Consider the following 57,671-nt stretch of genomic DNA (forward strand, 5'->3'; position numbering starts at 1 on the left):
GTTCTTTACTTGAGGAAACGCATTATTATCCGTTTGGGTTGACGATGGCGGGGATTAGTAGTAAGGCGGCTGGGAAGCTCGATAACAAATACGCGTACAACGGTAAAGAGAAACAGGAGAAGGAGTTTAGCGATGGTAGTGGGTTAGAGTGGTATGATTATGGTGCTAGGATGTATGATGCGCAGATTGGGAGGTGGAATCATATTGACCCTCATGCTGAAAAATATTACTTACTATCACCGTATGTGTATAACGCAAACAATCCAATTTTCTTTACGGATGAAGACGGACGAGATGTTAAGCCTTCCAAAGCATTTTTAGCTTCAGCTTATGGAAAAGTGTATACAAATTTATCTCAGAATAACAAGACATATAGTGGATTGGTTTCTAAGTTTAGCAATTCAAAGGCTCACAATTATACTCTTAATTATGGGAACGATGCGATGGTGGTCCAAGGTGCTTACGCCAATACGAACGGCGGTGGGAAAACAAGAAGTAATCCTGATGGAACAAAAACTATGGTTTCTGTAGAAATGCAAACAGCATTTCGTAAATCTTCATTGTCTTTTACAAAGAGTGCTGAAAGTGAAACTAGAATAGCGGTACAAACTTATACTTTCACTGAAATTGCTACAGTTAACACGTTGCTTCACGAGGCAGTTCATGCAAAGCTTGGTGCAGAAGGGAAAAGTGAATCTGGGGATCATAATCGTTTTAATGAGTATCATGACAAGATGGTAGCAGGGTTGAAGGAATATAATATTGCCAATAATTTAGGTTATTCAGATGCCCAACTTTTGGACTTGTCTTGGACTGGGACCAAAGATTCCAAACAATTTGGCGACTATATCGCTGGACTTGCAAAACAAAATGGGACTACTGTTGAGGAAGAAAAAGCTGCTTGGAGTAAAAGAGTTTTTGCGCTTACTTATAGTGTTACACGAGAAGAAAAAAATAAGTAAAATAGAGAATATGAAACTAAGGTTATTGATTGCTTTCTGCATGTTGTTTACAACTGTGTGTTGTCAGCAAAAGTCATTATTTAAATTTATAGTAGATCGCCCGTCTATCGATACTTTCACAGGTGCTTACTATGGTATGCAGTTTGAATTTTCGTCTGAAAGAGTTTATGTCTCCCAAAATGAATTTTCTGAGAGAGGGTTATTTACACAAGGTGATAAAGATAAATCTGTAATTTTCTTTAAACAGTCAGGTCGGAAGTGGCATATTAAAAATGGTAGAGGAAAATGGCAACTATTTTATCCAGTTATAAACCCGAAATCATCTCCAATAATAAAATTTAACGGTAAAAATTTTCAGATTGAATGGAAACAAGAAGAGAGTTTTGGTGGTAAAAAAGTAGCTGTCTTCAAGTTAAAATTATTGGGATTTATATCGAATCATCAACCTGATTATTATTTTGATTCTATAAAAGGAATTGTAGGTCTTAGAACATCTGAAGTCACTCTTATACGAGAGGACTTTAGATAATCCTATACTTTACAAAGTTAAAAAACCACTCCAAAATGGGGTGGTTTTTTTATGCTCAAAACTCATGTTATGAAAATGAATACAGAACTGCAACACCCACGTTTTTCCTCAATAAAAGCGTTCGAATATTTGGACAGGTGCAAAAGATTGATAGTAAGAAGAGGTAGTTAATGAAAAATGCAATTGTGTATTATGAAAAACCAGTTGCTGGTGGGAGATGTGCTGTATTTATAGACAGCACATACCCGTTTTATTGATATTGATTCTGTTTCTTAGGGCTAAATGTATGTTTTCTTTAGTATGGGTTAAGTCAGGAGTAGTATTATTCAACACTTCCAGTGGTGAAGGTCCCTGAAGAATATGAACGGGTCTGTTATTGTAGTTGAGAACTGCTTGTTCCAGTATTTTTTCTAAGTGTTGGCGATTATGAATGGGTTGTTGATCAAAAAATAGAGAAGCATTTTTAAAAACCCTGCACGGGAATTTATTCCCGTGCAAAAGGTAGGAGCCGACCAGGAACTAAAACAACATATCTTAACCAATTTGCCCGTAACTAAAAATGGATATTTGTATATTTACGTAAGCAACGAAACGCCAAATGTTGATGTGTTCTTTGATAATTTACAGGTGACGCATGTGAGGGGTTCTTTGCTTGAGGAAACGCATTATTATCCATTTGGGTTGACGATGGCGGGGATTAGTAGTAAGGCGGCTGGGAAGTTGGAGAATAAGAATAATAAGTTCCAAGGACAGCCTTTAGATGATGATTTAGGAGTGAATTGGTATGGGTTTAAGTGGAGGAACCATGATCCACAGATTGGAAGGTTCATACAGGTTGATCCACTTAGCGATAAATACGTTTACAACAGTACATATGCTTTTAGTGAGAATAAGGTAACTAACCATATTGAGTTAGAAGGATTAGAAGCTGTTTCACCTAGAAAACTTCAAACAGCCAAAGATGGCTATGGTGATTATATAAATCGCAGTTACAGCGTGAAACTAAACAATTCTAAAATGACAGCTGAACAACTTTATAACAGTATTGGAAACAACTTTGCCAAATATACTGCCGGCGTATCTTATTTTGAAAAGGTAAAAGGACAAGATGGTAAATTAGCCATTGGAGATGAATTTGCAATTACTGGAGGACCTAATTACCATACTACCTCAGTAGATGCAATTAAATCCAAGTTCCCATCCTCAGGTGACCAACTTCTAAATGCTCAAAAAGATTATGTCGATGAAAAAGGCGGGGTCTATCATTGGGGAGATGTTCATACAGGCGTGTCTGTGACAGGAATCAATATTAAACCTAACGAGTCATATTCATTTACTTTCGGTACTTGGGAAGGTCATGTTGAAGCAGGACAAATTTCATTTACTGCAACTCAAGGTAAGGATGGTAATGTGTCATTTAGTATTAATTCAAATTCGAGAAGTTCAAATTTTTTTACAGATAAAGCATACCGATTCTTGGGTGGACAAGAAAATCAAACTCAACATTGGGAAACATTTTTAAAAAATGTAATAAAAATGACGGGTAGTGATGCTACGAGAATCGAAGAAACTACTAAAAAAACAAAGAACAATTAAATGTTAGATGCTATGAAAATTCCCTTAATACTTTTGGTGTTTGTTTTGCTTATATGTTTCTTTATTGGACGATTAGAGACCTATGATGAAATTGTCGTTAAGAATATTAATTCAATTGGTAAATCGGATAGTAGTAATCTTGGTGTTAAACGAATACTTTGGGTGCTATTGATTATTTTTCAAACTTTACTTAGTCATTCGCTTCTCAAATCGTCTAAATCTTATATTGGCACTTACAAGATTCTACTTCTTATAGCGTTTACAGTAGCATTGTTATTTTTATTTAGCTTCGTTTATATTTTTATTATATCACTGAGTTCCTTTTGGATTTAAAAACTGTTAGAATGATTACAACAACCACTCCACAAAACGGGGTGGTTTTTTTATGCTCAAAACTCATGTTATGAAAATGAATACAGAAAACACCCCACGCAATTCTGCGGGGGCAGGCAAATGGAAAAATCTACTACAAGTAACTCATTGAACTGTTGGGAGGTGTAAGGATAGAAGGACTGGACAGAATGAGGGTAACAATGAAAGTAAGTGTGGTAAACAGAAAACACCCACTCTACACTAATGAATTAGCAAATTTAGCTATTAGACACAATTTAGATTTGTACAATGATACACAGGTAGAAAAGTTTGTAAGGCGAGTTGCTGAGAAATTAGAAGTGGGGAGCATTGCACTTACAAAAGCCATTGCTGCAGTGTAACATTCACGATTTCCCTCAATAAAAGCGTTCGTATATTTGGACAAGTGCAAAAGATAGGAGCAGACCAGGAACTAAAACAGCATATTCTAAGTAACCTGCCCATAACTAAAAATGGATATTTGTATATTTACGTAAGCAACGAAACGCCGAATGTTGATGTGCTTGCCAGACGGACCAACCGTTAAGGTTGGGTAGTCTGGTTCTTTGATAATTTACAGGTTACTCATGTGAGGGGGCCATTACTGGAGGAAACGCATTATTATCCGTTCGGGTTAACAATGGCGGGGATTAGTAGTAAAGCAGCAGGTAAACTCGACAACAAGTATGAGTACAACGGCAAAGAGAAACAAGAGAAGGAGTTTAGTGATGGCTCAGGGCTTGAATGGTATGATTATGGTGCAAGGATGTATGATGCACAGATTGGGAGGTGGCATGTGATTGATCCTTTGAGTGAATTAGGAAGAAGATGGAGTCCATTTAACTACGCTCTGAATAACCCAATCAGATTTATAGATCCTGATGGCATGGCTGCTCGAACACCAAGAGAGTTAGGAGGGCATTCTGTTGATGAAGGAGGTGAGGAGAATAAGGCTTTGTTTGGAGATGGGGAGTTTGGAAAACGAACAGACTCTAAAGCAAGACATAAGGAAATTGAACATAACTACATAGGGGCCAATGCCAGTTCAAATTTTCAAGATCCAGAAGGGTTTTGGGAAAAGCTAAGGAAAGGGTTTAATGCATTATTTAGGTTTGGTAAAGATGCACCTAGAAGTCAAGAAGAAGCAGAAGAGATGGAAGTAGCACACCGGATGAAGGATAAGTGGATTGAGAATAATAAAAAAATTGAACAAGTTAATTATACTGTTTCCTTTATAGTACCTATGCCTGGTTTCTTAGGTGGTGCGGCTGGGAAAGGGATAAGTGTTATTGGGCCGAGAGCTACTTATCGAGAAATTGCTAAAAAGATTGGAGCTAAATTTCTTGATGTAACAGACGATACCTGGACTTGGGCTAAGAATGAAAAGTTTTTGGCAGGTATCGTTAAAAGAGGTGATGATGTGATTTTTGCTGGGCAATTCAAGCCGAATTTGCTTGACAAAACATCGGTACTTGCCCAAGAAATAAAATATTTGGAAGCACATGGGTATAAATGGACAGATGATTTTACGAAAATGGTGCTAAAAAAATAATTAGAGTATGGATCAGAAAATTCCTACCGTTAAAGATTCTGATATACGCAGGATTGTTAAAAGAGAATTCCCCAATTTGGAATTTACAGAGGTGGAAGATATTTTAAATGTGTATAAAGAGTCTGAAAGTAAAAGGGGAAGAAATCGAGTGTATGCTGCTGTTTTAAAACTAGCTAATGGAAGTGCTGATTTGCTTGAGAAATATATTGCTAAGGCATGTGTGGATTATAGAGATGTTATTGCTTTATCAGAGTATCCAAATTATTCTAAATATGCTTTTGGTGAAGTTTTATCAGAGTCAAAAAAAGCACAACTAATAAAAGATGATTGGATGCAATATCAAGAATGGTTTTATAAACCTTAAGTGCAACACATGTAAGAACTTTGATATTATTCCAAATCAGGATGTATATCAAATCATCTGGTTTTGGTAATGTATCTGATTATCTGGTTTACACTACAACAAGCACATTTTCTTTTACCTGAATCTAAAAAATCACAACAACCACTCCATTAAACGGGGTGGTTTTTTTATGCTCAAAACACATGTTATGAAAATGAATACAGAAAATACAAATTGTTTTATTTATGAAGCAGATGAATCTGCCACGGCAGACAGGCTTCTCATTGAACTGTTAGGAGGTGTAAGAATAGAAGGGTTGGACAGGATGCGAGTAACCATGAAAGTAAGTGTAGTGAATAGAAAGCATCCACAATACACTAATGCGAATTCACTTTTGGAAAGCTCCGAAGCTTTCCAAAAGTTCAATTTGAGTAAGGTTGAAAATTTATTTAGTTGTCTGGATTAAAATAATTAAGCCACAAATTCACACATTAATCGTTCATAATCTGTGCATCTGTGGCTTAATCATTTCTGCTTCTAGTAGCCATTGTTGTCTGGGGAAATTGGCTTGAAACTTGCAGCTTGCCGCATGAAGCCAACTTCCCCTGACAGCAATGGCTAGCAGCCCTACTTCGCTCCCTTCACATACTTATCCAACCACTGCTGCTGTTCCCATAATAAATGCAACAGGTTTTCTTTACCACGATAGCCATGTGCTTCATAAGGTAAGAACACAAAACGAACAGTTCCACCGTGGCCTTTAATGGCAGCATAGAGGCGTTCGCTGTTGATAGGATAAGTACCTGTATTATCATCACTATCACCATGTACCAACAGGATAGGGGTTTTCATTTTGTCGGCATAACTGAATGGACTCATATCATAATACAACTTAGGAGCCTGCCAGTAAGTGCGCTCTTCATTCTGAAAACCAAATGGGGTGAGGGTACGGTTATAGGCACCACTTCTGGCAATACCTGCTTTAAATAAGTTGGTATGGGCAAGAAGGTGAGCTGTCATGAAAGCACCATAGCTATGTCCGCCTACACCAACACGATTTTTATCGGCAATACCTAATCCGGATAGATGATTGATAGCCGCTTCAGCATTCAGTTTTAGCTGTGCAATAAAATCGTCGTTGGGCTTTTTATCTGCAGCGGTAGCTACAATTGGCATTTCTGCATTGTCTAATACAGCATAACCCTGGGTTACATAGAAAATTGGCGAACCCCAGCTAAGTGTAGTAAAACGGTACTGACTACCACGGATCTGTGCGGCATCGGCTGCACTGTTAAACTCTCTCGGGTATGCCCACATAATCAGCGGCAGCGGACCATCTTTTTCTTTGTTGTAACCTTTGGGCAGGTATAGATCACCGGTAAGGTCTACGCCATCTGCTCTTTTGTATTTTACTTTTTCTTTTTTCACCCCTTCCAGTTGTGGATATGGATTGGTAAAATTAGTAATGGCTTTATCGGCCACACGTAATACTAAGTTCTTGATATAATAATTAGGTACTTCTGTTTGCGATTCTCTTCTGGTTAATAATACCAGTTTATCTGCGTCGATTACATCGTTTACCGTTTCATACACACCTTCCTGACAACGCCAGATGATTTCATTCTTTTTAGTAGCCAGATCGAATTTAGCGAGGAATGGCAGATCTCCTTTTGCTGATGCACCTGTTGTATTGTTCATCAATATTTTGGTGCCATTGTCTGTTGTTTGAATAGTTGGTCTGCCAAATTTATTGCGTGTTAAAACAGGTGAACCAGGGTTGTTATAAGCGTCGGTTTGGTTTCTTTCAATTAATACTTCGAGTGAACCCGTGCTGCTGTTGAACCTGCTAACACGAATGGTTTGTTTAGACCTTAATACTTCCTGAACCAATGCAAGTGTTTCATTGCCCCAGGTAGTTCCTGCATAACGTGTTTTTGTTTTGAACAGTTCTTTTGCTTCTCCGGTGAATGGAGCACTTAATGCATACACCGCATCATGGTACTCAACTTGCTTTTTAATAAGACCACTATCCAAAGGTTTTGCCCAGGTAATGGTAGCTGCTTTATCATCGCGCCAGTCGAAACCCCTTGGTACATTTTGGGTGTTATCGTAACCTGATGGTGTTCCTTCAGAAGAAGGTAATTCTGCTAATACTTTCACCACTTTACCCGTTAGGTCGTTGATGGTAATGGTTGAAGGGAAACCATTGGCAGTTACCAGATAAGAGAATGGCTTACGGATGGTTCTTACCATCATATATTTTTTATCGGGAGATAAACTAAATGTTGATACTATAGCAGGCTTGCCAAGTACGGTTTCCACCCCATTTTTATTTTGAATAAGTTGTCCGGTTGCATAAAATTCAAACAACTGTTCATCATAGGGCGATTTAATCAGATCCTGGTAAGTAGGGCTTGGCGCTGCTTTGCCCAGATTTTGCTGAATGGTTGGGCCCTTCGGCGTAATGGGTTTTTTAGGTGCGTTTGCTCCTGGTTGGGTAGCAGATTTATAGATGATGGTATTATCATCAACCCAGGTATAAGAGGTGCCCAGAACGGTATTCAAAGGCTGTTTATTTATTTTGAATGTTCTTTTTCCTGCTATATCAATCACATATAAATCTACCCTGGTGCCGGTTGTATTGGTAAAAGCGATTTTAGTTTCAGAAGGGTTCCAACTCACATTACCCGCAAGCATATTGGCAGGTAATCCCTGCACCTGAATGCTTTGTCCGGTTTTGATATTCTGCAAGGTGAAATTGTTGATGAAATTTTGTCTGCTGGGTGAAAAGTTATTGGGATTTATCCGCAGGCCAGCCACGCGTAATTCAGGCTGTCCCAATTCTTCCACCGTAGGATAACTATTGCGTTCACTCAATAACATCCACTCGGCTTTACCGTCAATACTAACTGATGGGGTTGGTTTTGCCAATAATAGTTCCATCACTTCTTTAACTGGTGTTCGATAGGTATTGTCATCCTGCGCAAACAATGCAGTCGTGCAAAGCAGTAGACAACTTAGGAGCCATTTTTTCATGATTGGTTGATTTATGAATTGTTGATTTGGATATTTTTTTTAGTCCGAGAGTCCGGGGTCGGAAAGTCCGGGAGACAGAGAAATTATTTTTAATTTTTTAGCCATGTAAACCATCTTTCGGACTTCCCGACTCCCGGACTTTCGGTCTTTCTGTTTTCACAGTCCGAAAGTCCGAAGTCCGAAAGTCCGGGAGACAGAGAAATTATTTTTAATTACCTAGTCAAGTAAACCATCTTTCGGACTTCCGGACTTCCTGACTTTCGGACTCCTCACTGATACACCCTCACATAATCGACTAACATCCGCTGCGGAAAGATGCTTTCATCCACCCCTTTTTGTCCACCCCATGATCCGCCAACTGCAATATTAAGCAGGAGGTGGAAGGGTTTATCGAATGGCCAGGCATCATTTCCGGTGTGTTCGTTTTTATAAGTGAAATAAGGTTTGTTGTCTACAAATACGGTGATGGTTTCGGCATCCCATTCAAGTTTGTACACATGAAAGCTATCACTGCAATCAGGAACTGAAACGGTGGCTGTTTTTTGGGTGCCGATACTGTGAAAATATTTTTTGGTATGTGCGGATGCATGAATGGTGCCCTGATTATAACCTACATGTTCCATGATATCAATTTCACCATCATCGGGCCAGGTTATTTTTGGAGTGGTGCCCAGCATCCAGATGGCAGGCCAGGTGCCCAGGCCTTTGGGTAATTTGGCACGTACTTCTATTCGTCCATATTTCCAATCGCCCTTGCCCTTGGTAACCAAACGGGCGGATGTGTAGTTATTGTCGCCCATTTTTTCTTTATGCGCTTCTATGATCAAGAAGCCGTTTTCCACCCGGGCATTGCGTAATTGTTTTGATGTATAATATTGTAATTCATTGTTACCCCAGCCATGTCCACCTACATCGTAGTTCCATTTAGTAGAATCGGGTAATCCATTAACCGAAAATTCATCCTGCCAGACCAATTTTCCCTTCTGGCCAAATGATAAACAGGAGCTTAGTAAAAAAAACAGTAACAGGCTTGTTTTTAGCATGTAGTACAGGTTTGGGAGAGGGGAAGTTAGTTAATCCTATTTAGTTCTGCACCTCAAATGGATGGCCGGGTGAAAAAAATTTGCCGATAATGGTGGCAGCATGTATTTTTGCATCCTCATGAAACAATTTGTACATATCCACCATCATCATTACTTACCCAGAGGGTAGGCTGTTGGTGTTATGTATTGATCATAAACATTAAAGGGCTTACCGACAGGTAGGCCCTTTTTACTTTAAATACAGTAATATGAAACTAAAACTGGCAATCCAGAAAAGTGGTCGTTTACACGATGATTCCATTCGTTTGTTGAAGGAATGTGGCATCGATATCAGTAATGGGGTGAACAAACTCAAAGCGGAAGCTTCTAACTTCCCGCTGGAAGTATATTTCCTGCGTGATGATGATATCCCACAATATGTAGAAGATGGCGTTGCCGATATTGGATTTGTAGGTGAGAATGTAGTGTATGAAAAAAAGAAAAAAGTTACGGTAGTTGAAAAGCTGGGATTCGGCAAATGCAGGTTAAGCATGGCTATTCGCAAGGGAGAGAAATATACGGATGCTTCTTTCCTGGAAGGAAAAAGAATTGCCACCAGCTATCCGGTTATTGTAGATGCTTTTCTGAAAGAAAAAGGAGTGAATGCCGAAATACATGAAATCAGCGGTAGTGTTGAAATTGCGCCTGGTATAGGTTTGGCAGATGCTATCTGCGACCTGGTAAGCAGCGGTTCCACACTCTTCATGAATGGCTTACAGGAAACAGAAACCATTCTTCAATCACAGGCTGTGCTGATTCGTAATAATGAACTCGATGCAGCGAAAGTGCAACTGATAGACAGACTATTGTTCCGTATTCAATCGGTTAAGAAAGCGAAGAACAATAAATATATCCTGCTCAATGCACCCAATGATAAACTGAAAGAGATTATCGGCCTGTTGCCGGGGATGAAAAGTCCAACAGTGTTACCCCTTGCCGATCCCGGATGGAGCAGTGTGCACAGTGTTCTCAATGAAAATGATTTCTGGGATATTATTGAACAACTGAAAGCGGCCGGCGCACAAGGAATATTAGTTGTACCTATTGAAAAAATGATCGTTTAAGAAAAGCTTATGAAACGTATTGAATTTCCATCGCGATCTCAATGGCCGGCATTACTGCAAAGACCGGTGATAGACACTGCAACTTTGCAGCAGCAGGTGAAAGGTGTTATGGATGTAGTTAAACAGGATGGCGATAAAGCAGTGCTTCAGTTTACCCGTCAGTTCGATGGTGTACAACTTGATTCGCTCGAAATGAGTGAAGATGCCATTGCAACTGCTATTCAGCTCGTGCCCGATGACCTGAAACGTGCTATTAAACAGGCTGCACATAATATCCGTGTTTTCCATGAACAGCAAAAAGCCCCTGTGGAAGTGGTGGAAACCATGAAGGGAGTTCGTTGCTGGAGAAAATCAGTAGGTATTGAAAAAGTAGGCTTATATATTCCTGGAGGAACTGCTCCGCTTTTCTCCACCATACTCATGTTAGGTATACCTGCACAGATTGCAGGCTGTAAAGAAATTATTCTTTGTTCTCCTCCTGATAAAAATGGGAAATTAAATCCGGCGATTGTATATGCTGCTAACCTGGTGGGGATCACCCGCATTTTCACCATCGGTGGTGTACAGGCAATTGCAGCCATGGCCTTTGGTACCGAAAGTGTACCACAAGTATATAAAATATTTGGTCCCGGTAACCAGTATGTTACCTGTGCCAAACAATTGGTACAACAAAATGGTATTGCCATCGATATGCCTGCGGGCCCAAGTGAAGTATGTGTATTGGCCGATGATACTGCCAACCCTGCATTTGTGGCGGCTGATTTGTTGAGTCAGGCAGAACATGGTACAGACAGCCAGGTGTTACTGGTATGTACCGATGCAGCATTACTTGATGCGGTTAATGCAGAACTGGATAAGCAACTGGCATTGCTTCCAAGAAAAGATATAGCAATCAAAGCACTTGCAAACAGTACGTCCATTCTCTTGCGTGATATCAATGAAGCCATTGATCTGGTGAACGATTATGCAGCAGAACACCTCATCATTTCCTGTAAGGAAGATGAATGGATCGCCGATAAAATCATCAATGCCGGATCTGTTTTTCTGGGAAACTATTCTCCGGAAAGCGTAGGTGATTATGCCAGTGGCACTAACCATACCCTTCCCACCAATGGTTTTGCCAAAGCATATAGCGGCGTGAGTGTAGATGCGTTTGTTAAAAAAATAACCTACCAGAAACTCAGCAAAGAAGGTTTGAATGCAATTGCGAATACAGTAGTAACCATGGCCGCCGCAGAAGGATTAGACGCGCATAAAAATGCCGTACTTATCAGACAATCGATTTAAAATTTATAAGTCAGTTATATATGTTTAACCTTGACAATCTTATACGAGCCAATATAAAAGCACTAAAACCCTATTCGTCGGCAAGAGATGAATTTAGTGGTGAAGCAAAAGTTTTTCTCGACGCCAATGAAAACAGCCTGGGATCGCCACTCACCAAATGGTATAACCGTTATCCCGACCCGCACCAGCAGGCAGTTAAACAGCAGCTTTCAAAAATAAAAGGCATCGCCCCGGAACATATTTTTTTAGGTAATGGCAGTGATGAATGTATCGATATACTTTTCCGTTGTTTCTGCGAGCCGGGTAAGGATAATATTATTATTTGTCCGCCGACTTATGGCATGTATGAAGTGAGTGCCAATATCAATGATGTTGAAATAAGGAAAGCTCCGCTGTTACCCGATTTTCAACTTGATCTTGTTCATCTGGAGAACCTCATAGATACAAATACCAAAATCATCTGGCTATGTTCGCCCAATAATCCAACCGGTAATTCACTCAGCAGAACGGATATCGAAATGGTGCTGAACAACTTCAATGGCATTGTAGTGGTGGATGAGGCCTATATCAATTTTGCACAACAAAAATCTTTTGTGCAGGAATTGGTTGAATACCCCAACCTGGTAGTATTGCAGACTTTGAGTAAAGCCTGGGGACTAGCCGGCTTAAGACTGGGTATGGCATTTGCATCACAGTCAATCATTGAATTGATGAATAAGGTAAAGCCTCCATATAATATCAATCAGGCCACACAGGAACTGGTTTTGAAAGCACTGGAAGAAGTAGGGCAGGTGAATGATATGATTAAAATATTGGTAGATATGCGTGGTGCTTTGGCAGAAGTATTTGAATCGATGCCTACGGTAGAGAAAGTATATCCATCCGATGCCAATTTCATCCTGGTAAAAATCAAAGATGCCAGAAAGATTTATGATTTTCTCCTTACTAAGGGGATCGTGCTCAGGGATAGAAGTAATGTGGCACTTTGTGAAGATTGCTTGCGCATTACCATTGGTTCAGAAAAAGAAAATACTGTATTGGTAGATGCCATGCAGGATTGGTATAGTGTAGAAAGAAACTAAACAAATCTGTCTATTCATTTGTAATTTCATTCCAAATTCAACATAATATGAAAAAAGGGCTTTTACTTTCGTTGACCATTATTTGTATTTCTATACAATTATTTGCGGCTAACGACACCACCAATGTGGCAACCAGGATTAGTGTAGTAGCAGCAGATAATGCCGGACTAACCATGCCTTCCGGTTTTACAGCTTCTGTTGTAGCAGAAAATATGGGTAGGGCAAGACATATCGTTGCAACAGCACAGGGTGGCTTGTATGTGAAACTGGAGAGATTAAAAGATGGTAAGGGTATATTTTATTTAAAAGATACCAATGGTGACGGAACCATGGAAACAGTAAAAAGTTTTGGTAATTATTATGGTACCGGTATCGCTATAAAAAATGGATACCTCTACGCATCTTCTGATCAGGATGTATATCGGTATAAATTGGATGCCAATGGTGAAGTAATTGATGCAGAAAACCCGCAGCGTATTGTAAAGGGTTTGTGGGATAAACGTCAGCACGCGTCTAAATCACTCGCACTCGATGATGCAGGAAATATCTACGTAAATATTGGCGCGCCTTCTAATTCTTGTCAGGAGGTAGACAGAACAAAGGGCTCAAAAGGAATGACCCCTTGTCCGATACTGGATTCAGCAGGAGGTATCTGGCAGTTTAAAGTTGATGTTACCGATCAGGGATACCATAATGGGGTTCGCTATGCAACCGGATTGAGAAATGTTGTTGGACTCGATTGGAACCAGCAGGAAAACAAATTATATGTTACCATGCATGGTCGTGATATGCTGTATACACTTTATCCTGAAATGTACGATTCTACTGCAAGTGCAGAACTGCCATCAGAAACCATGTATGCCATTAATAAAGGAGATAATGCCGGCTGGCCTTATGTTTACTATGATCATCTGCAGCAGAAAAAAATACTTTCCCCTGAATATGGTGGTGATGGAAAGAAAACAGGAGGTGAAAATGCGATTGATCCATTGGTTGGATTTCCCGGACATATGGCACCGAATGCATTGTTGTTTTATACAGGTAATCAGTTTCCTGAGAAATACAAAAACGGAGCTTTTATCGCTTTTCATGGTTCATGGAATCGCTCGCCTTTACCACAGGAAGGTTATTATGTAGCTTTTGTTCCTTTTAAAAATGGTAAACCAAGTGGTAAATGGGAAGTGTTTGCCAATGGATTTGCGGGTGCCGCGGTAGTAAAAAATACCAGGGATGCACAACACAGACCATGTGGTTTAACTATGGGGCCAGATGGTTCATTGTATGTTTCAGATGATGCAAAGGGCACCATCTATAAAATCAGTTACCAAGCTAAATAAATCAACCATCCATGAAATTTGTATTCGGACTATTGGTACTAATGTTTGGAGCCAGTGCTTTTATGCCAGCATCTAAACATAGCAGTATCCAGCAACCTGCACTTAAAGCATCAATCGAACGTGGTAAAACGATTTATTTGCAACGTTGTATGGCATGTCACCAGACAGATGGTGGTGGTGTTCCAAGAATGAATCCACCTTTGGACGGCTCAACGAAAGTGAAGGGGAATGATAAATTGTACCTTGTTCGTGTGGTAATAAAAGGAATGACAGATCGTGTTGAAATTGATGGTGAATACTACGATAATAATATGTCTGCCAACCCCGATTTAACCGATGCGCAAATAGCAGATGTACTCACTTATATCAGAAATAGCTGGGGCAATAAAGCTTCACAGGTAACAAATGCAGAAGTAAAATCAGCCCGTACAAAAATCAAGTAATTGACATGAGACCAGTATTATTCATAGATCGTGATGGGGTTGTATTGCAGGAGCCACCCAGTGACTTTCAAATTGACCGGATTGAAAAAACAAGTTTTGTGAAAGGAAGCATCACGGCTTTGGCACAAATAGCGGCTTCCTTCGATTATTATAAAGTAATGGTTACTAATCAGGACGGGTTAGGTACTGATAGTTATCCCGAAACAGATTTTCATCCCTACCACGATCTGATGATCAGAACACTGGAAGGAGAGGGTTTTGTATTTGATGAGATGATCATCGACCGAACATTTGCTGCAGATAACCAACCAACCCGTAAACCTGGTACTGGCTTACTGCAACATTTTTTTGACCAGACTAAGTTTAACCTTGCTAATTCTTTTGTTATTGGCGACAGATGGAGTGATATACAACTAGCTAAGAACTTGGGTTGTAAAGCAATCTACCTGAAATCGCCTTTGCATGAACTTACGGCTGAACAGGAAACTGAACTCCGTTCCGTAATTGCATTGGAAACAAGTGATTGGAAAGAGATTTACAGCTTCCTTAAACTTGGCTTACGTACCGTTACGCATGAAAGGAATACCAATGAAACGAAAATAAGTGTATCGCTAAACCTGGATGGATCAGGTAAAGCGCATATCCATACTGGCATAGGTTTCTTTGACCACATGCTTGATCAAATTGCCAGACATGGCCAGATTGATCTCACAATTGAAACAAAAGGCGATCTACATATTGATGAACACCATACCATTGAAGATACCGGTATTGCATTAGGAGAAGCTTTTGCCAAAGCCTTGATTGATAAAAGAGGAATGGAACGTTATGGCTTTGCATTACCAATGGACGAAGCAGATGCAAAAGTGCTCATTGATTTTGGTGGCAGGAACTGGATGGTATGGAATGCTGAATTTAAAAGAGAGAAGATTGGAGAAATGCCAACTGAAATGTTTTTTCATTTCTTCAAGTCATTCAGCGATGCAGCGAAATGTAACCTGAATATTGAATGCAAAGGAGAAAACGAACACCATAAAATTGAAGCTATCTTCAAAGCCTTTGCCAAAGCGATCCGTATGGCCGTTCGCCGTGATCCTTTCTCGAATCATTTGCCTTCTACGAAAGGAATGTTGTAAGGTGTTGGGGGCGAGGTGTTAGGTGATAGGTGATAGGTGTTAGGGATTAGATACTAGGTGCTAGGTTTTGATTCACAGGACTGTCTCCCTCTTACACCGGAGGTGGGTGATTGGGGACGGTGTGACCGGCTTCAGAACAGTGCGCCGCGACGTCCACATGCTATTACCTTCGGTAAGAGCGTGAGACGATGCGGAGAATTAAACAAATAACGCTGCGAAATCTCTGCTACCTCTTGTTCTCAGCGGTGAATAAAATCATATAATCACCGCTGAGAACAAGAGTAAACGAAGGTTTCGCAGAGTGAAATTATTTTCCTTTTCCAGAGAGAATAATACGCAAAGTATGTATCATTATTTTGAAGTCGAGGAGTAGTGATGCATTCTCGATGTAAATGAGATCATATTTCATTCTTTGAATCATTTCATCAATATTACTGGCATACCCAAACTGAACCATGCCCCAGGAAGTTAATCCAGGCTTCATTTTCAGGAGATATCTATAATATGGAGTTTTGTTTAGTATCTGATCGATATATACTTTTCTTTCAGGTCTGGGTCCAATCAGGCTCATATCGCCAGTGAGTATGTTCCAAAGTTGTGGCAATTCATCTAATCGCCATTTACGCATGACTTTACCCCAGGGTGTAATACGTTTATCATGATCACTGGATAAAGCTGGACCTTCTTTTTCTGCATCGGCAATCATACTCCTGAATTTGTAAATGGTAAATGGACGGCCATTATAACCAATTCTCTCCTGTGCATAAATGACAGGGCCATTTGAAGAAAATCTGGTGCGAATAGCAATGAATAACAGTAAAGGGGACAGTAAAACCAGACCAGAAACCGCAATAAGTATGTCAGTAATGCGTTTGATATTTTGTTGCCATGCACTGAGCGGATTGGTTCGCAGGTCTATTAATGATGCTGTGAAAATATTGTTTGTTTTTACAGATCCAGAGACAATATCAAGTGTATCTGCAACCAGCTTTATGTCTACTTCTTTCTCCGTGAGGGTATATACCAATTCATCTATGAGTGCATGGTCTTTTTTCTCCAGTGCAAGAATTACTTTTTCTACCTGGTATTGATGGATGATTTGTGTGAGTGACGCTGTATCGCCAAGTCTTGGGATCCATTTGGTGAGTCCATTACCTGTTTTTTGATCATGCGTAACAAAACCGATTACCTGCATACCCAGGTAACGAAAATTTTTCACCACTTCATGATACACTTTTACTGCTTCTTTGTTATTACCGATGATCAGGGTGTTGAAACGAATATGTCCATTTAAAATGGATCGTTTAATGAGTAATAACACAATGCTTCTGTCGATTGCGAATAACAGAAAATGTATGGTAAAGAAAATAAAGAAGATGGAAAACAGGTCAGGATCTCTCCAGAAAAACAAGCCGCAGATCAGTATACTGCCAATCGCTGATTGCATAAAGGTTTCGGTGATTTCATTCAGCCTTGATTTTTCATACAAAGATTTCTGGTAGGTGCCGGATAATCCAAAGACCACCAGCCAACCAAAGGCAATACCGATACAGGCCGGCAGATCTATTTGATTTTGTGTAAAGCCAAATTTTGGTAGCAGGTAATAAAAACTACCAATGGTTCCGGCAATGGCAAAAAGGAAGTCGGAGAGAATATACCAACTGATCTGTTTCTTTTTGCCCTGCATGTATTTACACCAGTATACTGGTATTGTTGATTTTATCTAATATCTGGTGCGCTACTTCCATTGCCAGGAAGCCATCTATTTCGCTTACCACGGTAGGCTTATTGTTTAAAATGGCATCAACAAAAGATTCCAGCTCCAGTTTAATGGCATTGGCCTGAGGCACAATGGGGTTAGCAATGGCGATTGTTTTTTTCCCGTTTTGGGTATCTATATCAAATGAAAATACGTTTTGGTCGTCGGGTTGTTTGAGTTTGATGATCTCGGTTTTTTTCTCAAGAAAATCTATTCCGATATAGGCATCTTTCTGGAATAGTCGCATTTTGCGCATTTTCTTCATACTGATACGGCTGCTGGTAAGGTTTGCCACGCATCCATTGTTGAATTCAATACGCACGTTGGCGATATCCGGCGTTTCTGTCATAACAGCAACCCCACTCGCAGAAATATGTTTTACATCGCTTTTAACCAGACTTAAAATGATATCGATATCATGAATCATAAGGTCCAGGATAACGCTCACTTCCGTTCCTCTTGGATTAAACTGCGCGAGTCTGTGCACTTCAATGAACATGGGATTCAGGTTCATTTCCTGAATGGCAAGATAGGCGGGGTTAAAACGTTCTACATGTCCAACCTGCATTTTTACATTAGCCTCACGAACCATATTAACCAGGTCCCTGCCTTCCTGAATGGTATGGGCAAGCGGCTTTTCCACGAAAACATGTTTCCCCTTGCGGATGGCCATCATACAAATATCGAAATGATGGTCGGTTGGGGTAATTACATCAATAATATCACAGGCTTCAATCAGTTTTTCTTCATCTGAAAATCTTTTTAGTCCATATTCTTCAACGGCAATCTTTGCATTATCGTTATTCGGGTCGAAAAATCCGATCAGTTTAACGTCTTTAATCTCTTTCCAGTTATTCAGGTGAAATTTACCCAGGTGACCAACGCCAAATACGCCTACTTTGAGCATAGCAATTCTTCTGTTTATGGGGGTAAAGATAGCCATTAGCCGTACCCGAATGCCCGTAAATTGAAGGATGTGGATATTCTGTTTGGGGAGTAGGGTGAGGGGTTAGGAGTGAGGTGTTAGGTGTTAGGGGTTAGGTATTAGCTGTTAGCCATTAGCCATTAGCTTTTAGGCACTAACTAACACTAACACCTAAAACCTAACACCTAACCCCTAATCCCTGAATTCTTGCTTAATATTGTACCTATGCAAGTGGTATACCTTGTTTTACTCTTTTTGATTGCATATCCTTATGTGGTATACCCCCTCATTTCCTTTATGGTAAGTCGTTTTAGGAAGATAAAAACGCTTCCCTTTTATTACCCTGAAATAACCATTGTAATTGCTGCTTATAACGAGATTGAGTATATAGCGCAAAAGATAGAAAATACCCTTGCATTGGATTATCCGCCAGAGCTGCTCAAAGTTTTGGTCGTTACAGATGGCTCTACCGATGGTACGGAGCAAATGATTTTTTCTGATCAAAGAATTCAGTCGATGCATTTAGCAGAACGAAAAGGTAAAGCTGCTGCATTGAACCGTGCATTCTCACAAATTAAAAAGGGTGTGGTTATATGTACTGATGCTAATACAATGCTTAACAAGACTGCTATCAAAGAACTCGTAAAACATTTTCAAGATCCGGGAATTGGCGCAGTAGCTGGTGAAAAAAGACTGGAGGATAATAGTAAAGGTGCAGTTGCAGAAAATTATTATTGGAAATATGAATCACAACTCAGACAATGGGATTCATTGATATATGCAGTACCAGGCGCAGCAGGAGAATTATTTGCCATACAAAGAGATTGCTTTACCCCTATTTCCGAGGATACTGTTTGTGATGATTTATTAATCACCATGCAGGTACTTGAGCAGGGTAAAAGGGTGATATATGAACCCCTTGCCTATGGCGTTGAAAAAGCATCAGCAGATATTGCAGGTGAATGGAAAAGAAAATGCCGTATTGCCGCTGGAAATATGCAGTTTATGCTGCGGTTTAATATGATTCGCTTTATGCTGCAATATCCTTTAGCAGCTTTCCAATTGTTTAGCAGGAAAATTGTCAGATGGTTAATTGTACCCTATTGTATACTGGCATTATTTATAGTGGGTATTATTTTAGGGATAGCTGAACCAACAGGTATTTTGCTTGGATTGGTTTATGTACAAACAATCTTTTTTACCTGGGCCTTATTGGGGTTACTGCTGCTTAAACATAGGAGATTGCCCGGTACAGTTTTCTTTGCCTTTTATTTTATGATGGCCAATATCGCTATGATTGTTGGTGGACTTCGATACCTGAAAGGGGATTCATTTGTTTTGTGGGAGAAGGTGAGGCGTTAAAGGGACATGTATCCAGTAAGAGCCTTAGTATATAAAGATACGAATATTATAACGATCACAAACATTCATAAATATTTATTAATCAATATTTTAGATAGTATAAAAATAGTTCTTTGTTTGTTGCTTTATCTTCCTAATGTTTTCATTTTCTGTTTATTATACCGTTAAAACACCGTCTTTTTTCCATAAAATACCGTTTTTTCCACATTGAATTAACAATTAATATGCGGTTGATTGTTAACGTTTTGTAACCCTACTAACCCCGAAACGAAAACTTATGAGAAAAAATTTACGCAGTAAATTCATGCTGTTACCCCTGCTATTTTGGTCTTTTACGGCCATGGCACAAACAAACTATTATGTTGCCACAACAGGTGATAATGCCAACGACGGATTAAGTTCCGCAACTGCCAAAGCCAGTATCAGTGCCGCCATCAGCGCTGCATCTTCCGGTGATATTATTCATATAGGTGCCGGAACCTATGTTCAAACAACTACTATTCAGGTAAATAAGTCTGTTACCATTCAGGCATCAGGTTCTGTTACCATTCAAACAAGTGGTACCAGTTATCTTTTTCTGGTTACCGCACCTGCAGTTAGCATCCGCAACCTGATCATCACTAAAACAGATGATACACCTACTCAGAACATTATGGGTGTTCAAGCCAGCAATTTTGAACTCTCAGGATGTACTATTAGCGGGCAATATGCTATGACAGGTGGTAATGTATCCCGTGCACTGGAAGTATCTGGTGGACTAACCGGACTGAATATTCATGATAATACGATTTACAACCTTCGCCAACCTGGTTATATCAATAATAATGTAACAGGTGTTATAGCCAATAATATGGTTTATGGTACGCGTGGTTGGGTGGTTTTGTCTGATTGTTCAGTAAGTTTTACCGGCAACCAGTGGGGTAACGGGAATACCGCCAATTATTATGATATAGCCATATTAAATGCAACACTGAATAAATACACTGATATAGCCGCTATAAGTGCAGCCAATAATAACGCAGTTATTGAAAACCAGCACAGTTCTTATGGTTCACCCATTTTATCTGTTGTTTCTGTAAATGCAGCTTATGGAGGTGCCACAAAAAATGGTTCTGTTCGTGACCCATATAATACTATTACACAAGCTATAACAAGGGTTGCAGCCGGTGGTACTATCGTTGTAGCTCCCGGAACTTATACCGGTAACCATACTATTAATAAACAAGGTGTTACTCTTGTTTCTACCGGTGGGGCAAGTGTAACTTTTATTCAATCTGCAGTAATTGGTCAGAACACCGTTGCCATTAGTTCTGGTACAAATAATGTTACCATTGGTAAGCCTGGTAAAGGTTTTACCATCACTGGTTTCGATAGTAACGGACAGATTGAAACTGCTGCACTGTATTTATTGGGAAGTCATACCAACATAACCATCGAAGGCAATGAAATAGTTGCCAATGGTGAACATGGTATCGGTTCTAACTTTAATACGGCCATCAACAATATCGTCATTAACGGCAATACCTTTTCAGGTAAAACATTTGCCGGCGCAGAGCCAGGAGGCTGTGGCTCAAGCACACAATTTGCAGCGGGAAACAATGTGCCAAGACAACTGGTAGTATTAGGAGGTGGTAATACCGTAAGTAATTCAAAGAATGTTACATTCACCAATAACAAAGTAATTGGAACAACGGGTGGTTATAATAGTGCTTCTGGTTGTTACCAGGGTAATACACAAGTTACCATCGATGTAATCGGTGCTTTTATTTCGGGAAATATCTTTGATGGTACCACACCAACAGGATCTAATCTGCGCACCAGAGGGAATGCAACTTCTATCAGTTGTAATACTTTTTATAACAGAAACCTTGGTACTGCAGCTACCCATATTTTCTTCTTTGATCAGGACCCTTTAACCGGTGCTGTACCAAATAGCATTTATGGAGTATTAGAGTCAAATGCATTTCCAGGAGGTGGAAGTGGTTTTATAGCAGGTAATATCCCGGGAAATTCAGGTACTTATTTTATTTTCAAAGATTCTGCACAAGCATTACAGGTTAATGCAGCATTGGGCAGCGATCTGCCTATTGCAAATGGCTTTACCGGACTCGCTACCTTCCTTAAACCATTGTTTGATTACAGTGTAGTAAATGATGCCAATGCCTGTGGTGGTACTGTAGTACTTCAAGCACCTGAATCATATAGCGCCTGCGGTAACACAGCTTCAGTATCTAAAGATTTTCAAGGTAATTTCTTCCCGATAGGAACTACCAAAGTTACCTGGACCATTGCCGATATCAATGGTAATATCGATACGGCTGCTCAATATGTAACGGTTATTGATAATGAAGCTCCTGTTATTAGTGCCGTCTCACCCGCTTCATTATGTTACAATGCAACTGGTAATTATCAACTGCCTCAACTGGAAGTATCTGATAATTGCGGTATCTATTCTGTAAGTTATACTATAACAGGTGCTACTAACCGCACCGGCACCGGACTTAATGCCAGCGGTATTTTTAATGTAGGAAACTCTGTTGTTACTTATACTGTAATGGATGTGAATGGTAACACTAAAACAACTTCTTTCAATGTAACGGTTGGTGCCGCAACAGCTGCAACTTATACAGTAAGTAGTCCTGATGCATTCTGTAATCAATTGGTATTAACAGCCAACGGGAATGCTGGTGCCAGCTATATTTGGAAGAAAGGCAATACTACTGTTTCAACGCAGCAAGCCCTCAGCCTCGGATTAGCTGATGCAGACGGTGTGTATGAATTAACGGTAACCAGCTCAAATGGTTGCAGCGCAAACCCTGCTACCTATACTTATAACAAACAATCTATTGCAGGAAACTACACCATTCTTGTAGCAGACGACGTTAAACTCGGAGCAGGCAATAAAGTGCTTACCGGTAGTGTAGGTGTGATGAATGCAAATGGCATGGCTATTTTTGAACAGGGTAGTTCCGTAACAGGTGATGGCGCATTTGTAAAAGCACCTCGGGTGTACAAATACGGATTCGGCATCAATCTTCCATTGGTTATCCAGGGAAGGGCTTTTGTTACATTGCCTGCGATGAAGACCAATACCATGTCTACAAGAGGACTTCGTAATTATACCGTAAACAGAAATACTCAAGCTACGCTTACCAGTGATTATGCTGATCTTGTAATTCGTGAAGGTGCAAATGTTGTGCTTTCTGGGGATAATTTTAAATCGATCACTATCGGAGCTGGTGCAAGGGTATTGTTTACAGCACCTATTGTTTATATCGGAGACCTGATTGTTGATGCCGGTTCAACGGTTGCCAATACAATGGTTCGTTTTGCAAATGATGGGGAAGTAAGGATCAGTAATCGTGTAAACCTTCAATCAAATGTTCGGATCAACCCCGATCAGCGTAAGGTAACTTTCTATATGGGTGATGGTAATAAAGACGATGAGCGTTTTTCAATTTGTGGATCAAATATCCAGTTCACCGGTAATGTTTACCTGCCTAAAGGAATGATGCGTTTATCCGCAGAAAAAACCAGGCACAATAACAATACTTCCAATGTATTTATGACAGGGTTCTTTATTACCGAAGACCTGGAGAGCAATATTCCTAACGTTGTATGGAATAGTTATAATTGTAATAATGGACCTACGGTGGTTTCTACTGGTTGGACTTCCTCTCAGTTTGCCACAGAAGAAAGTAAGGAGAACAATGAACGCTTTACTGTTCAGGTAATGGGTAACCCATCTACCAGCTATTTCACACTGAAGCTGCAAAGCAGTAACCAGGCGCCTGTTCAGATTAAAGTAACAGATGCATCTGGACGTATGGTTGAAGTTCGTGCCAACAACAATGCGAACAGCACAGTTCAGATCGGGCATGATTTCAAACCGGGTATCTACTTTGCTGAACTGCAACAAGGCTCAAGCCGCAAAACAGTTCAGTTAATGAAACTGCGTTAATCCCCCTCGCCATACCAATTGCTTAACAAAAGAGTCCCGTCTGCTGACGGGACTCTTGCTTTATAGCCCAATAAGAGAGTTGGTCAATAGCTGCAGGCCACAAGCCACAAGCTGCAAGTTTTTTTTCTTGGTTTGTAACTTTTGCTATTAATAGAACACAGATTTTCATGATTTTCCAGATCCATCATGATAGATCATGAAAATCATGAAAATCTGCGTTCTATCCTACGCTAGACTTGTAGCGTGAAGCTTGCAGCTTGTAGCTGACTTCTTCACCTACAATTATTGTTTCTTAGTTTTCCAGTCATTTATATAATCCGCTACTGTAACCAATGGAGCAATCCAGATATCTTTTTCGTTTTGTTTAAGGTATTGCAGAAACTGGCGATGAGCACTGAGTGAAACATCCAATCCATTTCCACCGCCAACACCATGAAACAAAATAACAAGTAGGCTATTGGTTGATACAGCTTTTTTAACCCATTCAATCATATCTGCGGCTGAGTGGTTATTGACCATATAACAATCAACATTGTACAAATCGATTTCACCAATTTTATGCATTTCATTTCTTACAGCTCTGGCAGCCACGAAATCTTTCTTCATGGAATCGATAAATGAAACGTTGCCGATTTTCATGTCGCCACAAGTGTAGGCGAAAGTTCTTTTTGTTTTACCATCCAAAGATTGGAGGAAGAGATTCGTCATGCGTGCTTCGTCGATCATCCTTTGAACAGTATAATTGCGCAGATCGTATTCCGGTTTTACCCATTCTCTGCCAGTTCCACCAACACATGGATGATTTAATGTGTGGTTACCAAGTTCATGTCCTTTTTTGTCCAATGCTTTCCATTCATTCATTCTTTTCTGCATTGAATTTGAAAATGCCGTCACGTAAAAGCTGGCTTTTAAACCAAGAGAATCTAAAACTGGAACGGCATTGTCGAGGTGCTGGTCGATCGCATCATCATAAGTAATTACCACTGCACATTTTTTCCCTTGCCAGTTTTGTGCCGATAGAGATATGCTTGTGCATAGCAATAAAAAGAAGGTCAATTGTTTCATGGTAAGTAGATATAATGGTTTAATTATTCAGTACAATCGTAGTAACGCTATTGGCTGGTGCATCAAATGTGAGTTTTTTATCTGAAATAGCACCTGTTTTCTGCGACATAACAGATGCATCTGAACTGGTATATGTTACTGCATTTGTTTGGGTAATGCCATTAACCTGAACATTACCAATCGGGAACGCTTCCGGATTTATAACAACGATTACTACCTGGTTATCTTTTTTATAAGCAGATATTTTCAGGTAATAATTCAAAGTTGCATCGGTGCCGATACGTATAAAGCCTGGGCGTACAAATCGGGCAAAATGCGCAAAGGCAAAGCCTCTTTTTAATACGGCACCATTAGTAGTTCCTTCTTCTCCATCGCCAATAAAAGAATAAAATCTTTGCAGGTACCACCAGATATAAGCGTTCCAGTTACTCATCATCGCATCATGTACCGATACAAGCATCTTGATTGTTTCGCCCCATTTAGTCGCTTCTGAATAGGTGGTCCATTTTGGAGCGCCGGCATTACCTGTATTAAGGTTCATCAGGTATTCTGTCATCCAGATCTCTTTTTGTTTCTGTTCTGCCAGTGGAAACTTTGCGATACCGCTTCCATATATATGCCCGGCTACAATATCAATTTTTTGAGCCGCTGCATCATTTGATAGAATGGCATTGGTAAAATTCTGGTTGAAGTTCAATGATTCTGGTGCAGCTACTTTTGCACCGGTAATTTGTCCGGGTGCGTTTAAGAAATTAATCATTTCTTCTGCTGTCCAGTCGCAGGATTCATAAGTAGGCTGCCAGTCTGGTTCATTCTGAATGGAAACAACATCAATCGTAGCACCGTTGTTTTTCATATAAGCAATGAACTCATTGATATAATCTTTAAAGGCCGAATAGTTTTGAGGGAGAAGTCTACCCCTGATATCACTATTGTTATCTTTTAAGGCAGGTGGGGGAGACCATGGGCTTGCTAAAACTTTTACACCACGTTTATTTGCTTCTTTTACTGCCTCAATAATGATGGGCCATTCAGTTTTGTTGGAAGATAAGCGTACCCTAAAAAGACTAAGTCCAATTTCGTCCACCCCGGTGCCAAAAGCTTTCTGTGCTTCTGCAGGGGTAAGTGACTGTGTGCCCCACATCCTGTTGGCTCCACCAAATCCTGTAATGGTTTGATAAGTTGTTTGAGGAGATAAGCTTATGGTAACAGAAGGGGTGGAAGGCTGAGGTGCTGGTTTATTGTCGTTTGTTTTTTTGCACGCTGTGGTCAGGTACAGCATGCAAAGCATTAGTAAAAGGTTTTTCATTGCTCAAGGTTTATGATCGGAGGGGGGATAGGGGTTAGGTGTTAGTTATTAGGAATTAGTGTCTTGTGTTCAAACCACTACACCTAATACCTAACACCTAGCGCCTAACACCTAACCACTAGGTTTATTTCAATTCAAGTACCACTACACTAAAGGGAGGAAGGGTTACTTTTAATTCGCTTCCATTTAGCTGTGCCTTGTTAAATACGGCAGGTGATATGTTGTTTGGTTTGTCAAAAGTGTTATGATCCTGGATATTGGCCGAGCTAAGGATTCTTCCAGAAACTGTTTTGGGGTTAAGTCCACCAAGGTTTATGGTAATCGTTTGTTCTTTGGTAGCATGAATATTTACCAGTGACACATGCGTTGCCCCATTTTTATCTTTTGAAGCAGACACAGATACAGCTTGTAATTTTTTATCTCCCATCACATAATCTTCACTGTTAACTGTAACCGGAATCATTACTGCATCCTGGTGTACGTTATACATTTCCATTACATGGTAGGTAGGTGTTAATACCAGTTTCTCTTCTTTGGTAAGTATTACTGCCTGTAACACATTAACAATCTGAGCAAGGTTGGCCATACGAACCCTGTCGGCATGGTTATGAAATATATTCAATGATAAGCCGGCAATCATCGCATCACGCATGGTGTTCTGCTGATAAAGGAAATTTTTGTTGGTACCTGGTTCTACTTCATACCATCCGCCCCATTCGTCTACAATCAATGCTACTTTCTTTTTAGGATCGTATTTATCCATCACCTCACTGTTCTTAGAGATAAATCTTTCCATGCGCCATGCCTGTTCCATGGTGCGGAAATATTCCTGCTCAGGAAATTGTGTGGCCGAACCTTTTGCAGCCCAGTTGATTACTGAATAGTGATGTATTGAAAGGCCTTCGATTAATTTCAAGGGTACATCGCGCATTACTGTTTCTGTCCAGTTATAATCTTCTGATCCTGGTCCAACAGCTATCCTGAATAAATTCTCTGAATTGCCGTAGTTGGTGATATGTGTGGCATACTTACGATATTCCGCAGCATATTGACTGGCAGTCATATTACCGCCACAGTCCCATGATTCATTACCAACACCCCAGAACTTTACGTTCCATGGGGTACTGCGGCCGTTTTTAGCACGCATATCTGTGAGGTAACTGCTGCCATTGGCATGGTTTACATATTTCACCCAGTCTGATGATTCCTGAACGGTACCGCTACCCATATTGAGTGCGAGATAAGGTTCTGCATTGATCATTTCACAGAGTTCAAGGAATTCATGTGTGCCAAAACCATTATTCTCCCGAACATTACCCCAGGCAACATTCTCGGTATGTTTACGTGTGGCTTTTGGTCCGATACCATCCATCCAGTGGTAACCATCAGCAAAGCAACCACCTGGCCAGCGTAATACGCCTACTTTCAATTTTTTTAATGACTCAACGATATCCATACGGATACCATTTTTGTTGGGGATTTTATTGTTTTCACCAACATATAAGCCATCATATACACAATGACCAAGGTGTTCAGCAAAATGACCATAGATGTTTCTACTGATGGTATCTTTTGCTTTTGCGGGTTGCAATACCACAATGTTTTGCGCTGAAATAGTATTCATCAGGAATACAGTTGCAATAGCTAAAATGGATTTGGTTGTTTTCATCTGACTTGATTTATATGTGCAATAGGTTAGTTGTTTTTCTTTTCGTATGATAACATTTTACTCGCCCATGGAATAAAATGTTTGAAGTTTGGTGCGTCAGTATGTCCGCCATCATGTTGTCTCCAGGCCAGTTGTCCGTCTAATAGTCCCGTTAACACCGGGGGCATTTTTTCTTTCATATAATCGTTGGATACGCCGATATCTTTAGCACCCAATAATTTAAATACCGTGCCCGCTGCAACTGTAGCCATATAACTTCCTGTTTGGTCGAGCCATTTCGCATCACCTTTCTCTGGAATACCGTAACTGATAAAAGTTAGTCTTGGTGCTGCAAGTGCAATCAATTCATGTGAATCAACGGTAAGGTCGCATCCGGTTTTTGCACCGAAGCTCGATTCAGATGCGCCATACCTTAAATAATTGCCCGCCATCCAATGGTATTCTCCTGATCCGGTAAGACTTTCTACTGCCTCGCCAAAAACGCGTCTATGTAATGTTGCACCGCCTTTGCCAGAAGAACCAATGAGTCCAACGGCGAATCTCTGGTCGAATGCAAGTGTTACCAAAGCCGCTTTGCCATATCTTGATACACCTTCGATGCCAACTTTTTTTGCATCTACCAAATTATCTGTTTCAAGGTAATCTAATGCGCGAGATGCACCCCATGCCCATGCTCTTAATGAGCCCCAGTCTTCTGGTTTACGTGGCTGTCCTTTATTCACTAAACCGATAATACCTTTTGTTAAGCCAGCACCATTATCTGCCTGTATGCTATTGGGGTCAATAGTCAGGTATCCCCATCCGGCAGCGAGTAATTGCTCAGTAGGAGATGGGTCACCTGCAGGTGGAGGTGCAAATGGATTTGCGCCAGCCAGACGTGTGATAGGTGAATAAGCTGGATAACGATCAAATATCGCTTTCATGGAAGGATCATTTTTGATCATCAGATCTTTGAATGCTTCATTGATCTTAGCCAGATCAGCAGGTGAAGGCTGTGCTGGTGCCGGAAAAGAAGGGAAACCAAACATCATCAATACAGGTACGGGTCCTTTCACATTTGTTGGTACTACCAACATTGCATTGATGTCTACATTTACTAAAGGATATTCACTATTATCAACATGACCAACCAGTTGTTTTACGATGGCGGGAGTTCTTCCAATAAATTCCCTGTCAGTAACTTTTACAGTCCAGGAAACATTTGGAATTTTCGATGGTAACTTACCATAAAGTTCTTTTTCAATTGCAGCAACCAATTCAGGCCTTCTGTCTTTCCACCACATATCTGCACTGGTTACTTTTTTACCAGCGTTGGTAGTAAGTACATCCGGTAATTCCGGACAAGGGTTGGCTTTGCTTTCATCGTAGTTGGCGTGATTGGGCGCATTTTCATTTCCACTCGGACCAGGCCTGAGTTGTTTGATGCCGAGTTGCTGCATCATGTTTTGCTGGTCTTGCTGTGCAGTAAAATTTACCGGTTTAGGGTATTTACTGCTGTCGATGGAAATGCCTTGTGCCTGAACAATGACGCAAGACAAAATGCCCATCATAAAACTATTCAGTTTAATTGTATGCATCGATTTTAATTAAGGTATTACTGATCTGTTCTAAATGGTGATGCCGGTAACCCTTCCTTATTGTATAGGTTGGGATGCACAGGGTTGTCGGCCCATGCATAACGTACATACATCGGTTGTTTGATTTCATCACTCCATACAATGACTTTATTCCCTTCAATTTTTGCTTTTGCCCAAACAAACTTTTTATCAGCACCGGCAATGGCAAAGTCTCCGGGAGCTTCTTCGTCATTCGTTATTAATCCAGATCCAACATGATCAAAGCTGATGATGATTTTATCTGATTCAACCGTTGCGCTTTTATACAATGGACCTGAGTAAACAATATTTTGTCCATAGGCCAGTTTCAATGCACCCAATGCCATTCTTTCTCCTACATCTTTTTTATTGTCAGGATGTATATCATTCCATTCGCCGAGGTCTATGGCTACAGCCATTGCACTATTAGGAGCACTAAGGGCTTTGAGTTGAGCTTCTCTCAGCATTGCCCAGCCACTTTCAGAAGGCAGGTAGTTGTAATCCATAAATCCTGGTAACTGTACATACAGGAATGGGAGTGTGCCCTGGTTCCATTTATTGCGCCAGTCGTTCATAAGCGCAAGCATCAGTTTTTCATATTCCTGGGGCTTGCCTGCATTACTCTCGCCCTGATACCAGCAAAATCCTTTGATGGTATATTTTATTTCCGGAGCAACCATGGCATTATATAATGCGGCAGGTTGATTTTGTGCGTTGATACCACCGCCACCAAATCCTCCGCCTCCGAAAGGTCTGTTTACTAATCCTACTTTATACTGCCAGTAACCCTTTAAATCAACTGTATCCGTACCTGAAAAAATGCAATAAGGTTTATCGGAAACAAATCCTCCTTTACCATTTGAGTTCGTAACACGGATAACAAAAATATTTTTGCCGGCTTTTAATAATCCGGCCGGAACAGGATATCTGCGTTGTGGGTATTGATAGGTTGTATTGCCTACCTGTTTACCATTTATGTAGAGTTCATCAGCATCAACAATTCTTCCAAGAAATACTTTTGCTGCTTTTCCTGCCATTGAAGCTGGTATATCTATTTCGCGACGATACCATACCACTCCATTCAAATCTTTCACACCCTGGTCTTCCCAATACCCAGGAATGTTGATGTTTCGCCAACCCTTCGGTATATAATTAGGGTCAAACCATTTTAATGGCCCTGCCATACCAGCATCAACGGGAGGGGCGGGTCTGTTACCAAAACCACCAGGTCTTCTGTTTAAACTATTGAGATAGGCGGTGTCTTTATTTTTTTGGATAGTAGCATATAAGTTGCTAATATCTTTTAATCCTTCTTCACTTGTCCATGCTTCTATAGGAGTACCTCCAACACTTGCATTGATAATGCCTATAGGAATTTTGTACTGCTGATAAATTTTCTTTGCAAAGAAATAAGCCACTGCAGAAAAGGGACGAATATCTTCACCAACAGCAGACTTCCAGAATCCGGATGGAAGATTTTCCTGTGGGCCGGCTAAACTTGTAAGTGTAGGGATCCAGAATTGTCTGATTTCAGGATTATTGGCTGTGGCAATTTCGTTGGCATAAGTAACATCATGAATGTTTAACTGATGCACCATATTAGATTGCCCGCTGCAAAACCAGACATCTCCGATGAGGATATCTTTCAACACGATTTTATTTTTACCAGCTAGTTCCATGGTATATGGACCACCCGCTTTCATAGGAGCTAATTGAAAGATCCATTGTCCGTTTGCATCAGCTTTTGCCTGGTATTTTTTACCGTTAAAACTTGCGCTGATATTTTCTCCCGCAGATGCCCAGCCCCATATATTTACTTTAGCGTCTCTCTGCAATACCATACTATCTCTTACCAGTTGTGGTAATCTGATCTGGCCAAATATTGCAATAGAGCATAAGCAGTTGACAATAATGAAGAGTGTTATTCTTTTCATATTACTTGATCTTTTTTAGAAATTGATTTCCGCCAAACCTTTCCCAATAGAATCCTTCTACCACATCCTGATTGAGCTGGAAGTAGAGATTGAAGAACTCGTGTGTGGCATAAAAATGATGGCTTGTATTAGCGAATAGTTTGAATTTGTTTTGCGGGTTATTATACCAGTATAGTCCATCTGCCTCTGCTTTTAATTCAACAGTTCCTCCATTTGATATCTGGTAAGTTCCTGCATATTTTTTCAATTGCTCCGTTGTGAATGACAAAGTCTGTCTTTCAAAAATGTATTGTAACCCCCTTGTATAGGTCTCGGATTTTGTTCCTGAATGACCTGTGTTTTCCAAAACTTTGGAGCGAATAGAAACGTTGGGGTAATGTTTGTTAATTAAATAAGCTGCCATATTTTCAAAGCCAGTCTTTCCTCTTTCCACATCCCCAACAGTCATATATAAACGTACCGGTGTATTAATTTTCTTTTCAGCAAATGCTTTTTCATACTTAGATAACACATAGTTGTCCCAACTAATGGCAGGACTTGCGGCTGCATATCCTGTAAACATTTCTGTATGAGTTAACATTGTATATATCGAAAATAAGCCTCCCAAAGAGCAGCCCATTAATATCCGCTCGTTTTGGCTGACACGATAATTTTTTTCCATGAAGGGAAATAATTCTTCTTTCATGAAGGATAGAAACTTATCTGCACCACCACTTTGTATTAGCCTCCCTTCACGTGTTGGGGTATAGTCTCTAGCCCTTAAGCTGTCTGGGTTTGGATTTTTACCTCCCCATGTAACACCTACTATAATCAGTTCAGGTATAAAGCCATCATAATAAATCTGGCCATATATCGATTTTACCAATGGGAAATCCCATTGTGCATCCATGAGGTAAACGACGGGATATTGTTTTTTACTTTTTGTATAGTTCGACGGCAATAAAACCTGTAATTCATATTCCTGACCTTGTACAATAGCAGACTGAATAAAACGTGTTTCTGACCCGGGGATGGTAACGGGTTTATACTGTGCTTCTGCAGCAACAACACTGAGTACTGCTATGTAGGTCAAAAATTTTCTCATGGCTATTGTTTTTGTGCCAAAGCTAAACCAGTGGTGGTGGTATAATATTTCGCCAGCATATTGGGTATTTCCCATGCAGGCATATTGTTGTTTTTCAGGTATTGAAGGAAATTCTCCATCACCCGTGCAAAATGAGCTTCATGACCTTCTTTTAATGCATCAGGTATTTGTAATTTCCATCCTTTATTTGTCTTAGCTAAACCAATTCCCGGAAATTTGGCAGATAATTGCTGAATGGCTTGATTCAGTGCAGCTTCATAATTTTTATCTTTTGAAGTAGGTTCTATATAGAGTTGCGCCTGATAATTTTCTTCTTTTCCCTGTCTGATAACAAGATTGGCTTTACTACCTCTCATAATGGAATAATGCGTATCACCTGTTCCTTCAGGTGCTTTGTAGTTCCATGTTACAGATGTTTTGGCATGTACATCCTTAATTGAAAAATGTATGGCGCCATTGGCATATACCTGTAAAGTGGTATCGCTAAGTATCGGTTGCAGGTAATCGGGTATGGTTGTGTGTTTAGTGAGTGTGCTGAATTGGCTGATACTTACCGGAGTTGCCCATCTGCTGGCTTTTAATACCTGGATGTCTTTGGTATAGTCAATGGCAGTTTCAGGAAAACATTCCCATTGAACCAGATCTACCAGGTGAGTCATTACATCAACCAATCCTTCTCCCTGTTGAGTAACATCCAGAAACCAGGCCGGCCTTGTTAATACCGCCCCAGAAACATATTTGTAAAAATGGTGTACACTTTCTTTGGTAATGGCGGGGTTATCAATGGTCCCTTTTTCCAATGTGCCGAATACTTCCGGCATCATGGATAATGCTTTCTGAAGCATGGTATTGATCTCAAATCTCTCGGTCATAATATCGTACAACAGTAATTTGTTTTGTTGGGCGATTTCAAAAGATCGTTTAAGTTTCTCAAAACCTGCTGCATCAATTACCATAGGTTTGTCTGCCAATACATGAAAACCATTTTCCAAAGAAGAGAGGATATAGTCGGTTTTCTTTTTGTTATTACCACTTAATACCACCAGGTTTCCTTTTTTTTCTTTGATCATTTTTTCGAAAAAATCAGGGCCTGTATATATTTCTTCCTTCCAATGGGTTGGATTTTCCTTTCTGTTATTATAACTATTGATCCTGTCTACATGTAATTGTAAATCACTTCCACCTGGAGAATATACCTCAACAATACTGTCGACTTCCGTATACATGGTTTTTTGTACCAAAGCAGCATGAAAATGTCCGGGGTCGAGTGTAACCAGTCGATAAGGCTTTGTTTCCTTATTGTCGTTTGTTTTACACGATGCTAACAGAATAGTGCATGTTGCTGCTATGTATACTAATGTTTTCATGCTCAGGCTTTTACTTCGTATTGTTTTCTTTGTGGACGACTCAATAAAGCATTTGCTTCTGCATCATTGGCGAATTTTTCTTTAACAGGATCCCAATAAACTTTACGCTTTAATTTCATCGCGATATGGTGTAATAAACAGGCAGAACAGGCACGATGCGCTTCTTCAACAGGAGCAATAGTTGCTTTGTTATCTCTGATTGCTTCCAGCCAGTTGCCATGGTGTTCTTTACTCACCGTAAAATGGAATTCATTTTCTCCGATTACAGAAGTCAGTAAGGAAGGGTCGCTTGCATCTAATTTCTTGGCTCTTTCGCCAGGCTTGGTTGGGTCACTGGATGTTACTTGGTAATCTCCACGTGAAACAAATATCCATCCTTTTGTTCCTTCGAATTTTATACCATTAGGAAATTCATTGCTTACAATCATGGTTACACCATTGGCATATTTTGCACCGGTTTTAAAGATGCCATGAACATCCCATAAACCTCCAGTTGCAAACTCTGCCTTATCGCACCATATTTCTACCGGCCCACTTGTTTCCATGCCCATTCCCCAATGTGCGCTATCAATATGGTGAGCCCCCCAGCCAGTGATCATACCTGCACCAAATTGCTCGCAACGTAACCAACCCGGACGATCATACCCTTGTTGAGGATGAACCCTGTCAACTGTATAATACACTTCTGGTGTGGATGCCAGCCATAAATCATAATCAAGGTTAGAGGGTACAGGCATTTCTGTAGTTATACCACCGGAGGGGTCGCCGGGTAGGCCAACATACACTGTTTTGAGATCACCAATCCTTCCGTTTCTCACTAATTCTGCTGCATAGCGAAATTGCTCACTACTTCTTTGCTGACTGCCTATTTGAAACTTTACGCCCGACTTGGTAACCACATCGCTAATCACCCTTCCTTCCGCAATAGTGAGCGATGCGGGTTTTTGCATATAGATATGCTTGCCTGCTCTCGCGGCAGCAGCACCAACCAATGCATGTGTATGATCAGGTGTACTGATCAATACTGCGTCTATATCTTTATTGAGTAATAACTCTCTGTAGTCGGTGTACATTTTTACACCATCAAAAGGTGATCCATTCTTTTTGGTATAATAATCATTTACCAGTTTTTGTCCATCAATGGCTCTCTGCTTATCCAAATCACAAACTGCCATCAGTTGTGCATAATCGTATTGCCATACACCCGGCATGTCATGAATCCTCGAGATACGTCCGGTGCCAATGGCTGCTACATTGATACGATTGCTTGGTGCATTTTTACCAAATACACTGGCAGGTACAATGGACGGTATAGCAAACATGGCCGAGGCTTTCAGTGTGTTACTGATAAAAGCCCTGCGCGACTGCTTTCTTTTTTTCATCTTATTTGGTTTTTATTGATGAATAGAATTCTTGCCGATAGTTAGTCCATAGTCCATAGTCCATAGTCCATAGACAATGGACTATAGACCATGGTCTATGGTCCATGCTCTACCTCACTTCCTTAACAAATAACTGCCAGGCATTCTCAGCTTTGGCAGCATCTGTTTTGCCATTAAATACCAATAACCTGTATTTCAACACATATTTTTTTCCCGGTTCCAATAACCAGTCTTTGTCTTTCGTAGGTGCAAAATTCACGAACACATCCCCGCGACCACCATTGGCTTTTTTGTCCCAAATGCGTAAGGGTTCAGGGTGGTTATAGTTTGTTGGGTGCGACATCATTACTATACCACCTTCACTATTATCTGGCAGGCTGCCATAAGTAATGATCCATTTAGCTTTTGTATTGTCTGTATTATCCCTTGTATTCCCTTCTGATGTAAGCATTTCTGAATTGTCTTTGGTCCAGAATGGAGTAGCCCGCCATCCAATACCAGCATATCGGTAAGCCAGAATTAACAATGGACTTTCTGATGCACAACGCATTTCTGAAGTGATATCGATGATATAAGATTGATCTTTTTCATTGAATGAGTGCACTTTCACAGTCTGCAATTCATTTAATGCAACTTTCTCTGTACCATCTTTTTTGAATACTACATGTTCATGCAGTGCGGTATAAGAAGCATAGTTCGCAGTACTTTTTTGTTCTGTAAACTTTGCAAAGCGAACTGTTCCCTGTTTGCCTTTAATGTTCCAGAAATCTACCGTATCCTTTTCAAATAGGGTATGCGTCCATGGGTTCCATAGGCCATAGTGATGGTAATGATCTTTTGGTTGAATGTTGGTAAGGGTTTGTCCATTTGGTGTATTCAAAGGATGAATAAAACCACTTCGTTTATAATTCGTATCCTGCCCTGCCGGAGGGTATACTGTTTTAAATTGATAGGTAAGCAGATTTTGTTTGTTATAACTGATGTTTAAAACATCGGTTATATCCAGGCTGAATTTAGTCTGCTTATTTTGTCCCTGACATTCAAAAGTTGAAAGCTGCAGGAGTATGATTCCTGTGATGATATAGCTTAGGATGCGTTTCATAACCATACATTGTTTTGTTTATAGAACCTGGATGATTTTAGTTACCACGTTACTGGTGGTAGTAAGATTTGTGTCGGGCTGTCCGCCTCCGATACTGATCTGTACTTTTCCTTTTGGCTGAAAACTATTTCCTGTAGATTCCTGCACCAGTGAAAGGTCTTCTGGTCTGATTGTAAAACTGATAGTCTTAGACTCACCCGCATTCAGTTTGATACGCTGAAAACCTTTTAAGGCGCGAACGGGTACTTTTATATTTTTCTGTTGATGTGAAATATACAATTGCACCACTTCTTCACCTGCGATTGAACCGGTATTTTTTACTTGTATACTAACTTTCACTGGTTTCTTTACAGCAACTGATGCAGGAATAGAAATGTTGGAATAATTAAAACTGGTATAACTCAAACCATAACCAAATGGATAGAGGGCTTGTCCTTTGAAATAACGATAAGTTCTCCCATTCATAGAATAATCAGAGAAGCCGGGGAGATCACTGTCTTTCTCATAGAAGGTAACAGGTAAGCGACCTGCAGGGTTATAATCGCCGAATAAAACATCAGCAATTGCCGTTCCTGCGCTTTGTCCGCCATACCATGTGTTTACAATAGCAGGAATATTTTTACTTTCCCAGGGAATGGCAATAGCACTTCCGGTCATCATTACAAATACCACTGGTTTTCCAGTCGCTTTCAATGCTTTGAGAAGTTCAGTTTGAACGGTTGGTAGCTGAATGCTTGTTCTATCGCCTCCATTGAAACCCGGATAATCAACACGCATTTCTTCTCCTTCAAGCTGTGGTGAAATACCCCCCGCATAAATAATTGCATCGGCATCTGAGAATTTTGCTGCGAGTTTTGTAAAGTTTGTTTTCTCAAAATTTCCGGTACGTAATCTTACATTGGCTTTACCGTCGCCCTGCCAATATTCCAGTACGATTTTATAAACAGAATCTTTAGTAATTTTCAAACGATGTGTGCGCGCACCCCATCTGTTTCTTAACCAGGCATTGATCACTTCTTTTTCGTTTACGATAAAACGGTAACCATCATCTGCTTCCACTTCAAGGTTTACTTCGCCGTCTTTTGTTGCGGTGAAAGTGGTGCTATAGCGTACAGAGAAATTATTTGCCCTGATGCCATCTGTTACCAATTCGCCTTCCTGCCAGAAATGGTCCAGCGTTTTTTCCATTTTTACGGATACAGGTGTTCCGGATAGGTCACCGTTGTTATAATATTCTGCTTTAAAACCTTGTTGTCCTTCCCATTTGAATTGTTCTGATAGATCGCTATACACCAGCAATGTATCATTGGTAAAATTGATGGCCTTCTCATAAACTACTTGTACATCGGGTCCTAGTTTGTCTTTTATACCCTGTAATAAGGTTACTACTTTTGAAGGAACGCCATTATAATTACCAAGCACTGCGATACTGTTGTCAGCATTTGGTCCGACAACGGCAATCTTTTTTATTTTTTTTGATAAGGGTAATGTGTTTTGTTCGTTTCTCAGCAATACAATGGACTGCTGTGCCATTTTAAGCGCATGTGCCTGATGAGCAGGGGCTTCTAATGCTGACGCCGGTGTTTGTGCATAGGGAACAACAGAAGGGGGATCGAACATGCCCAGTTTGAAACGGGTGGTAAATAATCTTTTTAAAGAAATATCGAGTTGAGATTCCTTCATCAATCCTTGCTTTACAGCATCGAGTAAGGTTTTATATACTGTCTGGCCACACTCAAGGTCTGTGCCATGTAATACGGCATCTATGGCAGACTCAGTAGCGTTTTTATGTGTTTTATGGTATTTGAAAAAATCATCAATAGCCCAACAGTCGCTCGTTACATAGCCTGTAAATTTCCATTGCTTGCGCAGGATATCGTTCATTAATAAATCATTACCACAACATGGTTGTGTGTTCACTGCATTATAGGCACACATTACACCTTCTACATTGGCTTTAGTGATCAGTTCTTTAAAGGCAGGCAGATAGGTATCCCATAAATCATAAAGGGTGGGATTGAAATTATCGGAGTGTCTGGATGGTTCAGGTCCGCTGTGCACCGCAAAATGTTTGGCGCATGCTGCTGCTTTCAGGTACTTAGGATCATTACCTTGTAAACCTCTTACAAATGCGGCACCAAGGTAAGTGGTGAGGAATGGATCTTCACCATAGGTTTCCTGACCACGTCCCCAACGTGGATCTCTGAAAATATTGATATTGGGTGTCCAATAGGTGAGGCCCAGGTATCTTTCATTTGTTCTGTTCTCCTGGATCGCTTTATTATGTACTGCCCTTCCTTCAATAGCCGAATAATCGGCCATTTGTTTCAGTGAATTGGTATCCCAGGTTGCGGCCATTGCAATGGCTTGCGGATAGGAAGTAACTTTGTAAGGTGTTCTTGCTACGCCATGTAGTACTTCGTTCCACCAATCGTATGCCGGAATACCCAGGCGAGGAATTGCCGGTGTTGCATTGAGCATCTGTGCAACTTTTTCTTCCAGTGTTAATCGTTTTACTACATCATTTACCCTTTGTTCCATCGGTAACAGATGGTTCCACATGGGGTAAGATTTATACTCCTGTGCTTGTCCTATTAAGGATCCAAACACAAGTGCAATGGCAGCAATCTTTTTCATAGTAAACAGGTTATATCATTTTTTATACACGTCGTCGTCGTTTTTTATTTCAAACCAGTTGAAAAATGCTTTATTCTCAGATGGTTTTCCTTTTGATGTTGCGTACATACCATAAACACAACCCACAAAGCCTCCCGCAGATTTTGTACTTAAGTACCTTGCATCTACATTTTCCTGCATAAGTTGCCATTTGCCTTTTTCAGTTGCATAGAAAAATGCGTATTGATCGGTGCGGGCTTCAATTTTGAATTGTACTTCCTGGCCTTTTTGAAGTTGTACAGGTACAGATTTAACAAGCGTATCTGCTTTGTATAATTCTATCACAGGCTGACCGTCTTTCACAGACTGGCATAAATAATAATAAGTTCTTTCATTCTGGAAAAGGAGCAGACCTGCTTTTTCATTTTCTGCATTTGGCGAAAATGAAATGGCCGTTGCAGCATGACCTTTTAAATGTGGTTGGTGAAAACTAACCAGTGATGGGTTACCTCTTCCGCCGCAGGTTTCAGGTTGCAACAATAAAGAAAGTGATCCTTTTTTATCGGTAAGGTTGTACCAGTTTGTACGAACTGTTCTTAAAAACTGGTACCTGACATTCAATGATGGTTGATTGAATTCGTCTTTAAAAAGATAGTTGCCATTGAATGCTTCGAGTTTTGTATCCAGTTTAGCATTGATAGGGTAACTATACTTTACTTCATCGCCACCCAGATCGAAGGAAGGCCATCCGTTTTTCCATACTACCGGCGCCATAAATGTTTCTCTGCCTGCATTGTAATAATCTCCTTCATAAGGTCTGCATGCCAGGAAAACGCCCCACCATTTGCCATCTTTACCCTCTACAAAATCGGCATGACCGGCAGTGGTAATGGGATTTTTGCGATTTGGGTCAAGCTGACGCTGCGTTAGGATAGGGTTATTTTCATAAGAGATAAATGGCCCTTCGGGCGACTTACTCCTGAACACCACTTCTGAGTGGTCGTAACCTGTTCCACCTTCTGCGCAAATCAAGTAGTACCACCCATCTTTCTTGATAATATGTGGTGCTTCGATCCAAACGGGTTTCTTCGCCATATCGGTGCCGCCATTTACCAATAGCTTTTCTTCACCAACAACTTTCATCTGCACCGGATCAAATTCAAACATACGAATGGTTCTATGACCATTGTGCAGTGAAATATTATTGGGTGGAATGCTGTTGAAGACTATATAAGCTTTACCATTATCGTCGAAGAACAAGGAAGGGTCAATTCCATTTACCTGAGGTAATTTGTAGGGGTTACTCCATGGGCCTTTCGGGTCTTTGGCAGTGATGACAAAATTTCCCAGTTTACTTACTTCTGTGCATACGATATAAAAAGTACCGTTATGATAAGAAATAGAAGGAGCAAACAAACCTCTTGAAACTCCTGCACCATCCAGGTTTAATTGCTCTGGCCTGTCCATCGCATAGCCAATCTGTTTCCAGTTTAATAAGTCTTTACTGTGAAACAATGGTAGACCTGGATAATAGGCGAATGATGAGTTTACAATATAATAATCATCGCCTGCCCTGCATATACTTGGATCGGGATAATAACCCGCAAGTATTGGATTGCGAAATGCCTGGGCAGTAGCAGAGATCAGTATGATCTGAAACAAGAGGGCAGCAGCAAGTTTTTTCATGGTACGACTACTTATTATAAGGTTGAATTGTTTTTATTTTTCCTGCTTCATCGTGTATGAGTTCGGTAACTTTTACACTCCTTAAATGCGTAACTCCTTTACTCAAACTACTATCGTGGTAAAACAAATACCATTTGTCCTGGTAGGCACAGATGGAGTGATGGGATGTCCAACCTACAACAGGTTCTAAAATTCTTCCTGCATATTTAAAAGGTCCATAAGGATTGTCTCCGATGGCATAACATAGGAAATGTGTATCACCTGTAGAATAGGAGAAATAATATTTGCCATTGTATTTGTGCACCCAACTTGCTTCAAAAAAGCGTCGGTCATTATCTCCCGCTAAAAGAGGGTTGCCATTTTCATCGATGATGAGGATGTCTTTAGGTGTTTCTGAAAATGATAAAAGGTCTTCAGAGAGGCGAGCCATCTTCGGACATAATGCCTGTTCATTATCTTCTGGCAGATGGGCAAGTGGGCCTTCACCTTCGGACATGAAAGATCCTGTTCTCCATCTTTGTAATTGACCTCCCCATATACCGCCGAAATACATATAGTAAGCGCCATCATCATCCTGGAAAACGGCAGGGTCTATCGAAAAACTGTTGGGTATCGCTGTTGGTTCAGGAATAAAAGGTCCGATAGGAGATGCGCTTTTTGCAACTCCGATCCTGAAAATTCCTTCATGATCCTTGGCCGGAAAAAATAAATAATAAGTGCCATTCTTTTCAGCAGCATCAGGGGCCCACATTTGTTTGTCTGCCCAGGGAACATCTTTTACATGTAAAGCGCAACCATTATCCACAGCAGGAGAATCTGGTGTATCCATCGATAGGATATGATAGTCTTCCATTGCAAAATGGCTACCTAAATCATCGAAAGGAATATCATTTTCTATATCATGAGATGGATAGATATAAATCTTCCCATTAAATACATGCGCAGATGGGTCTGCTGTATAGATATGCTTTACCAAGGGCTGAGAAATAGCATTCCGGTCTAAGGCATCAAAATCAATATGGTTTATCGGATCTTCAGGCATGATGACAATTATTTTATCGTATTAATTTTTACGTCTTTCTTTTAATTCAGTTTCAATTTTGGTTTCCATGCTCTTATTGATTTCATAAAAAAACAATAAAGCCGCCCCTAATAAAAATGGAATCGATGGAAACACACTTACCAAAAACCTGGTACCATTAATGGCAGATTCAGTTTGCACAGCATCGCTGTTTGGTACATAATCAAACATGTTGAGAATGGCGGTTAATAAGGCACTTCCTACACTCAGACCAACTTTTAATCCTACCATCATGGCAGAAAAAATGATGGCCGTAGCTCTTCTGTTATTTTTCCATTCGCTGTAATCCGCCACATCGGCAATCATAGCCCATAAGAGTGGTATGGTTATGCCATAAAAGAAACCATGCAGTATTTGTGATATAAACATTAATGCCACTGAAGTGGGAGGGAAGAATACAAATGCCAGTATGAATAATGTAGAGATGAATAAGGCAATACCAAACACATCTCTTTTACCATATTTATCTGCATAACGTTTCGATAAAGTAATGCCGACAATCATAAAAATGATTCCACCTGCATTAAATAAGCCAAAACCAGCAGACACCGGATCTTCCCCAAAAAAATTCATTCCCATATTGGATAATGCATTTGTAATTGGTGCAACGAATGCCGTTAAACTTTCTTTGTCTACATAGTTTTTAAAATAGTACACATAAGAACCACCCTTCATGGCAAGCGTTATAAACACCAGAGTAGTAAGCACAAGCATAATTACCCAGGGACGGTTACGGAATAAATCGCCGAGGTCTTCCTTTAAACTAGACTTCTGTTCAGGCTTGGGAACAATTCTTTCTTTGGTGGTTAAAAAGGTAATGATCAGCATTACTGTTCCAATGATGGCCAGCCAGGTCATAACGGTTTCAATGCCGGCTGCTTTATTGCCATTGCCCACTGCTTCGATAATTGGTAACATAAATACCTGCACAAAAAATTGCGCAAACATCACTGCCACAAAGCGATAAGCAGACATGCTGTTTCGCTCTTTCATATCACCAATGATTACACCGCTAAGAGCTGAATAAGGCAGGTTATTAGCAGCATATAATAGGAGCAGCAGTGTATAAGTAACTACGGCATAAATCACTTTACCCTTATACGAAAAATCCGGGGTGCTGAATGCAAGCAATGCAATAGCACCTAATGGTACAGCCGTCCATAAGATCCATGGCCTGAATTTGCCCCATCTCGATACCGTTCTGTCGGCAATTGCACCAATGATCGGATTAAAGGCAAATGCAGCTACAAGTCCTACAATGAGAATTAATGCCGAAGCATGGCTTGTTTCTAAACCATAAATATCTGTATAGAAATAAGCCAGGTAGGTCATGAGTGTCTGAAAAACAAGGTTAGCGGCCAGGTCGCCGAGGCTATAGCCTACTTTTTCCAGTACAGATAAACGGGTTGTTGGTGTTTGGTTCATATAGCTTTTTTAAGGGTGGTTACCCGTTTATTTTTTTGTTTCGATCACTTTATAAAAAGCTGGTTTAGGATTAAACTCACGATCAAACAATAATGGGTAATTGGTTCTGCCCCTTACCGGCCAGTCGTTCAACCAGCTTTGCCCGTCATTTACTCCCCAGAAAGTAATTCTCGTAACATTTTTTTTGTACTTCAGGAATAGTTTAAAAAGGTTTTCATAATCACTGGCCAATTGTTGCTGTACGCTGTCTGGTAAACCTTCTTTGTATGGGTTGAGGGCTGGGTTACTTGCCACACGCTGGTTAACATCGGCACCCTGAAAACTTCTGGGTAATACTTCAATATCGAGTTCGGTAAACATTACTTTTAAGCCCAGCGCAGCATATTGCTGAATGCTTTCTTCAATTTCTTTGAAAGGAACTTTACCAACATGCCAATGTCCTTGTATACCAACCCCATCAATACGCACACCTGCATCTTGTATCTTTTTGACTAATGCGATACAACCTGCTCTTTTAGCCGGTTGTTCATTATTATAATCATTGTAATACAGCTCTGCTTTTGGAGATGCTTTAGCGGCAAGTCTAAACGCTTCTGTAACAAAATCATCACCTAATCTGCTTAAGAAGATTGATCGGCGCATGGTACCATCTTCGTTCAATGCTTCATTTACTACATCCCAGGAGAAGATTTTGCCATCATATCTACTTGCAACAGTATTGATATGGTTGGTAAAAAACGTACGGAATGAGTCTACGCTTTTAATGTTACGGGCAAATGCAGGTAACTGGCTGTGCCATACCAGTGTATGTCCATTGATTTTAATGTTATGCTTCTTTCCATAAGCCACCATTTTATCTGCCAGATCGAAATTGTATACATCCCATTGCGGATGTATGATTTCTGCTTTCATGATATTTTCCGGAGTAGCCATATTGAAATGCTTAACTATTAGCGCATGAGCCTTGGGGTCTTTTTCTTCAATCTGACTTGCACTCATGGCAGTACCAATGCCAAAATCTTTTGCAAAAACTTTTTTCAGGGATGCGTCCTGTGCTTTTAGATCTGTTTGCATGGACAGAGAAACAGCAATTGCACCGAGTGCCAGGGTGATTTTTTTGTATGACATGGGATTATTTTTTAGTTGGTTGATGAATGGTTTCTGCAGGACCTAAATAGCTTGGCAGGTTATTGCCAAAGTCTCCTACAATTTTTTGCAAAACAACAGCAGGGTCCACCATCCAATATTTGATAGTATGTTTACCCGCTGCGTTTATACTGTGTTTGGTTGATTTTATAATGATGTTTTCAGAAACCCATTTGTTCCAGATACCCGTACCTGTATTTTTATCTTCTTTGTTGATACTGACAATCTGTGGCGCTTCGTCATCCACCGAAATAGCATACGATAAACCATTTTCAGTATTCTGAAGGTTCAGGGTAGGAGAGAAATAGGCATTAATGGTAAAGTTTCCTTTGCTGCTTGTATAAATATCATAACTCACATAAGGAGTGCCAGGACCGGGTTGCTGACTCGCAGCGGTAACAGGTGAAACAGTTATTGCCCCTCCTGTTCTACCTAAATCGGGAATGACGGTCCATTTGATATCTCTGCTATTGTTGATGGCAGTATAATGATCTGCTGCAATCGACACACCTCTTTTCGAATCTTCATAAAATACATTCCCCTTTATACCTGAAGGGATAGTTGAATGCATAGTTATATCCTTATTCGAAGCAGGCACTGGTTTTATAGAATCAGCAGGTACATAACGAACCATCGGCATACGCTGACGGTTTGGTTGTTGCCAGTAAGTATAACCAATATGGGTTTGACTCATCATCTGATTCCATTTACCATTGTTTAATTGGTGGTATTCAAGGGTTATCAATGAGTCTTGGCGGTATAATTCTTTTACTTTGTCGGCATAGGTATTGGCAACGGCATATTTATTTGCGTATGCTTTTTGGTTAAGTGCAACATGATAGTACATGTCGTATAAATTACTGCAAGCTTTGATCGGGTGTAAAACCAGTTGGTAGAAAGCATCTTTTTTCTCAGCAGGTAACTTGCTGTTTATAGTTTCTGCCAGACTTAATAATTGTTTATACTCAGCAACAACGGTTGGCCATTCTTCATAATTGAAGCTATAGGTATTGGCATCCAGTAATTCCGGCTTTCTTCTGCCATTGTACTTGCCATATTTGGTCATTAGTTCTGCAATCTCTTTTGCATAGGGTTCACCAAATTGTGATTTGGCCCATTGAATACTGTATGCTTCCAGGTCTTTAGCCTGTATGCGTTCTGGGTTCCAGGCAAAATCAAGGAAGAATGAAATAGGGTATTCCATTGGTTTAATGTCGCCCACATTTACGATCCATATTTGACGTGCATTGTATTCCCATGCGAGGTTCATTTGTTCCCAGATTCTTGGAAGCGGATTTGTATTGAGCCATTTATAGTTTCTTGGTCCACCTACATAATCGAAATGATAATAAATACCATAGCCTCCTTTTCTTGGAGCATCTTTTGGATTGGGGAGCCTGCGAATATTGCCCCAGTTGTCGTCGCAAAGCAATAATGTTACATCATCAGGTACACGCATTCCTTTGTCGTAGTAGTCCTGCACTTCTTTATAAAGTGCCCAGAGTTGTGGTGTTTCACTTGCTGGTTTTTGGGTAACATCTGCAATTATCTCCCGTTGATCTTTCACTATTCTTTCCAGTAATGCAGTTGCGGTTTGTCTAGACATAGGCTCATCACCATCCCCACGCATACCTACCGTTACAATTTTTTCATTGGTTCCTCTCTTCATGCCTGCTCTCCAGAACTCTTTGAGTTGTGCTTCGTTGCTGTCGTAGTTCCATTTTCCTTTACCATACCTTCTCCATTCATCATGCGCGCGCATCAGTGGCTCATGGTGAGATGTGCCTATTACAATCCCATATTTTTCTGCTACTTCAATATTCTTTGCGTCATCGTCATAAAAAGCATTACCCCACATGGCCGGCCAGATATAATTACCTTTTAAACGCAGGATGAGTTCAAATACTTTTTCATATAGTTTATGGTTAAATCCTCCGAACTTTTCTTTTGTCCAACCAGAAAGTGCAGGAGCTTCATCATTGATGAAGATGCCTCTGTACTTTACTTTTGGCGCATCGGTGATGGAAAGATTTTTCTTTATATACACTGTACTTTTTTTCGCAACAGGAACATCAGCCCACCAGTACCAGGGCGATACCCCCAGTTGTTTTGAAAATTCAAAAGCACCAAAAGCAGTACCCCTTCTGTCAGCACCAGTTATAATCATCGCATTTGAAATGCCTGGCATTGGGGCATTCACTGTTTGCAGGTGAAATGCTTCCCATTGGTTGTTGATAGTAGATTGCTTGATAATTTTTTTTGATAGCAGCGCATTTATAATGGCAGATTTTCCCACTGTTCCAAGTACAATCAGTGTTCCTGCTTTTTGAGGAATGGTTGGTGAGATGGTTGCAGTAAGACCTGTAACAGCTTTGATATCCTGCTGTAGCAATTCAGCAGTAAAGTGTAATAATTGTTCTTCTGACTTGTCTACAACAATTACAGGATTACTCAGGATGAAATAATCGGGTGATGGCTTTGTGCCAACGATGGTTTGTGCAAAAACCATCGTCGATACAAAACAGGCAATCATCGATAAAGCAATATTTTTCATTTTGTTTATTTTAGAATCCTATGCTGTTTCCTCCGTCTACGGGTAAAACAACTCCTGTAATATATTTAGCGGCATCACTGGCTAGAAAATAAGCGGCTTCCCCAATATCTGTTGGTTGCCCCATAATACCCATTGGTGTTCTGCTGAATACTTTAGCCTTGCGTTCCGGATCGCTATCCAGGGCTTTAGCAGTCATGTCTGAATAAATAAAGCCTGGCGCAATAGCGTTTACACGAATGCCTTTTGGTGAGAGTTCAACAGCCATAGCCCTGGTCATACCATCGATAGCAGTTTTGCTCGCACTGTAGGCAATAACTTTTGGCAGTCCATATTGCGCTGCCATCGAACTTATATTAATGATTGAACCAGATTCTCTTGGTAGCATCTGTTTTACTACTTCACGGCTTATTGCAAAAACGGCAGAGACGTTGGTGGTTAATATGCGTTGGAATTCTTCATCGGTTACTTCCGTAAATACTTTTTTCATATTGATACCCGCATTATTAACGAGAATATCAATTTGCCCGAACTGGTTCACGATGTCCTGTACCATAGCGGGAATGGAGGCAAGGTTGCTGAGGTCGCAACTAATGGTATGACAACCTTCTCCGAGTTTTGCTTTAGCCTGAGACAGTTTTTCCTGATCACGGCCTACTATGATGGTGGTAATACCATTTGCAATAAATTTTTCTGCTATTGCAAAACCGAGGCCGGATCCTCCTCCTGTAATGATGGCTACTTTCTTTTCTGAAGACATGTTTAATCTTTTAATTGTTTAGTTGCCCGGCGCATAGGGGAAACGTAAATTTTTATAATAGTCAAGAGATTTATCTGGTTGTGGGTATTCTTTTGGAATAGGTTGCTTACTAAAGGTTTGGAAATATAACAGGCAGGCATTTCTCCACCAGATGGCTTCTTCTTCCTGAACTTTTAGCAGCATTTTTACTTCACTGAATCTTTGTTTGTCTACATAAGATTGTAAACCATCCCAGGTCTTTTGCATTGCGGCAACTCTCTCTGCTCCTTTGTAATAGTTGTAACAGAGTTCGTTCCATAATGTGCGGCCACTTTTCATTTTGAAGTTCCAGGGAACATGGTGGAACCATAGCAGGTTTTTTTCTTCACAATCCAGCATGTTTTCCCAGCGTTTTCTTGCATCTGGATGGTATTGTGCAAGGGCATTACTACCAGTTGCCGTGCGGTTAAATCCAATACCAATACTGTCAGCTTTGTGGTAGTATACCGGGTTCCAGTCTGGGCGGTTTAAGTTACTAACCCATGGAGCAGGACCATAATGATGTCCGGTTCCCATGATATGGTGAAGCCCTATCGGATTTGCATATTGTACAAAAAGATCCCTGCTTTCCATCATGAGTTTTGAAGCTGTTTGAACAAATGCAGGGTTATTGGAGTAAGTCATTTTAAGCCATTCTTCTGCAATCTTTTCTGCACTTAATTCATGGTCCCATGCTAATCTTCCTAATGCATACCAGTTTGCTTGTGCAAATGGATGTCCGCACCAGTTAATGTCATTACCAATATTTGCAACACCAGCCATTCCGGTAAGTTGTTGGTCTTTATTAAAGCTTCCATCAAGAACCTTGGCTACGGTTGAGCCTTTGCCGCTTGTATAGGTATCGCTATCAAGACATTCTTTGAATAATGTTCCGAGATAAACCAAATTGGTAGCCTGACCAAGGTATTCCTGAGTTACCTGAAACTCCATCATTAAAGGAGTTTTTGGCATGGCACCAAAAAGTGGGTGGAATGGTTCTCTGGGCATAAAATCAATGGCTCCATTTTTTACCTGTATCATTACATTTGAACGGAATGCGCCATCGAGTGGAACAAATTCACTATAAGCCTGTTTGTGACGGTCTTCATTTTTTTCTGCACTATACACAAATGCGCGCCACATAATAATTCCATCAAAAGGAGCCACGGCATCTGCCAGCATATTTGCACCATCGACATGCGTGCGTTTATAGTCTTGTGGACCAGGCTGTCCTTCACTATTTGCTTTCACGACAAAACCTCCGAAGTCGGGAACATACTGGTATATTTCCTTCACTTTATCTTTCCACCATTGTCTCACTTTTTCATCAAGTGGGTCGGCGGTTTTTAAACCACCAATTTCAATGGGTGCACTAAAGCGTGCAGTGAGGTACACTTTTATACCGTAGGGTCTGAAAACATCTGCAAGTGCTTTTACTTTGTCGAGATAAGGTTTAGTAAGTATGGTAGCATTGGCATTTACATTGGTAAGCACGGTTCCATTAATGCCGATAGATGCGTTGGCCCTTGCATAATCTTTGTAACGCTGATCTATAAGTCCTGGTAGGGTATGCCAGTTCCATAGAGAAAAACCTGCATATCCTCTTTCAACAGTTCGGTCGAGATTGTCCCAGTGATTAAGCATCCTTAGTTTCAATTTCGGAACAGAAACAATTTTAAGTTGATCGAGAGGTTGTTGGGTTTGAATGAGTCTTAGCAGATGAAAAATGCCATATAAAACACTTTTATCCGTGTTGCCGGATACAATGATTTTTTTCTTGCCGTTAATGGTTTTTGAAACGATAATAAATCCTTCTTCTCCTATATCAAGCAGCAGCTGACCAATTCCTGTATGAGAGAGTGCAGGAGAAGTTCCTTGTCCCGCTATCAATGATACGGAAGGGGAGGAAGCGCTGTTTGATTGTGTATATTTTAGACCAAGCAATCCTGATAATCCATTGCTGAGTTCTTCTTTAGCAATGGAGAGTGTTTCAGAAGAGCCGTCTATAAAATAGCCAGTGATTTGTTTCCGGTAATTAAGCTGTATTCCTTTATCCTGTAATGGTTGATACCTTAGCCAAAGCTCATATCCGTTTTCTGCTTTAAGGCAAAAGCTGGCGCAAAGAAATAGTATTAATAGTGGTATTTTTTTCATGGTATGGCAGCAACTAGGTAAGCTTATTTTTTTCTTAATGAGGAACCTCTGATAATGAGGTTCGATCGTATGACAATTGTATTAGTATATTTTATATCAGAAATTCCTTTCAGGTGATTTATCAGGTTACGCGCGGCTATTTCTCCCATATCTATGCCCGGATAATCTATTGTACTGAGTTGTGGTTCGGTTATTTTACCGATGGCATCATTATTAAATCCAACAATGGCAATATCTTCCGGAATGCGAACGCCATGTTCTTTCAAAGTTTGCATACATACAGCCGCTGAGAAATCGTTGGTGATAAAAGCACCGTCCGGTAGTGGGTTCATTTTGAGAATTTCCATGGCTGCTTCAACACCACACTGTTCACTCAGGTCTTTGATCAGTACATATTTTTTGTGGAAAGGAATATTGTTATCGTAGAGCGCATCAGCATAACCTTTATGTCGCTGGGCATATACGTTACGTTTCAAACTGGCAGTAACCAGTACAATTCTTTTGCAACCCTGTTCTATAAGGTGTTGTGTAGCCTGGTAGCCGCATTTGTAATTATCGATGATTACTTTTGTGCTTTCTCCTTTTTCTTCAACGCGGTCGAAGAAGATCACCGGGATTCCTTTTTCTTCAAATTGCGCATAGTGGGAAAGATCGGCGGTGTCGAAGGAAAGTGAAGCGATGAGGCCATCTACTCTTTTATGAAACAAGTTCACGGCGTTAGCGGCTTCTTTTACAGAACTTTCTGATGAGTGTGCGATAATCAGGTCGTAGCCCGCTTCGGTGGTTACTTTTTCAATACCGGCCAAAACGGAAGTAATAAAGTTACTGTTCAGTTCATGTACTAATACGCCAATGGTATTGGTTTTTTGTTTCCTGAGGTTACTGGCGAAATTATTATGCCTGTATCCAAGCTCACGTGCGGTTTCCTGTATTCTTTTCCTGGTGTTTTTATTGATAGCTGGGTGGTCCTGTAAGCCACGACTCACAGTTGCAGATGATAGCTCAAGTTTTTGAGCGATATCATATATCGTGACTTCTTTTTTCGTTTTCATATTGCAATCGGTTGTATAAAAATCGCAAAAAATAATTAAAATCAAATTTTAGTTTTTGTGGTTATTCCAGCGGCCGTTAAACGTTAAAATGGGCACAAGAGCAGTTTTGTCATTTTTCCTGAATTAACTTTAAATAAAGGAAATCAGTAGGTGTTAAGTTAAAATAGAAAGTGCTTCTTTTGACGTAAACAGGCTTTATATTCTGTATAACAGGCCATGGTAATAGCGGTTTGAGGTAGTTTTGAGCGGGATATATCACTTGACATATTTTAATATATCAAAAGGCGATTTGGTTTTTTATCTGCAAAGTGTTCAGCGGGAATTTTTGGCTATTTATCCGTTAAAGTCAGGCAGGTTACCAAAGAGAAGCCCTTCAATGGGTGCTCGGGGAGATAATTTTTAGTAAAAAAATTGCAATCGGTTACATTTTTTGAGATTTTCTCTTATATTCGTTTTCGGATGATGGAATAACCGGTCAAATTATGTTTGAAATTGCTTGCTGTTATATGAGAATGTGGAAACTACGTTCTAATCTTTTCTGTTCAACTAAAATGAACAGTCACCTTCTCCGTATCTCCGTACCGTCAATTTCTGCTGTTTTGTTACCAAGGGCCTATAAAGCCTTTCAAGTTGGTTTTCAGCTTGGGCAATTCTCATTACCCAATAATAAAGTCTGATACAGTATGTATTATAGATCTCATCCCGTTCTATTCTATTCAGCGAAGCACTGAAAGTGGAATTGGATGGTATCGGTTCAAAGGAACCGGGTTGGTTATTAAACGTCATTATGGTTGGTTTCAAGAGTGGTTTGCTTGTTATTGACCGACGTAGCAAGGGGAGTTTGGCGTTTTACTCTCCTTGCTTTTTTTAGTTCCTTCCAGGTAATACAGGCTGTAAAGATGCGGGTAGAAGCAGATTTCGACCAGATTTCGAAGAATCAGCCATGTCACTGTCAGGTATTCCGGCAAAAATTGGCTTGTTTGGTAAATAAGGAAGAATGACCTGCCACACCCTCCCTGGTTTAGAGTATCTTGATCATTAATAATTATTGACGGAATGTTATTACTTGGTATAGATGTAGGAACTTCTTCTGTAAAGGTTTCAGTCGTCGATGCCGCTACGCATCAATGTGTGGCATCTGCGCAGTTTCCTGAAACAGAAGCAGAAATCATCGCACCCCATCCCGGCTGGGCTGAACAAAGTCCTGATCAATGGTGGGAGTATGTAAAACAGGCTATACTTAAGTGTAATGCAACCGGAAACTATAACCCTCTGGATATTGCTTCAATAGGGATTGCTTATCAGATGCACGGACTGGTTCTGCTGGATAAAGATGGACATGTATTACGTAATGCAATCATCTGGTGCGATAGCAGGGCAGTTGAAATTGGTAATAAGGCTTTTGAGCATATGGGGCACGACCTCTGTCTTAGTACCCTGCTTAATTCGCCCGGAAATTTTACTGCAAGCAAATTAGCCTGGGTTAAAGAGCATGAACCCGCAATTTTTGAAAAGATTGATAAAATGATGTTGCCCGGAGATTTTATCTCCTTTAAGATGACGGGCGACATTACTACTACCAACTCCGCATTATCAGAAGGTATATTCTGGGATTTCAGGAAAGAAGCAATTTCTGCAGATATACTTTCTTATTATGGATTTGATAGCTCTCTCATTCCAACCATTCAGCCTTTATTTGCTCCGCATGGTTTTCTGAAAGAATCCGTTGCGAACAGACTTTCCCTGAAAGCAGGAATTCCTGTGGCTTATAAAGCAGGAGATCAGCCAAATAATGCGCTTTCACTAAATGTTATGGAACCTGGTGAAGTTGCAGCAACTGCTGGTACTTCAGGTGTTATTTATGGCGTTAGTGATGAACTGGGTTATGATCCTTATTCCAGGATCAACAGCTTTGCTCACGTAAATCATACAGAGATACATAGGAGAATTGGTATTCTGCTTTGTATCAATGGCACAGGTATATTCAACAGATGGATCAAAACAATTACCGGTAGCGGACAATCTTATGCAACACTGAATGAAGCAGCAGCAGCAGTTCCTATCGGAGCTGATGGGTTACTGGCTATTCCTTTTGGAAATGGTGCAGAACGCATGCTGAACAACCAGATTGTTGGTGCTCATTTTGAGCAGATAGATTTGAATATTCATGGAAGTGCCCACCTGGTGCGTGCGGTGCAGGAAGGTATTGCTTATTCTTTCCGTTATGGTCTTGATATCATGCGTGAGAATGGCATGAATCCACAGGTGGTAAGGGCATCAAAAGCCAATTTATTCCTGAGTGATGTATTCGCAAAAGCCTTTGCTGGTGTTAACCAGGTATCTGTTGAATATTATGAGGGCGATGGAAGTTTTGGTGCTGCTATCGGCGCCGGTTTAGGCGCAGGTATTTTTGCCAATACTGCTGAAGCAGCAGCAGGCCGCAAACCAGTTGGTACAATTCATCCTGCACATACTTCTCTTTATGAAGAGAGATATGCAGCATGGAAAGCATCATTGGAAAACAAGCTTCAGTTATTGAAGCATACGGAAACCGTTTTAGTTAGTTGATTATTTTATTGTTTCAAATATTTATATTTTAAGATTATGTCAATCGTATTAGGTCAACAGGAATATTTTAAGGGGATCGGCCAGATCAGGTATGAGGGTGTAGATTCTGATAACCCATTAGCATATCGGTGGTACGATGAGAATAAAGTAGTTGCGGGTAAAACCATGAAAGAATGGTTGCGTTTCGCGTGCGCCTACTGGCATAGCTTCTGTGGAAGCGGAGCTGATCCTTTCGGCGAGCCTACCCATATTTTTCCATGGGATCGTCAATCAGATCCTGTTGCACGTGCAAAAGATAAAGCCGATGCTGCATTTGAATTCATGACTAAAATGGGACTTCCATTTTATTGTTTTCATGATGTTGATGTGGTTGATTATGGTAATGATGTAGCAGAAAATGAACGTCGTTTACAGGCAATAACTGCTTACCTCGGAGAAAAACAAGCGGCCAGCGGTATCCAACTTTTATGGGGAACAGCTAACCTTTTTTCTAACAGACGTTATATGAATGGTGCAGCAACCAATCCAGACTTCCATGTACTGGCACATGGTGGTGCACAGGTGAAAGCAGCATTGGATGCTACTATGGCACTTGGTGGACAGAACTATGTGTTCTGGGGGGGGCGTGAAGGGTATATGAGTCTGCTCAATACCGATATGAAACGCGAAAAAGAACACCTGGCCAGGTTCCTTCACACTGCAAAAGATTATGCACGCAGGAATGGCTTTAAGGGTACTTTCTTTATTGAGCCTAAGCCTTGTGAACCAAGTAAACACCAGTATGATTATGATAGTGAAACTGTGATTGGTTTCCTTCGCCAGTTTGATCTCCTAAACGATTTCAAATTGAATATTGAAGTTAACCACGCTACATTAGCGGGGCATACTTTCCAGCATGAGTTACAAACAGCTGCTGATGCAGGCATGCTTGGTTCAATCGATGCTAACAGAGGCGATTACCAGAATGGATGGGATACAGATCAGTTCCCTAACAATATTAATGAACTGGCTGAAGCAATGCTGGTGATTGTTGAAGCCGGCGGTTTCGGTGGTGGTGGTATTAACTTTGATGCCAAGATCCGCAGAAACAGCACAGATGCAGAAGACCTCTTCCATGCACATATTGGTGGTATCGATACTTTTGCCCGTGCATTAATCGTGGCAGATAAAGTATTGAACCTGTCAGATTACAAAAAAATCAGAACAGCCCGGTATGCTTCTTTTGATGGAGGAGAAGGTAAAGCCTTTGAAGAAGGTAAACTTTCACTGGAAGATCTCAGGAACTATGCTGTTTCCAAAGGAGAACCTGCAACTGCAAGCGGTAAACAGGAATACCTGGAAAACCTGATCAATCGTTATATTTAACTGCTGAAGTAATCATAAACCTAAACCCTGATGCGGTTGGAGATTTACTTCAGCCGCATCTTTTATTTTATTGAACCTAATGCTAGTATATGTTGATGCACCAGACAATGCGATGGTACGGACCACACGATGTGGTAAAACTATCTGATATCAGACAAGCCGGTTGTGCAGGAGTAGTAACCGCTTTACACCACATTCCGGTAGGGGATATCTGGACAATTGAAGAAATTAAAAAAAGAATAGCGCTTGTTGAATCGGCAGGTATGAGCTGGACAGTTGTTGAAAGCTTACCGGTGAGTGATGATATTAAAAGACAAACCGGCGACTACCTGTTACACATAGAAAATTATAAAGTAAGCCTTCAAAACCTTGCTGCATGCGGTATACAGGTGGTAACCTATAATTTTATGCCGGTGCTAGACTGGTTAAGAACAGATATTGCTTATACAATGAAAGATGGAAGCAAGGCCTTGTACTTTAACCGACTCGCTTTTATTGCTTTTGATCTTTATCTGCTGAAAAGACCCGGCGCTGCTGAAGAACATGCCCAGGAAGACCAGGACGCCGCATTAGTATTGCTTCAATCTATGAGTGAGGTGGAAAAGGATAAATTATTCAGGAACCTTTTGCTTGGATTACCCGGTAGTGATGATGCATTTACTGCTGAACAGGTATTGACGGAACTGAAAAAGTACCAGGGAATCAATACAGATAAACTCAGGGAGCACCTTGTTTACTTTTTGAAAGAAGTAGTACCTGTCGCAGAAGCTGCAGGTGTTAAAATGGCTATTCATCCTGATGATCCTCCATATCCGGTTTTAGGTTTGCCACGTATAGTTAGCACAGAAACAGATGCGGCATTTATTCTATCTGCGGTTGATTCACCAGCGAATGGGTTGTGTTTCTGCACGGGATCTTATGGCGCCAGGGCAGACAATGATATCGTAGCCATGCTAAAACGTTTCAGCAACCGTGTACATTTTCTTCATTTGCGCAATACAAAAAGAGATGCTGCAGGTAATTTTTACGAGGCGGCCCATCTGGAAGGAGATACGGATATGTATGAAGTAATCAGTGAAGTTTTAAAAATTCAACAACGTAGAAATATTGCTATACCTATGCGCCCGGATCATGGACATCAGATGCTCGACGATCTGCAGAAAACCACCTATCCTGGGTATTCAGCTATTGGCAGATTAAAATCGCTGGCGGAATTGCGGGGTGTGGAATATGCTATTCATAAATCAATGCAAGCTTAGCATAAGGAAAGGTCATTATGCGGAATACCACAAAACTGAAAGCGATACTCCAATATTATCATTTCGATCTTTCTATGAATGATCTGGGGGTAATGGTATTAAACCTATATCATAAAGAATCGGGTAATGCGATGACATTCGAAGATGCTTCTTATAGCAAACTCATTAGCAAAGCCTATGCTTATATGAATAAGCAATTGAAAGAAGCAAAGAAGAGTGTATCGGGTTGAGAGCAATTGCTGTCCTGGAAAAATAGGCTGCGAGCTTCTAGCCTCTAGCTGCTAGCCTTGATTGGTGCTTGTTTTAGGTTTTCTGCTATTATCAGATAATATCTGGGTTTGCAAATTTGTTTTGTGAAAATCCTGCTTAGAATAAATATATAATTTCCCTATTTATGCTCGTGGATGACTAAGCGAATAGTAAAAAAAGCTAGTAGCTAGCAACTAGTGGCTAGAAGCTACAAGCAATTGATAATCCGTGTTCCATTTGATAATATTTTAAATCTTCTTTTAGTTTCTTTTTGCTGGACGAACATTCTTCCCATAATACACATCAGTTGGAATATGATGTCCCCAATATACTTCTTCCAGTATGGCATATAATTCAGGATCATAAGCTTTAAGATCATCGGGAGATTGGATCCTGGTGTCTTCATCATAAAATTCATAGTTCGACCAGAACCACCACTGCGTACCTTCTGCCCAATATTCTGCTACAGTGTTGATTGCATACTGGCCTTTGTACATGCCTTTTTCCTTCGCTGCTGAATAAGCCTTATTGATACGGCTTAATAAGGCGGTATCTGCCACGCGCATGGCACTCATGATATTATGACTGAATTCATGAACGAGAATATTCTCACCATAATAGCGGGTGCCTGCATAACCTAATATATTTTCTTCAGCACAGGAAGTGATGGTGCCGCCCATACCGCGCGCTCTTTTATTCCAGTATTCTTTATCGCTCATACTTGCTATTCCTCCGGGTTTATCATAGTTGTCTCTTTCTCCGGGAGTGAGGCGTCTGTCTTCACGGGTAGGTTTTTTCCAGTTACTTCTTTCCGGTAAATCTGTTTCCATTTCTGTTTCAGCCATGATAAGTAAACGAGCTCCCTGTTTCACCAGAGCAGCTCTGATATCAGGTCTTTTCAATAACATATAATTGATGATATCTCTGGCTACCAGTAAGGCATCATCCGGTACTTTTTGGGAGGAAACAACGGGTATGCCGAATGCGTCGGTATATTTTTTATAGAAAGAATCGAGTTTAAGTTCAGCAGGAGGGGAAGCAATTACTGCCAGTGGAAAGCTTTCAATCAATTTCTTTCTTTCTGCCTGTGAATTACCATTCAGGTATATTAAAAAAGCAAGGCTAAATAATAAGTAAACTCGCATAACAAGGATTATCTGTTGAACCGAAAATAAAAATAGATGCCCATGCACAGGTGCTGAGAATTAACCCGGTGTTTGCGGTTATTGATGGGTTAGGGGGAAAGAGATAGTCCTACCTCAATGAATAATAGAGTTAGATATATTTTTCGTGTCTTAATATATTCCCAAAAAAACAAGGCCCCAAAAAGGGCCTTGATGAGAGCGTATGATTGAAATTATGTAAGAATTATTTACCTAAATATTGCTTAATCGCAGCGTGGTAACCACTGCTAAGCGGTACTACTG

42 protein-coding genes (1 of these 42 running past the window's edge) are annotated in these 57,671 nt (G+C 40.4%); 18 read left to right on the forward strand and 24 right to left on the reverse strand.

The annotated features are described in order from the left end of the window. The 6 genes from ACH30E_RS15920 to ACH30E_RS15945 all read left to right on the forward strand — a co-directional run. On the forward strand, nucleotides 1–962 hold a 962-nt coding region (locus ACH30E_RS15920; protein ID WP_490825617.1), incomplete at its 5' end, for an RHS repeat-associated core domain-containing protein. A 10-nt stretch (nucleotides 963–972) separates the two neighbouring features. Beyond that, nucleotides 973–1,491: a hypothetical protein gene (locus ACH30E_RS15925; RefSeq protein WP_490825618.1), complete on the forward strand. Its 519-nt coding sequence runs from the start codon at nucleotides 973–975 to the stop codon at nucleotides 1,489–1,491. A 492-nt stretch (nucleotides 1,492–1,983) separates the two neighbouring features. Continuing rightward, the gene (locus tag ACH30E_RS15930; RefSeq protein WP_490825619.1) at nucleotides 1,984–3,087 is read left to right on the forward strand and encodes an RHS repeat domain-containing protein; all 1,104 of its coding nucleotides are present in this window, start codon (nucleotides 1,984–1,986) and stop codon (nucleotides 3,085–3,087) included. Between the two features lie 940 nt (nucleotides 3,088–4,027). After that, nucleotides 4,028–4,990: an RHS repeat domain-containing protein gene (locus tag ACH30E_RS15935; protein ID WP_490825620.1), complete on the forward strand. Its 963-nt coding sequence runs from the start codon at nucleotides 4,028–4,030 to the stop codon at nucleotides 4,988–4,990. Between the two features lie 7 nt (nucleotides 4,991–4,997). Then, complete coding sequence (locus tag ACH30E_RS15940; RefSeq protein ID WP_490825621.1) at nucleotides 4,998–5,354, forward strand: hypothetical protein; 357 nt, start codon at nucleotides 4,998–5,000, stop codon at nucleotides 5,352–5,354. 187 nt (nucleotides 5,355–5,541) lie between these two features. Next, a complete protein-coding gene (locus tag ACH30E_RS15945) occupies nucleotides 5,542–5,799 on the forward strand; it encodes a hypothetical protein (protein ID WP_490825622.1) in 258 nt (85 codons plus the stop codon). A gap of 161 nt (nucleotides 5,800–5,960) precedes the next feature. Here the strand turns inward: ACH30E_RS15945 and ACH30E_RS15950 are convergent, their stop codons facing one another. Both ACH30E_RS15950 and ACH30E_RS15955 read right to left on the reverse strand, forming a co-directional pair. Next, nucleotides 5,961–8,369 (reverse strand): S9 family peptidase, encoded by a 2,409-nt coding sequence (locus ACH30E_RS15950; protein ID WP_490825623.1) that lies wholly within the window; start codon nucleotides 8,367–8,369, stop codon nucleotides 5,961–5,963. Nucleotides 8,370–8,638: 269 nt separating this feature from the next. Next, nucleotides 8,639–9,412, reverse strand: a complete 774-nt coding sequence (locus ACH30E_RS15955) for a glycoside hydrolase family 16 protein (RefSeq protein WP_490825624.1) — start codon at nucleotides 9,410–9,412, stop codon at nucleotides 8,639–8,641. Nucleotides 9,413–9,660: 248 nt separating this feature from the next. Here ACH30E_RS15955 and hisG point away from each other — a divergent pair, with 248 nt between their 5' ends. From hisG to hisB, 6 genes are read left to right on the forward strand one after another with little or no spacing between them, the layout of a single operon-like run. Further along, nucleotides 9,661–10,515 (forward strand): ATP phosphoribosyltransferase, encoded by an 855-nt coding sequence (gene hisG / locus ACH30E_RS15960; protein ID WP_490825625.1) that lies wholly within the window; start codon nucleotides 9,661–9,663, stop codon nucleotides 10,513–10,515. Nucleotides 10,516–10,524: 9 nt separating this feature from the next. Then, complete coding sequence (hisD, locus tag ACH30E_RS15965; protein WP_490825626.1) at nucleotides 10,525–11,802, forward strand: histidinol dehydrogenase; 1,278 nt, start codon at nucleotides 10,525–10,527, stop codon at nucleotides 11,800–11,802. Between the two features lie 20 nt (nucleotides 11,803–11,822). Continuing rightward, the gene (gene hisC, locus ACH30E_RS15970; protein WP_490825627.1) at nucleotides 11,823–12,884 is read left to right on the forward strand and encodes a histidinol-phosphate transaminase; all 1,062 of its coding nucleotides are present in this window, start codon (nucleotides 11,823–11,825) and stop codon (nucleotides 12,882–12,884) included. Between the two features lie 47 nt (nucleotides 12,885–12,931). Then, the gene (locus ACH30E_RS15975) at nucleotides 12,932–14,221 is read left to right on the forward strand and encodes a PQQ-dependent sugar dehydrogenase (protein WP_490825628.1); all 1,290 of its coding nucleotides are present in this window, start codon (nucleotides 12,932–12,934) and stop codon (nucleotides 14,219–14,221) included. An 11-nt stretch (nucleotides 14,222–14,232) separates the two neighbouring features. Continuing rightward, nucleotides 14,233–14,664 carry a c-type cytochrome gene (locus ACH30E_RS15980; RefSeq protein ID WP_294994821.1) on the forward strand — a complete coding sequence of 144 codons (432 nt, stop codon included), beginning with the start codon at nucleotides 14,233–14,235 and terminating at the stop codon, nucleotides 14,662–14,664. Between the two features lie 5 nt (nucleotides 14,665–14,669). Beyond that, nucleotides 14,670–15,800: a bifunctional histidinol-phosphatase/imidazoleglycerol-phosphate dehydratase HisB gene (gene hisB / locus ACH30E_RS15985; protein WP_294994819.1), complete on the forward strand. Its 1,131-nt coding sequence runs from the start codon at nucleotides 14,670–14,672 to the stop codon at nucleotides 15,798–15,800. Nucleotides 15,801–16,107: 307 nt separating this feature from the next. On the opposite strand, the gene ACH30E_RS15990 is transcribed toward hisB, so the two are convergent. Both ACH30E_RS15990 and ACH30E_RS15995 read right to left on the reverse strand, forming a co-directional pair. Next, nucleotides 16,108–17,487 carry a sugar transferase gene (locus ACH30E_RS15990; RefSeq protein WP_490825629.1) on the reverse strand — a complete coding sequence of 460 codons (1,380 nt, stop codon included), beginning with the start codon at nucleotides 17,485–17,487 and terminating at the stop codon, nucleotides 16,108–16,110. Nucleotides 17,488–17,491: 4 nt separating this feature from the next. Further along, nucleotides 17,492–18,466 (reverse strand): Gfo/Idh/MocA family protein, encoded by a 975-nt coding sequence (locus ACH30E_RS15995; RefSeq protein ID WP_294994813.1) that lies wholly within the window; start codon nucleotides 18,464–18,466, stop codon nucleotides 17,492–17,494. A gap of 243 nt (nucleotides 18,467–18,709) precedes the next feature. Here ACH30E_RS15995 and ACH30E_RS16000 point away from each other — a divergent pair, with 243 nt between their 5' ends. Both ACH30E_RS16000 and ACH30E_RS16005 read left to right on the forward strand, forming a co-directional pair. Then, nucleotides 18,710–19,846 (forward strand): glycosyltransferase family 2 protein, encoded by a 1,137-nt coding sequence (locus ACH30E_RS16000; protein ID WP_490825630.1) that lies wholly within the window; start codon nucleotides 18,710–18,712, stop codon nucleotides 19,844–19,846. Nucleotides 19,847–20,123: 277 nt separating this feature from the next. Next, nucleotides 20,124–23,807 (forward strand): T9SS type A sorting domain-containing protein, encoded by a 3,684-nt coding sequence (locus tag ACH30E_RS16005; protein ID WP_490825631.1) that lies wholly within the window; start codon nucleotides 20,124–20,126, stop codon nucleotides 23,805–23,807. A 282-nt stretch (nucleotides 23,808–24,089) separates the two neighbouring features. Here the strand turns inward: ACH30E_RS16005 and ACH30E_RS16010 are convergent, their stop codons facing one another. The 18 genes from ACH30E_RS16010 to ACH30E_RS16095 form a co-directional block, all read right to left on the reverse strand. Beyond that, nucleotides 24,090–24,872: a polysaccharide deacetylase family protein gene (locus ACH30E_RS16010; RefSeq protein ID WP_490825632.1), complete on the reverse strand. Its 783-nt coding sequence runs from the start codon at nucleotides 24,870–24,872 to the stop codon at nucleotides 24,090–24,092. Nucleotides 24,873–24,891: 19 nt separating this feature from the next. Further along, entirely contained in the window at nucleotides 24,892–26,181 is a 1,290-nt protein-coding gene (locus tag ACH30E_RS16015; RefSeq protein WP_490825633.1) for a glycoside hydrolase, read from the reverse strand. 124 nt (nucleotides 26,182–26,305) lie between these two features. Then, nucleotides 26,306–27,850: an alpha-N-arabinofuranosidase gene (locus ACH30E_RS16020; RefSeq protein ID WP_490825634.1), complete on the reverse strand. Its 1,545-nt coding sequence runs from the start codon at nucleotides 27,848–27,850 to the stop codon at nucleotides 26,306–26,308. A gap of 26 nt (nucleotides 27,851–27,876) precedes the next feature. Then, complete coding sequence (locus ACH30E_RS16025) at nucleotides 27,877–29,427, reverse strand: glucuronyl esterase domain-containing protein (protein ID WP_490825635.1); 1,551 nt, start codon at nucleotides 29,425–29,427, stop codon at nucleotides 27,877–27,879. 17 nt (nucleotides 29,428–29,444) lie between these two features. Further along, the gene (locus ACH30E_RS16030; RefSeq protein ID WP_490825636.1) at nucleotides 29,445–31,379 is read right to left on the reverse strand and encodes a sialate O-acetylesterase; all 1,935 of its coding nucleotides are present in this window, start codon (nucleotides 31,377–31,379) and stop codon (nucleotides 29,445–29,447) included. A gap of 1 nt (nucleotide 31,380) precedes the next feature. Beyond that, nucleotides 31,381–32,463 carry an alpha/beta hydrolase-fold protein gene (locus ACH30E_RS16035; RefSeq protein WP_490825637.1) on the reverse strand — a complete coding sequence of 361 codons (1,083 nt, stop codon included), beginning with the start codon at nucleotides 32,461–32,463 and terminating at the stop codon, nucleotides 31,381–31,383. 2 nt (nucleotides 32,464–32,465) lie between these two features. Beyond that, nucleotides 32,466–33,830, reverse strand: coding sequence for a putative oxidoreductase C-terminal domain-containing protein (locus ACH30E_RS16040; RefSeq protein WP_490825638.1), 1,365 nt, complete (start codon nucleotides 33,828–33,830; stop codon nucleotides 32,466–32,468). A 2-nt stretch (nucleotides 33,831–33,832) separates the two neighbouring features. Beyond that, complete coding sequence (locus ACH30E_RS16045; RefSeq protein WP_490825639.1) at nucleotides 33,833–35,212, reverse strand: Gfo/Idh/MocA family protein; 1,380 nt, start codon at nucleotides 35,210–35,212, stop codon at nucleotides 33,833–33,835. A gap of 109 nt (nucleotides 35,213–35,321) precedes the next feature. Continuing rightward, nucleotides 35,322–36,314 (reverse strand): DUF6807 domain-containing protein, encoded by a 993-nt coding sequence (locus tag ACH30E_RS16050; protein WP_490825640.1) that lies wholly within the window; start codon nucleotides 36,312–36,314, stop codon nucleotides 35,322–35,324. 18 nt (nucleotides 36,315–36,332) lie between these two features. After that, a complete protein-coding gene (locus ACH30E_RS16055; RefSeq protein ID WP_490825641.1) occupies nucleotides 36,333–38,951 on the reverse strand; it encodes a glycoside hydrolase family 3 C-terminal domain-containing protein in 2,619 nt (872 codons plus the stop codon). A 15-nt stretch (nucleotides 38,952–38,966) separates the two neighbouring features. Then, entirely contained in the window at nucleotides 38,967–40,616 is a 1,650-nt protein-coding gene (locus ACH30E_RS16060; RefSeq protein ID WP_490825642.1) for a glycoside hydrolase family 43 protein, read from the reverse strand. Nucleotides 40,617–40,623: 7 nt separating this feature from the next. After that, nucleotides 40,624–41,658, reverse strand: a complete 1,035-nt coding sequence (locus ACH30E_RS16065; protein WP_490825643.1) for a glycoside hydrolase family 43 protein — start codon at nucleotides 41,656–41,658, stop codon at nucleotides 40,624–40,626. Between the two features lie 21 nt (nucleotides 41,659–41,679). Then, nucleotides 41,680–43,122 (reverse strand): MFS transporter, encoded by a 1,443-nt coding sequence (locus ACH30E_RS16070; RefSeq protein ID WP_294994769.1) that lies wholly within the window; start codon nucleotides 43,120–43,122, stop codon nucleotides 41,680–41,682. Nucleotides 43,123–43,149: 27 nt separating this feature from the next. Continuing rightward, on the reverse strand, nucleotides 43,150–44,250 hold the full coding sequence (locus ACH30E_RS16075) for an endo-1,4-beta-xylanase (RefSeq protein WP_294994766.1): 1,101 nt from the start codon (nucleotides 44,248–44,250) through the stop codon (nucleotides 43,150–43,152). A 4-nt stretch (nucleotides 44,251–44,254) separates the two neighbouring features. After that, on the reverse strand, nucleotides 44,255–46,822 hold the full coding sequence (locus ACH30E_RS16080; protein ID WP_490825644.1) for a glycosyl hydrolase 115 family protein: 2,568 nt from the start codon (nucleotides 46,820–46,822) through the stop codon (nucleotides 44,255–44,257). A gap of 10 nt (nucleotides 46,823–46,832) precedes the next feature. Beyond that, a complete protein-coding gene (locus tag ACH30E_RS16085) occupies nucleotides 46,833–47,579 on the reverse strand; it encodes an SDR family NAD(P)-dependent oxidoreductase (protein WP_294994761.1) in 747 nt (248 codons plus the stop codon). Nucleotides 47,580–47,597: 18 nt separating this feature from the next. Next, complete coding sequence (locus tag ACH30E_RS16090; protein WP_490825645.1) at nucleotides 47,598–49,751, reverse strand: alpha-glucuronidase family glycosyl hydrolase; 2,154 nt, start codon at nucleotides 49,749–49,751, stop codon at nucleotides 47,598–47,600. Between the two features lie 23 nt (nucleotides 49,752–49,774). Next, nucleotides 49,775–50,803, reverse strand: a complete 1,029-nt coding sequence (locus ACH30E_RS16095; protein WP_294994755.1) for a LacI family DNA-binding transcriptional regulator — start codon at nucleotides 50,801–50,803, stop codon at nucleotides 49,775–49,777. Between the two features lie 1,056 nt (nucleotides 50,804–51,859). Between ACH30E_RS16095 and ACH30E_RS16100 the strand changes: the two genes are divergently transcribed. The 4 genes from ACH30E_RS16100 (at nucleotide 51,860) to ACH30E_RS16115 (ending at nucleotide 56,225) form a co-directional block, all read left to right on the forward strand. Next, nucleotides 51,860–53,371, forward strand: a complete 1,512-nt coding sequence (locus tag ACH30E_RS16100) for a xylulokinase (RefSeq protein ID WP_490825646.1) — start codon at nucleotides 51,860–51,862, stop codon at nucleotides 53,369–53,371. A gap of 36 nt (nucleotides 53,372–53,407) precedes the next feature. Further along, nucleotides 53,408–54,736, forward strand: a complete 1,329-nt coding sequence (gene xylA, locus ACH30E_RS16105) for a xylose isomerase (RefSeq protein WP_294994749.1) — start codon at nucleotides 53,408–53,410, stop codon at nucleotides 54,734–54,736. 89 nt (nucleotides 54,737–54,825) lie between these two features. Next, the gene (uxuA, locus tag ACH30E_RS16110) at nucleotides 54,826–55,995 is read left to right on the forward strand and encodes a mannonate dehydratase (protein ID WP_490825647.1); all 1,170 of its coding nucleotides are present in this window, start codon (nucleotides 54,826–54,828) and stop codon (nucleotides 55,993–55,995) included. Between the two features lie 17 nt (nucleotides 55,996–56,012). Further along, a complete protein-coding gene (locus ACH30E_RS16115) occupies nucleotides 56,013–56,225 on the forward strand; it encodes a hypothetical protein (protein ID WP_294994746.1) in 213 nt (70 codons plus the stop codon). Between the two features lie 279 nt (nucleotides 56,226–56,504). On the opposite strand, the gene ACH30E_RS16120 is transcribed toward ACH30E_RS16115, so the two are convergent. Both ACH30E_RS16120 and dapA read right to left on the reverse strand, forming a co-directional pair. Beyond that, nucleotides 56,505–57,389 (reverse strand): hypothetical protein, encoded by an 885-nt coding sequence (locus tag ACH30E_RS16120; RefSeq protein WP_490825648.1) that lies wholly within the window; start codon nucleotides 57,387–57,389, stop codon nucleotides 56,505–56,507. Nucleotides 57,390–57,612: 223 nt separating this feature from the next. After that, nucleotides 57,613–57,671, reverse strand: partial view of a 4-hydroxy-tetrahydrodipicolinate synthase gene (gene dapA, locus ACH30E_RS16125; protein ID WP_490825649.1) — the end only. 823 nt of this gene lie beyond the right edge of the window; 59 of the gene's 882 nt are visible here — the last part of the coding sequence; the start codon falls outside the window, past its right edge; it ends in the stop codon at nucleotides 57,613–57,615.

The organism is Sediminibacterium sp. FW305-C-61 (assembly GCF_058231065.1).

What these genes read in the sequence shown, in the direction of transcription:
- ACH30E_RS16005 (WP_490825631.1), top strand. Translation starts at nt 20,124, where the DNA reads ATGAGAAAAAATTTACGCAGTAAATTCATGCTGTTACCCCTGCTATTT.
- ACH30E_RS16060 (WP_490825642.1), bottom strand. Translation starts at nt 40,616, where the DNA reads ATGAAAAAACTTGCTGCTGCCCTCTTGTTTCAGATCATACTGATCTCT.
- ACH30E_RS15940 (WP_490825621.1), top strand. Translation starts at nt 4,998, where the DNA reads ATGGATCAGAAAATTCCTACCGTTAAAGATTCTGATATACGCAGGATT.
- ACH30E_RS16010 (WP_490825632.1), bottom strand. Translation starts at nt 24,872, where the DNA reads ATGAAACAATTGACCTTCTTTTTATTGCTATGCACAAGCATATCTCTA.
- ACH30E_RS15950 (WP_490825623.1), bottom strand. Translation starts at nt 8,369, where the DNA reads ATGAAAAAATGGCTCCTAAGTTGTCTACTGCTTTGCACGACTGCATTG.
- ACH30E_RS16030 (WP_490825636.1), bottom strand. Translation starts at nt 31,379, where the DNA reads ATGAAAAGAATAACACTCTTCATTATTGTCAACTGCTTATGCTCTATT.
- ACH30E_RS15955 (WP_490825624.1), bottom strand. Translation starts at nt 9,412, where the DNA reads ATGCTAAAAACAAGCCTGTTACTGTTTTTTTTACTAAGCTCCTGTTTA.
- ACH30E_RS16095 (WP_294994755.1), bottom strand. Translation starts at nt 50,803, where the DNA reads ATGAAAACGAAAAAAGAAGTCACGATATATGATATCGCTCAAAAACTT.
- ACH30E_RS16115 (WP_294994746.1), top strand. Translation starts at nt 56,013, where the DNA reads ATGCGGAATACCACAAAACTGAAAGCGATACTCCAATATTATCATTTC.
- ACH30E_RS15990 (WP_490825629.1), bottom strand. Translation starts at nt 17,487, where the DNA reads ATGCAGGGCAAAAAGAAACAGATCAGTTGGTATATTCTCTCCGACTTC.
- ACH30E_RS16015 (WP_490825633.1), bottom strand. Translation starts at nt 26,181, where the DNA reads ATGAAAAACCTTTTACTAATGCTTTGCATGCTGTACCTGACCACAGCG.
- ACH30E_RS16075 (WP_294994766.1), bottom strand. Translation starts at nt 44,250, where the DNA reads ATGTCATACAAAAAAATCACCCTGGCACTCGGTGCAATTGCTGTTTCT.
- ACH30E_RS16040 (WP_490825638.1), bottom strand. Translation starts at nt 33,830, where the DNA reads ATGAAAACATTAGTATACATAGCAGCAACATGCACTATTCTGTTAGCA.
- ACH30E_RS16020 (WP_490825634.1), bottom strand. Translation starts at nt 27,850, where the DNA reads ATGAAAACAACCAAATCCATTTTAGCTATTGCAACTGTATTCCTGATG.
- ACH30E_RS16120 (WP_490825648.1), bottom strand. Translation starts at nt 57,389, where the DNA reads ATGCGAGTTTACTTATTATTTAGCCTTGCTTTTTTAATATACCTGAAT.
- ACH30E_RS16085 (WP_294994761.1), bottom strand. Translation starts at nt 47,579, where the DNA reads ATGTCTTCAGAAAAGAAAGTAGCCATCATTACAGGAGGAGGATCCGGC.
- ACH30E_RS15980 (WP_294994821.1), top strand. Translation starts at nt 14,233, where the DNA reads ATGAAATTTGTATTCGGACTATTGGTACTAATGTTTGGAGCCAGTGCT.
- hisG (WP_490825625.1), top strand. Translation starts at nt 9,661, where the DNA reads ATGAAACTAAAACTGGCAATCCAGAAAAGTGGTCGTTTACACGATGAT.
- ACH30E_RS16025 (WP_490825635.1), bottom strand. Translation starts at nt 29,427, where the DNA reads ATGCATACAATTAAACTGAATAGTTTTATGATGGGCATTTTGTCTTGC.
- ACH30E_RS16080 (WP_490825644.1), bottom strand. Translation starts at nt 46,822, where the DNA reads ATGAAAAATATTGCTTTATCGATGATTGCCTGTTTTGTATCGACGATG.
- ACH30E_RS15975 (WP_490825628.1), top strand. Translation starts at nt 12,932, where the DNA reads ATGAAAAAAGGGCTTTTACTTTCGTTGACCATTATTTGTATTTCTATA.
- ACH30E_RS15945 (WP_490825622.1), top strand. Translation starts at nt 5,542, where the DNA reads ATGAAAATGAATACAGAAAATACAAATTGTTTTATTTATGAAGCAGAT.
- ACH30E_RS15995 (WP_294994813.1), bottom strand. Translation starts at nt 18,466, where the DNA reads ATGCTCAAAGTAGGCGTATTTGGCGTTGGTCACCTGGGTAAATTTCAC.
- ACH30E_RS16045 (WP_490825639.1), bottom strand. Translation starts at nt 35,212, where the DNA reads ATGAAAAAAAGAAAGCAGTCGCGCAGGGCTTTTATCAGTAACACACTG.
- ACH30E_RS16050 (WP_490825640.1), bottom strand. Translation starts at nt 36,314, where the DNA reads ATGAAACGCATCCTAAGCTATATCATCACAGGAATCATACTCCTGCAG.
- ACH30E_RS15925 (WP_490825618.1), top strand. Translation starts at nt 973, where the DNA reads ATGAAACTAAGGTTATTGATTGCTTTCTGCATGTTGTTTACAACTGTG.
- ACH30E_RS16000 (WP_490825630.1), top strand. Translation starts at nt 18,710, where the DNA reads ATGCAAGTGGTATACCTTGTTTTACTCTTTTTGATTGCATATCCTTAT.
- hisC (WP_490825627.1), top strand. Translation starts at nt 11,823, where the DNA reads ATGTTTAACCTTGACAATCTTATACGAGCCAATATAAAAGCACTAAAA.
- hisB (WP_294994819.1), top strand. Translation starts at nt 14,670, where the DNA reads ATGAGACCAGTATTATTCATAGATCGTGATGGGGTTGTATTGCAGGAG.
- ACH30E_RS16070 (WP_294994769.1), bottom strand. Translation starts at nt 43,122, where the DNA reads ATGAACCAAACACCAACAACCCGTTTATCTGTACTGGAAAAAGTAGGC.
- ACH30E_RS16055 (WP_490825641.1), bottom strand. Translation starts at nt 38,951, where the DNA reads ATGAAAAAGATTGCTGCCATTGCACTTGTGTTTGGATCCTTAATAGGA.
- ACH30E_RS16090 (WP_490825645.1), bottom strand. Translation starts at nt 49,751, where the DNA reads ATGAAAAAAATACCACTATTAATACTATTTCTTTGCGCCAGCTTTTGC.
- ACH30E_RS16035 (WP_490825637.1), bottom strand. Translation starts at nt 32,463, where the DNA reads ATGAGAAAATTTTTGACCTACATAGCAGTACTCAGTGTTGTTGCTGCA.
- ACH30E_RS16065 (WP_490825643.1), bottom strand. Translation starts at nt 41,658, where the DNA reads ATGCCTGAAGATCCGATAAACCATATTGATTTTGATGCCTTAGACCGG.
- uxuA (WP_490825647.1), top strand. Translation starts at nt 54,826, where the DNA reads ATGTTGATGCACCAGACAATGCGATGGTACGGACCACACGATGTGGTA.
- xylA (WP_294994749.1), top strand. Translation starts at nt 53,408, where the DNA reads ATGTCAATCGTATTAGGTCAACAGGAATATTTTAAGGGGATCGGCCAG.
- hisD (WP_490825626.1), top strand. Translation starts at nt 10,525, where the DNA reads ATGAAACGTATTGAATTTCCATCGCGATCTCAATGGCCGGCATTACTG.
- ACH30E_RS16100 (WP_490825646.1), top strand. Translation starts at nt 51,860, where the DNA reads ATGTTATTACTTGGTATAGATGTAGGAACTTCTTCTGTAAAGGTTTCA.